General features: G+C 71.2%; 57 protein-coding genes (1 of these 57 only partly in view). 32 read left to right on the top strand and 25 right to left on the bottom strand.

The genetic code is table 11. The features are described from left to right. Positions 1–758: 758 nt before the first annotated feature. Positions 759–1,052 carry a hypothetical protein gene (locus ABEA24_RS45895; RefSeq protein WP_345440972.1) on the top strand — a complete coding sequence of 98 codons (294 nt, stop codon included), beginning with the start codon at positions 759–761 and terminating at the stop codon, positions 1,050–1,052. A gap of 51 nt (positions 1,053–1,103) precedes the next feature. Here ABEA24_RS45895 and ABEA24_RS45890 read toward each other — a convergent pair whose 3' ends face one another. After that, a complete protein-coding gene (locus ABEA24_RS45890) occupies positions 1,104–1,517 on the bottom strand; it encodes an SRPBCC family protein (RefSeq protein WP_345440970.1) in 414 nt (137 codons plus the stop codon). A 230-nt stretch (positions 1,518–1,747) separates the two neighbouring features. Between ABEA24_RS45890 and ABEA24_RS45885 the strand changes: the two genes are divergently transcribed. From ABEA24_RS45885 to ABEA24_RS45875, 3 genes are all read left to right on the top strand, one after another. Beyond that, positions 1,748–2,299: an NADPH-dependent FMN reductase gene (locus tag ABEA24_RS45885; protein WP_345440968.1), complete on the top strand. Its 552-nt coding sequence runs from the start codon at positions 1,748–1,750 to the stop codon at positions 2,297–2,299. 78 nt (positions 2,300–2,377) lie between these two features. Continuing rightward, entirely contained in the window at positions 2,378–2,653 is a 276-nt protein-coding gene (locus tag ABEA24_RS45880) for an FHA domain-containing protein (protein WP_345440965.1), read from the top strand. A gap of 799 nt (positions 2,654–3,452) precedes the next feature. Further along, positions 3,453–3,896 carry a hypothetical protein gene (locus ABEA24_RS45875; RefSeq protein WP_345440962.1) on the top strand — a complete coding sequence of 148 codons (444 nt, stop codon included), beginning with the start codon at positions 3,453–3,455 and terminating at the stop codon, positions 3,894–3,896. A 147-nt stretch (positions 3,897–4,043) separates the two neighbouring features. On the opposite strand, the gene ABEA24_RS45870 is transcribed toward ABEA24_RS45875, so the two are convergent. Beyond that, a complete protein-coding gene (locus tag ABEA24_RS45870) occupies positions 4,044–4,424 on the bottom strand; it encodes a hypothetical protein (RefSeq protein ID WP_345440959.1) in 381 nt (126 codons plus the stop codon). A 384-nt stretch (positions 4,425–4,808) separates the two neighbouring features. Here ABEA24_RS45870 and ABEA24_RS45865 point away from each other — a divergent pair, with 384 nt between their 5' ends. From ABEA24_RS45865 to ABEA24_RS45845, 5 genes are read left to right on the top strand one after another with little or no spacing between them, the layout of a single operon-like run. Then, positions 4,809–5,294, top strand: coding sequence for a hypothetical protein (locus tag ABEA24_RS45865; protein ID WP_345440956.1), 486 nt, complete (start codon positions 4,809–4,811; stop codon positions 5,292–5,294). Next, the gene (locus ABEA24_RS45860) at positions 5,294–6,682 is read left to right on the top strand and encodes a hypothetical protein (protein WP_345440954.1); all 1,389 of its coding nucleotides are present in this window, start codon (positions 5,294–5,296) and stop codon (positions 6,680–6,682) included. Before ABEA24_RS45865 ends, ABEA24_RS45860 begins: the two co-directional genes overlap by 1 nt. Then, positions 6,679–8,064 carry a vWA domain-containing protein gene (locus ABEA24_RS45855; protein WP_345440952.1) on the top strand — a complete coding sequence of 462 codons (1,386 nt, stop codon included), beginning with the start codon at positions 6,679–6,681 and terminating at the stop codon, positions 8,062–8,064. The genes ABEA24_RS45860 and ABEA24_RS45855 overlap by 4 nt, the downstream gene beginning before the upstream one ends. An 11-nt stretch (positions 8,065–8,075) precedes the next feature. Next, positions 8,076–9,194 carry an ATP-binding protein gene (locus ABEA24_RS45850; RefSeq protein WP_345440950.1) on the top strand — a complete coding sequence of 373 codons (1,119 nt, stop codon included), beginning with the start codon at positions 8,076–8,078 and terminating at the stop codon, positions 9,192–9,194. Further along, positions 9,191–12,121, top strand: a complete 2,931-nt coding sequence (locus ABEA24_RS45845) for a DUF5682 family protein (protein WP_345440947.1) — start codon at positions 9,191–9,193, stop codon at positions 12,119–12,121. The genes ABEA24_RS45850 and ABEA24_RS45845 overlap by 4 nt, the downstream gene beginning before the upstream one ends. Before the next feature lie 69 nt (positions 12,122–12,190). Here ABEA24_RS45845 and ABEA24_RS45840 read toward each other — a convergent pair whose 3' ends face one another. The 5 genes from ABEA24_RS45840 to ABEA24_RS45820 all read right to left on the bottom strand — a co-directional run bounded on the left by ABEA24_RS45840 (position 12,191) and on the right by ABEA24_RS45820 (position 16,460). Next, a complete protein-coding gene (locus ABEA24_RS45840; RefSeq protein ID WP_345440944.1) occupies positions 12,191–13,396 on the bottom strand; it encodes a hypothetical protein in 1,206 nt (401 codons plus the stop codon). After that, positions 13,393–13,926: a SigE family RNA polymerase sigma factor gene (locus tag ABEA24_RS45835; RefSeq protein ID WP_345440941.1), complete on the bottom strand. Its 534-nt coding sequence runs from the start codon at positions 13,924–13,926 to the stop codon at positions 13,393–13,395. The genes ABEA24_RS45840 and ABEA24_RS45835 overlap by 4 nt, the downstream gene beginning before the upstream one ends. Before the next feature lie 126 nt (positions 13,927–14,052). Beyond that, positions 14,053–14,772, bottom strand: coding sequence for a polysaccharide deacetylase family protein (locus ABEA24_RS45830; RefSeq protein WP_345440938.1), 720 nt, complete (start codon positions 14,770–14,772; stop codon positions 14,053–14,055). Beyond that, entirely contained in the window at positions 14,769–15,944 is a 1,176-nt protein-coding gene (locus ABEA24_RS45825) for an MGDG synthase family glycosyltransferase (RefSeq protein ID WP_345440935.1), read from the bottom strand. Before ABEA24_RS45825 ends, ABEA24_RS45830 begins: the two co-directional genes overlap by 4 nt. Before the next feature lie 102 nt (positions 15,945–16,046). Beyond that, positions 16,047–16,460 carry a hypothetical protein gene (locus ABEA24_RS45820; protein WP_345440932.1) on the bottom strand — a complete coding sequence of 138 codons (414 nt, stop codon included), beginning with the start codon at positions 16,458–16,460 and terminating at the stop codon, positions 16,047–16,049. 190 nt (positions 16,461–16,650) lie between these two features. Between ABEA24_RS45820 and ABEA24_RS45815 the strand changes: the two genes are divergently transcribed. The 4 genes from ABEA24_RS45815 to ABEA24_RS45800 all read left to right on the top strand — a co-directional run bounded on the left by ABEA24_RS45815 (position 16,651) and on the right by ABEA24_RS45800 (position 20,763). Further along, positions 16,651–17,247, top strand: a complete 597-nt coding sequence (locus ABEA24_RS45815) for an HD domain-containing protein (protein WP_345440929.1) — start codon at positions 16,651–16,653, stop codon at positions 17,245–17,247. Between the two features lie 239 nt (positions 17,248–17,486). Beyond that, positions 17,487–18,170: a response regulator transcription factor gene (locus ABEA24_RS45810; RefSeq protein ID WP_345440926.1), complete on the top strand. Its 684-nt coding sequence runs from the start codon at positions 17,487–17,489 to the stop codon at positions 18,168–18,170. 5 nt (positions 18,171–18,175) lie between these two features. Then, complete coding sequence (locus tag ABEA24_RS45805; RefSeq protein ID WP_345441036.1) at positions 18,176–19,207, top strand: HAMP domain-containing sensor histidine kinase; 1,032 nt, start codon at positions 18,176–18,178, stop codon at positions 19,205–19,207. Further along, positions 19,204–20,763 (top strand): DUF4153 domain-containing protein, encoded by a 1,560-nt coding sequence (locus ABEA24_RS45800; RefSeq protein WP_345440923.1) that lies wholly within the window; start codon positions 19,204–19,206, stop codon positions 20,761–20,763. Before ABEA24_RS45805 ends, ABEA24_RS45800 begins: the two co-directional genes overlap by 4 nt. 71 nt (positions 20,764–20,834) lie before the next feature. On the opposite strand, the gene ABEA24_RS45795 is transcribed toward ABEA24_RS45800, so the two are convergent. The 4 genes from ABEA24_RS45795 to ABEA24_RS45780 all read right to left on the bottom strand — a co-directional run bounded on the left by ABEA24_RS45795 (position 20,835) and on the right by ABEA24_RS45780 (position 24,507). Next, entirely contained in the window at positions 20,835–21,488 is a 654-nt protein-coding gene (locus tag ABEA24_RS45795) for a class I SAM-dependent methyltransferase (protein WP_345440921.1), read from the bottom strand. A 232-nt stretch (positions 21,489–21,720) separates the two neighbouring features. Beyond that, the gene (locus ABEA24_RS45790) at positions 21,721–22,518 is read right to left on the bottom strand and encodes an ABC transporter permease (RefSeq protein ID WP_345440919.1); all 798 of its coding nucleotides are present in this window, start codon (positions 22,516–22,518) and stop codon (positions 21,721–21,723) included. After that, the gene (locus ABEA24_RS45785; RefSeq protein ID WP_345440916.1) at positions 22,505–23,452 is read right to left on the bottom strand and encodes an ABC transporter ATP-binding protein; all 948 of its coding nucleotides are present in this window, start codon (positions 23,450–23,452) and stop codon (positions 22,505–22,507) included. The genes ABEA24_RS45790 and ABEA24_RS45785 overlap by 14 nt, the downstream gene beginning before the upstream one ends. Before the next feature lie 92 nt (positions 23,453–23,544). Beyond that, on the bottom strand, positions 23,545–24,507 hold the full coding sequence (locus tag ABEA24_RS45780) for a hypothetical protein (RefSeq protein WP_345440913.1): 963 nt from the start codon (positions 24,505–24,507) through the stop codon (positions 23,545–23,547). A gap of 82 nt (positions 24,508–24,589) precedes the next feature. On the opposite strand from ABEA24_RS45780, the gene ABEA24_RS45775 reads away from it, so the two are divergent. Continuing rightward, positions 24,590–24,901: a PadR family transcriptional regulator gene (locus ABEA24_RS45775; protein ID WP_345440910.1), complete on the top strand. Its 312-nt coding sequence runs from the start codon at positions 24,590–24,592 to the stop codon at positions 24,899–24,901. Then, positions 24,898–25,662, top strand: a complete 765-nt coding sequence (locus ABEA24_RS45770; protein WP_345440907.1) for a hypothetical protein — start codon at positions 24,898–24,900, stop codon at positions 25,660–25,662. The genes ABEA24_RS45775 and ABEA24_RS45770 overlap by 4 nt, the downstream gene beginning before the upstream one ends. Before the next feature lie 143 nt (positions 25,663–25,805). On the opposite strand, the gene ABEA24_RS45765 is transcribed toward ABEA24_RS45770, so the two are convergent. Genes ABEA24_RS45765 through ABEA24_RS45755 form a run of 3 tightly spaced genes read right to left on the bottom strand, consistent with a single transcriptional unit; the run spans position 25,806 to position 27,596 of the window. Beyond that, entirely contained in the window at positions 25,806–26,201 is a 396-nt protein-coding gene (locus ABEA24_RS45765; RefSeq protein WP_345440904.1) for a VOC family protein, read from the bottom strand. 52 nt (positions 26,202–26,253) lie between these two features. After that, positions 26,254–27,087 carry a hypothetical protein gene (locus tag ABEA24_RS45760; protein ID WP_345440902.1) on the bottom strand — a complete coding sequence of 278 codons (834 nt, stop codon included), beginning with the start codon at positions 27,085–27,087 and terminating at the stop codon, positions 26,254–26,256. Further along, positions 27,084–27,596 carry a SigE family RNA polymerase sigma factor gene (locus ABEA24_RS45755; protein ID WP_345440900.1) on the bottom strand — a complete coding sequence of 171 codons (513 nt, stop codon included), beginning with the start codon at positions 27,594–27,596 and terminating at the stop codon, positions 27,084–27,086. The genes ABEA24_RS45760 and ABEA24_RS45755 overlap by 4 nt, the downstream gene beginning before the upstream one ends. 401 nt (positions 27,597–27,997) lie before the next feature. Here ABEA24_RS45755 and ABEA24_RS45750 point away from each other — a divergent pair, with 401 nt between their 5' ends. Continuing rightward, positions 27,998–29,431, top strand: coding sequence for a phenylacetate--CoA ligase family protein (locus tag ABEA24_RS45750; protein ID WP_345440898.1), 1,434 nt, complete (start codon positions 27,998–28,000; stop codon positions 29,429–29,431). Continuing rightward, positions 29,428–30,414: a hypothetical protein gene (locus ABEA24_RS45745; protein WP_345440896.1), complete on the top strand. Its 987-nt coding sequence runs from the start codon at positions 29,428–29,430 to the stop codon at positions 30,412–30,414. The genes ABEA24_RS45750 and ABEA24_RS45745 overlap by 4 nt, the downstream gene beginning before the upstream one ends. Before the next feature lie 24 nt (positions 30,415–30,438). Here ABEA24_RS45745 and ABEA24_RS45740 read toward each other — a convergent pair whose 3' ends face one another. Further along, positions 30,439–31,194, bottom strand: a complete 756-nt coding sequence (locus ABEA24_RS45740) for an AfsR/SARP family transcriptional regulator (protein WP_345440894.1) — start codon at positions 31,192–31,194, stop codon at positions 30,439–30,441. Between the two features lie 688 nt (positions 31,195–31,882). Between ABEA24_RS45740 and ABEA24_RS45735 the strand changes: the two genes are divergently transcribed. After that, positions 31,883–32,749 carry a DUF5919 domain-containing protein gene (locus tag ABEA24_RS45735; RefSeq protein ID WP_345440892.1) on the top strand — a complete coding sequence of 289 codons (867 nt, stop codon included), beginning with the start codon at positions 31,883–31,885 and terminating at the stop codon, positions 32,747–32,749. Next, a complete protein-coding gene (locus tag ABEA24_RS45730) occupies positions 32,746–33,558 on the top strand; it encodes an inositol monophosphatase family protein (RefSeq protein WP_345440889.1) in 813 nt (270 codons plus the stop codon). The genes ABEA24_RS45735 and ABEA24_RS45730 overlap by 4 nt, the downstream gene beginning before the upstream one ends. 83 nt (positions 33,559–33,641) lie before the next feature. Here ABEA24_RS45730 and ABEA24_RS45725 read toward each other — a convergent pair whose 3' ends face one another. Then, the gene (locus tag ABEA24_RS45725; protein WP_345440886.1) at positions 33,642–33,977 is read right to left on the bottom strand and encodes an ArsR/SmtB family transcription factor; all 336 of its coding nucleotides are present in this window, start codon (positions 33,975–33,977) and stop codon (positions 33,642–33,644) included. 85 nt (positions 33,978–34,062) lie between these two features. Here ABEA24_RS45725 and ABEA24_RS45720 point away from each other — a divergent pair, with 85 nt between their 5' ends. Both ABEA24_RS45720 and ABEA24_RS45715 read left to right on the top strand, forming a co-directional pair. Further along, the gene (locus tag ABEA24_RS45720; RefSeq protein ID WP_345440883.1) at positions 34,063–35,535 is read left to right on the top strand and encodes a DHA2 family efflux MFS transporter permease subunit; all 1,473 of its coding nucleotides are present in this window, start codon (positions 34,063–34,065) and stop codon (positions 35,533–35,535) included. Positions 35,536–35,609: 74 nt separating this feature from the next. Further along, entirely contained in the window at positions 35,610–36,581 is a 972-nt protein-coding gene (locus tag ABEA24_RS45715) for a TIGR03564 family F420-dependent LLM class oxidoreductase (protein WP_345440880.1), read from the top strand. Here the strand turns inward: ABEA24_RS45715 and ABEA24_RS45710 are convergent. Continuing rightward, on the bottom strand, positions 36,543–36,725 hold the full coding sequence (locus tag ABEA24_RS45710; protein WP_345440877.1) for a hypothetical protein: 183 nt from the start codon (positions 36,723–36,725) through the stop codon (positions 36,543–36,545). The genes ABEA24_RS45715 and ABEA24_RS45710 overlap by 39 nt on opposite strands. Before the next feature lie 62 nt (positions 36,726–36,787). Then, a complete protein-coding gene (locus tag ABEA24_RS45705; protein WP_345440874.1) occupies positions 36,788–37,456 on the bottom strand; it encodes a DNA-binding response regulator in 669 nt (222 codons plus the stop codon). A gap of 95 nt (positions 37,457–37,551) precedes the next feature. Here ABEA24_RS45705 and ABEA24_RS45700 point away from each other — a divergent pair, with 95 nt between their 5' ends. The 3 genes from ABEA24_RS45700 (at position 37,552) to ABEA24_RS45690 (ending at position 40,838) form a co-directional block, all read left to right on the top strand. Next, positions 37,552–38,427 carry an oxidoreductase gene (locus tag ABEA24_RS45700; protein WP_345440871.1) on the top strand — a complete coding sequence of 292 codons (876 nt, stop codon included), beginning with the start codon at positions 37,552–37,554 and terminating at the stop codon, positions 38,425–38,427. Between the two features lie 191 nt (positions 38,428–38,618). Next, the gene (locus tag ABEA24_RS45695) at positions 38,619–39,761 is read left to right on the top strand and encodes a methyltransferase domain-containing protein (RefSeq protein ID WP_345440868.1); all 1,143 of its coding nucleotides are present in this window, start codon (positions 38,619–38,621) and stop codon (positions 39,759–39,761) included. A 186-nt stretch (positions 39,762–39,947) separates the two neighbouring features. Further along, positions 39,948–40,838, top strand: coding sequence for a glycoside hydrolase family protein (locus ABEA24_RS45690; protein ID WP_345440865.1), 891 nt, complete (start codon positions 39,948–39,950; stop codon positions 40,836–40,838). On the opposite strand, the gene ABEA24_RS45685 is transcribed toward ABEA24_RS45690, so the two are convergent. Both ABEA24_RS45685 and ABEA24_RS45680 read right to left on the bottom strand, forming a co-directional pair. Further along, a complete protein-coding gene (locus ABEA24_RS45685) occupies positions 40,825–41,739 on the bottom strand; it encodes a sulfotransferase family protein (RefSeq protein WP_345440863.1) in 915 nt (304 codons plus the stop codon). The genes ABEA24_RS45690 and ABEA24_RS45685 overlap by 14 nt on opposite strands. A gap of 105 nt (positions 41,740–41,844) precedes the next feature. Continuing rightward, on the bottom strand, positions 41,845–42,597 hold the full coding sequence (locus ABEA24_RS45680) for a sulfite exporter TauE/SafE family protein (RefSeq protein WP_345440860.1): 753 nt from the start codon (positions 42,595–42,597) through the stop codon (positions 41,845–41,847). A 137-nt stretch (positions 42,598–42,734) separates the two neighbouring features. Between ABEA24_RS45680 and ABEA24_RS45675 the strand changes: the two genes are divergently transcribed. From ABEA24_RS45675 to ABEA24_RS45665, 3 genes are all read left to right on the top strand, one after another. Continuing rightward, positions 42,735–45,959, top strand: coding sequence for an AfsR/SARP family transcriptional regulator (locus tag ABEA24_RS45675; protein ID WP_345440858.1), 3,225 nt, complete (start codon positions 42,735–42,737; stop codon positions 45,957–45,959). Between the two features lie 32 nt (positions 45,960–45,991). Beyond that, the gene (locus tag ABEA24_RS45670; RefSeq protein ID WP_345440856.1) at positions 45,992–46,792 is read left to right on the top strand and encodes a group II truncated hemoglobin; all 801 of its coding nucleotides are present in this window, start codon (positions 45,992–45,994) and stop codon (positions 46,790–46,792) included. A gap of 91 nt (positions 46,793–46,883) precedes the next feature. Beyond that, on the top strand, positions 46,884–47,168 hold the full coding sequence (locus tag ABEA24_RS45665; protein ID WP_345440854.1) for a GNAT family N-acetyltransferase: 285 nt from the start codon (positions 46,884–46,886) through the stop codon (positions 47,166–47,168). A 48-nt stretch (positions 47,169–47,216) separates the two neighbouring features. On the opposite strand, the gene ABEA24_RS45660 is transcribed toward ABEA24_RS45665, so the two are convergent. After that, positions 47,217–47,945 (bottom strand): acyltransferase, encoded by a 729-nt coding sequence (locus tag ABEA24_RS45660; RefSeq protein ID WP_345440852.1) that lies wholly within the window; start codon positions 47,943–47,945, stop codon positions 47,217–47,219. A gap of 136 nt (positions 47,946–48,081) precedes the next feature. Continuing rightward, the gene (locus tag ABEA24_RS45655) at positions 48,082–48,696 is read right to left on the bottom strand and encodes a hypothetical protein (RefSeq protein ID WP_345440850.1); all 615 of its coding nucleotides are present in this window, start codon (positions 48,694–48,696) and stop codon (positions 48,082–48,084) included. A gap of 210 nt (positions 48,697–48,906) precedes the next feature. Here ABEA24_RS45655 and ABEA24_RS45650 point away from each other — a divergent pair, with 210 nt between their 5' ends. Both ABEA24_RS45650 and ABEA24_RS45645 read left to right on the top strand, forming a co-directional pair. Beyond that, the gene (locus ABEA24_RS45650) at positions 48,907–49,425 is read left to right on the top strand and encodes a peptidylprolyl isomerase (RefSeq protein ID WP_345440849.1); all 519 of its coding nucleotides are present in this window, start codon (positions 48,907–48,909) and stop codon (positions 49,423–49,425) included. A 32-nt stretch (positions 49,426–49,457) separates the two neighbouring features. Beyond that, positions 49,458–50,345 (top strand): rhomboid family intramembrane serine protease, encoded by an 888-nt coding sequence (locus ABEA24_RS45645; protein ID WP_345440848.1) that lies wholly within the window; start codon positions 49,458–49,460, stop codon positions 50,343–50,345. A 178-nt stretch (positions 50,346–50,523) separates the two neighbouring features. On the opposite strand, the gene ABEA24_RS45640 is transcribed toward ABEA24_RS45645, so the two are convergent. Continuing rightward, a complete protein-coding gene (locus ABEA24_RS45640) occupies positions 50,524–50,781 on the bottom strand; it encodes a cell division protein CrgA (RefSeq protein WP_345366451.1) in 258 nt (85 codons plus the stop codon). Between the two features lie 122 nt (positions 50,782–50,903). Here ABEA24_RS45640 and ABEA24_RS45635 point away from each other — a divergent pair, with 122 nt between their 5' ends. From ABEA24_RS45635 to ABEA24_RS45625, 3 genes are read left to right on the top strand one after another with little or no spacing between them, the layout of a single operon-like run. Next, positions 50,904–51,683, top strand: coding sequence for a DUF881 domain-containing protein (locus tag ABEA24_RS45635; protein WP_345440845.1), 780 nt, complete (start codon positions 50,904–50,906; stop codon positions 51,681–51,683). Continuing rightward, positions 51,664–52,317, top strand: a complete 654-nt coding sequence (locus ABEA24_RS45630) for a class E sortase (RefSeq protein WP_345440842.1) — start codon at positions 51,664–51,666, stop codon at positions 52,315–52,317. The genes ABEA24_RS45635 and ABEA24_RS45630 overlap by 20 nt, the downstream gene beginning before the upstream one ends. Then, complete coding sequence (locus ABEA24_RS45625; protein WP_345440840.1) at positions 52,318–52,524, top strand: hypothetical protein; 207 nt, start codon at positions 52,318–52,320, stop codon at positions 52,522–52,524. Between the two features lie 324 nt (positions 52,525–52,848). Here the strand turns inward: ABEA24_RS45625 and pknB are convergent, their stop codons facing one another. Beyond that, positions 52,849–54,636, bottom strand: coding sequence for a Stk1 family PASTA domain-containing Ser/Thr kinase (gene pknB / locus ABEA24_RS45620; protein ID WP_345440838.1), 1,788 nt, complete (start codon positions 54,634–54,636; stop codon positions 52,849–52,851). Positions 54,637–54,678: 42 nt separating this feature from the next. Beyond that, on the bottom strand, positions 54,679–55,201 hold the end of the coding sequence (locus ABEA24_RS45615) for a protein kinase domain-containing protein (RefSeq protein WP_345440835.1). It continues 953 nt past the right edge of the window; only the last 523 of its 1,476 coding nucleotides appear in the window; its start codon lies off the right edge, out of view; it ends in the stop codon at positions 54,679–54,681.

Below are 55,201 nucleotides of genomic sequence, written 5' to 3'. Positions count from 1 at the left end.
ATTAGGCCACCGGCACATCACCAGCCGGCCATCGTCGGGCAGTTCGATCTTGATCCGGGCGCCGGTCCCTTCGGCCGTGCCGGTCGGGCGGCCCACGATCCGAAGACCACGCTGTATATCTTCCGCTCCGCCGTCGTCAGGCCCGCGCCGCAGCATCGGATACTCGCACCGCCTCGATCACCGTCGGCTTAGCCGCTAGGCGGAGGTAGAAGAAGACTCTCCGCTCCGCCGCCCCCAGCGCCACGAGATCAAGTCCGCGCCCCGCACAGCCCGTAGAACCGGCCCCATGGCGGCCCACGCCACAAGACACCAGACAGCTCCTACCGCCACGACGAAGACAGCCACTAGGAGCATGACGACGAAGACCATGGCCATGGCCCCGAACGTACTGCGTCGCAGATCGTTTTCCCAACGCCGTCGCCGTACGCCAGGGCGCAGGGCCGTCGGTCAACTCACTTCGTTCGCCCTCCGGGTCACCCCCGGCGATTGGCAGGCCGCCTCGCTCACCAGGTCACAGGGGCTCTTACAACATGCCTCCGGCGGGCGCTCAGACTCGGGGATGGACCAGGCCCGCACACGGCGCACGGTGATCAGTGGTCGAGGTGGAAGCGGGGATGACCCCGCGGGTCTCTCCGGCTGTGGCGATCGGTGGCCCGGACGGACCGCGGTTACCTGCTGCCAGATCGACGGCGCCGACTCGAACCGCGATCTCCGTCGTACGTAGCGGCTGTCGCTCCGGCAGTACGACACTGTCTCGCATGGACGAAGTCCGGAGTCGCGCTGTGATCGTCTATCTGAGCGTGGGACGGAGCCCGTTTCCGCATGCGGACCCCGAGCACCTAGCCGAGATCTTCGGTGACGAGGCTGAGAGGCTGCTGCCCTACGTCAAGGAGCTCTCCTCCGAGATAATGACCATCGAGATCGACTGGAGCACGCACACACTCGACTCCGCCACAGAGATGGCGATGACGCAGATGCGCAAGCGCCACCCGGAGTTGAGCGACGAGGCGATCGAAGCACTGGGCTGGAGCTTCGGCTACAGCTACTTCTAGCCCGACAGTCGAACGCGGTCCGACAGGGCTGCCTACGTCCGCCTCGACGGTTCAGCCGCGCGCTGCCGCCTCGATCGCCTGCTTCATCTCCACCGCGCCGCGTTCGATCCGAATCCGGATCGCGGTCTCGAGCGCATGCGGCAGCACGTCGGTGGTCCAGATCAGCCGACCCGCCCGGTCGCCCTCGGAGCGGACTTCGAATGAGGCGTGGTGGTGCTCGGTGGCCGGGCGCGCGCCCTCGACGACGGAGTAGGCCAGGCGGCGCGTGTCGTCGTCGATGGCGACGATCAGCTCGCGGATCACGTGTCCGTCAGGGAAGGTGAGGAACCGCTGATCACCTTCGAGTCGGGTGTCGGCCACCCGGCCGGGCAGGAGGCGCTCGTGGACGGCGCCGACGTCCCGCAGCACGTCCCAGATGTGCTCAGGAGGTGCGTCGATCACGATCTCGTGGCGGATGGACGCCAATGCGCCGGGTTCCTTCCGGAGGGCGGACAGGTCGCGATCAACCTAGTCCGCGCCCGCTGGACGAGCCACTTGGGCGCACCCCAGGTCGGGTCGATCGACCGCGATCCGGTGCTCTTCAACGAGGACGCCGGCCCGGTGCGCCGCTGGGAGACTGGGCTTCGACACCGCTACGTGGAATCCGCGAGTGTGGCGCGCGGAATGCCGCCGATGCGGGTCCGGTTGGGCCGGTAATGACCACCGTGCTCACCGTGTCCGGCAGCCTGCGCGCTGGATCGACGAACTCCGCCGCCCTGCGCACCGCCGGCGTCGTGGCGCCGCCCGCGATGACCATCCGATCCTTCGCTGGGATGGGCGACCTGCCGCACTTCAATCCCGACGACGACCACGACCCGCTGCCACCTGCGGTGGCCGGGCTGCGGGAGGCGATCGGTGCGGCGGACGCGCTGCTGTTGTGCACGCCCGAGTACGCCGGAGCGCTCCCCGGGTCGTTCAAGAACCTGCTCGACTGGACGATCGGGGGCGGTGAGATGTACGGGAAGCCGGTGGCCTGGCTCAATGTCTCCTCCTCCGCGGCCCCGACAGGGGGAGCCGGCGCGCATGACTCACTGCGTACCGTCCTGGGCTACGCCGGATCACTGATCGTCGAGGCGGCCTGCGCTCGCATCCCCCTCTCTCGGAATCATGTCGGGCAGGACGGGCTCATCGCCGACCCTGCCGTCCGGGAGGCCATCAGCCGCTCGCTGACCGCGCTTGCCGCCGTCGGAACACCCGATGCGAGGTGATCGGCACGCACGTGGTCAGCATCAGACGCCTGCCCGCACCGGCCACCTCGGTGATGCGGACGTGTGTTGAATGAGCAGATGCCCGCGATAGCCGTACGACTCGCCGGGGTGACGTCCGTCTTCTACGACCGTTTCGTCATCGGCACGCGTTCCGACTGCGATCTGGTGCTCTACGACGAGGACGCCAGCCCGGTGCACGCCTTGGTCGTTCCTGACGAGACCGGCTGGCGGGTCGAGGACATGGGTTCCCTGCGCGGTGTCCGTGTCAACGGCCGACTGCGAGCGACCTTCCGGCTGGAAAAGGGCGACCGCGTACGCCTCGGGAACACGACGCTCATCATGGTCCCGAGCTGATGCGGCCTGGGGACCGCCACCGGATGCGAAGTCGATGCCCTCCTGGAGAGGGCCATAGTCCTAAATGACGTGCTGGGTTTCGGGCTTGGACTCAAGATCCTCGTTCCTGCCGAAGGAGCGTTGACGACCACAACCGCCCCACATGGGCGGGAGCACGGCAGATCGTCAGCGGGCCGACCCTGATCGCCCTACTGCATGTACTTTCCGGCCATACTAAATACTAAATTCCGGATATACGAAATTTTCCTGACCTGCAGGGTTTTGTATGCAAGAGCGTTTTCTTGGCCAGCCGACCAGGGCTGGGTTCTTGGTCCGCAAGTGGCCATGCCGCAAAGTTATCCTCTAATTACATAGCGCTGACCTCTCGCGTCGCCATATAGTCAGGCTGGCAGTCGACTGGGGGAGGCGACATCGCTCAAGCTGATGAGATCGAGGATGATGAGTGGCTCAGTCAGTACGGAAGCCTCGTCCAACTGATCAATAACGAGCCGTTCAAGTGTTGTCCCGCATACGGCCAAGATGAACTCTCGTTCATCCGGGGGAAGGTGACGCTTGACGAGGCTGCGAGGTCGGTGAACCGGAGGAAGCAGCACGCCACCGCAGGTGATGGTGTTCGGTACATCACTGCGGGTAGCTTACGTGCGGCAGGATTCCAGGTATGGCATACGCCGACAGCACTGAACTCTGATCACGTTTCCGTTGCAAATCTAGACGGCAACGTGGCCTGGACAGAGGATGAGATACGCGCGTTCAAGGCATGCTTGAAGGGTGCCGAATGTAAGTGGAAGGAGGGGCATCTGTGAACGATCTGATCGAGATCACGATTGGTACACCACCTTGGCTTCCCTCCGAAGATGCTGAGGCGGTAGTGGAGTTCGATCGCTACAACTTCCCGACGTGCGGCATCGTGCGACAGCGAGGCAAGTTCTTTGTCTTCGACTGTGTCGACGGCCATGTCATGGAGGGGAACGTCTGGGTGTACGCCCATGTCTCCGCCGACGAGGCCGAGATGCTCATGTCCGCGTCGGGGGCTGAGTTGCTCGATGCCTTGGATGCTGTCTTCCGAGGCCGGCCGGTCATGGGCGTGCTGGCGATCGACGGGAAGGTCCGCTCTGGAACGGTCGTATCCGAAGAAGATGTTGCGACCAAGGGCATCGGCCAGGCGCTGCTTGACGAACTGCGGAAAGGGCGCGATGTAGCGAGCGAGACCGCTTCCGCCCTCGAGGATCTCGTCAGCGCTTGATGCGGCCGGCCGGAGGCGCCTCGCTGGTTCTTTCGGTGTGGCGTCCTTTGTGACGGATCGGGCACCGTATCGGTCGGGTGCTGCGTGGGTGTCCTGGCGGATGCGGTCGCCCGGCGTACCGGCGTCCCCGTAGGTCGCCATCGCCGGCTACTCCGACGGGTCGCGTCGCCGATTGATCGTCATGTCGCGGCCCGCCGTGTAGGCCTCGCGACCGGCGCGGACGTTCTGCACGACCGATCCCGCGGGCGCGTACTCGGCGGCCCATCCGGCGAGCTCGGCGGCGAAGCCCTCGTCGCGTCGGGCGTACCAGGTCAGTGCCGCGGCCGGCTCGCCGATCCGCTCCTCGTCCGAGGGATGCCCGACGGCCTGTTCGAGAGCGTCCATCGACCGCGCGTCCGCGTCGAAGACCGCGCGAACCCGTTCCCGGATGCGGGCGACCACGCCCAGCGCGGTGTGCTTCGCCACTCCCGACACCGCGCCGGCGGCCGCCATCAGGGCGACCGCCTCCGACACCGCCGTCACGTCCACCGCGAGAATCCTCTCGCTCGCCGAATCGTCACTGAGCCAACCGACGAAAGCACGATCCGTGCCTGCTCCCCGGACGGTTCACCAAGCCGTAGGGCGCGCCTCGTCGGGCGTATCGGCCGCCAAGGGCCTGATCATCGCACCTGCCACCGACACTTTCGGACCCGGTCATCGGGGTGCCGGGAAATGTCACCGGGGTCGGTCATGCTCTCCTCGCGGGTCCCCGAGAAGAGAGGCTTCCCCCATGTCGAACCCTGTCTCCGGCCGGCGCGAAGGCGCGCGTACGGGTCGGGCGGTGAGGCGGTCCGCGCAGTCCCCGAGCCTGTTCTGGGGCGGTTCGCCGGTCCGTGATCGGCCGTGCCGAGCGCGTGTGGAAGGGCGCCGGTGATGACCGCGGACGAGTGGGAGCGGCGGAGCGTCGTGCGGGTCGTCCCGCCGGTCCGGCCGCGGAAGCTGGCGAAGGTGCCGTTCGTCGAGTTGGCGGACGGGCGGCTGCAGGGCGTCGTGTCCAGCGGATCGGACATCGCCCGCGTCTACGTCTCGTCGATCGCCGCGCGCACCCACGGCTACAGCTGCGGCACGAACAACAACCGGCCTTGCGGCGGGCTGCACGGCGCGCCGTGCAAGCACCTGCGGGCGCTGGTCGACGAGGCGGTGCTGCAGTACGGCCTCGACCGCGTCGCCCGGTACCTGCGGGTGGACGTGGGCGAGGGCGAGGACCTGATGAGCCGGCTGGACGGTTCGCCGGAGCCCGCGCCGGCCGCCGTGGTGTTCAGCCGCTTCCTGCGGCACCTGGCCTACCTGGAGCTCGCGGACACCACGGAGCCCATCGGTGAGCTGCAGTGGTTCCCGGCGATGGGGGCGGTGCGCTGATGCTCGGTGTGCAGTTGGCGGCCCTGCTCGACGGGGCGGTGCCGGGGGTCGAGGAGACCCTGGATCTGGTGGCCGGGTTCGACGCGGCTCTCGTACACGGCTTCGCGCGGCTGGATGAGCAGCACGTCGGGCACCTCGCGGCCGTGGCCGGGGCACTGGGCGAGACTCCGCTCGGCCCGGCGACAAGCGAGGCCGTCGAGAAGGTCACGGCGGGTTCGATCGGAGACGAGCAGCTGGCGGTGCTCGCGGGTGCCCGTACGGCGCTGGTCGGGGCGGTGCACGACGCGCAGCTCGACCGTATCGACACGGCGCTCGGGCGGACCAGGGCGTCGTGGGAGGGGACGCCGTCCGCGTCGGCGGCCGACGGCCCGCTCGCGGCGAGCCGGTCCTGGCTGCAGGAAGTGGCCATCGCCGGGTGGCGGGGAGTCGACCACGACCTGGTGTCGGCCTCCGACCAGGCCATCTCCGCTCTGCTCGCCGAGCCCGGCCGGCGGCGGCTCGCGGTGCTGCTCGACGGCCTGGCCGCGGAGCTGCGCGCCTCCTGTCCGGTCGCGACGATGGAGCGGGTGCCCGCCCGGCGCTGGGCCGACCTGTGGGCGCGTGCCCTGCTGCTGTCGCAGCCGGGCGCCCAGAGTGCGGCAGAGCCGGGCAGCGTGGTGTCGGGACGGCTCCTGCCGCTCGGCGTCGACGTGCACGAGCACGGCACCGCCGTTCAGATCCAAATGCACGCGATCCTCGAGCCCGCCGACGGTTCCTCGCCCCGGCTCGTACGGACGAGCGTCGCCGCCGCGAAGGTCGACACGATCGTCGGCCCGGCGTTGTGGCGGCTGCTGGACGGGCATCCGGTGCTGTTGAAGGCGCTGGCCGAGCACCGGAGCGTGGAGCTCGCGGACGTGCCCGGCACGGCGGGCGGCGACCTGCTGTGGCGGGACGACCAGGCCACTCTCGGGGAGCCGGCCGAGCCGTTCGCGACGGCCCGGCTCCGGCTCGCGGACGCGCTCGAGCCGGCCGCACCTCCCCTCGACCGGCATCCCGTACGCATCGCGGAGCCCGTCCTGCTGGAGGGGTACGCCGTGGACGGCGACGCGCTCGACCTGGACGGGAAGACCCTGACCGTCGACCTGGACCGGCTGCCGGGCTGCGGCCCGCTGACGCCCGAGCTGGTGGCCGCGTCGTCGGCGTGCATCGGCCTGCTCCGCTGGGACGGCGGCCGATGGCTGCTGCAGCCGCTCGCGGTGCAGGCGACGGTCAAGCGCAAGCCCGTGGAGGCGCACACCGGCGACTGGGCGCTCGGCCCGACGGATCCGAAGGTCGTCAAGGCCGAGGCCAGAGCCGGTGACGCGGTCGCCGTGCTGCGTGAGCGGGCGGGAAGGCTGCTGCGGAAATGAGCGAGCACACCCCCGACGCGGCACCGAGCGATTACGCCGCTGACGCGGAACAGAGCGGTCACGCCGCTGACCCGGCGACGAGCGGGCACACCCCCGACGCGGCACCGAGCGACTCCGGCACTGCCGAGGAGAATCGGCGGCAGGTCCTCTACTGGCGGCTCCTGGCGCGGATGTTCGACCACGAGGAGCAGCCCGCGCTGGAGGCCGCGAGCGTGGCGATCGTCGAGGACATCGGACTGCCGCTGGCCCTGCTCGACCCCTCCGTGTCGGTGGACAACCTAGTCCAGCGCTTCCCCGATCTGGAGGACGAACTGGCGGGCCTGATGGCCCCCGGCGACGACGATCAGCGGGTACGCCGGGCAGCGCTCGTATCAAAGCTGCTGCTCAACGTGCTGTCGACCGGATCCGGCAGCGTGACCGCGACGCAGCTGGCCGACTGGCAACGGGACGCCGGATGGCTCAAGCGGGCGTGCGGCGACGAGGGTGCGGGCGAGCTGGCCGGCGTGCTGTCGGGGCTCGAGGGCGACCTCGTCGGCCGGATGCGGCTGCGCGAGGTGCTGGCCGATCCCGCGCTGGCCCGCCAGCTGACGCCGAGCATGTCGCTCATCGAGCAGCTGCTGCGCGACAAGGCGAACCTCTCGGGATTGGCGCTGGCCAACGCCAAGGCGCTGATCCGCCGCTACGTCGACGAGGTCGCCGAAGTGCTGCGCACCCAGGTCGCGCAGACCAGCGCGGGCACGATCGACCGGTCGGTGCCGCCGAAGCGGGTGTTCCGCAACCTCGACCTCGACCGCACCATCTGGAAGAACCTCACCAACTGGGACCCGGAGGAGGAGCGGCTGTACGTCGACCGGCTCTTCTACCGGCAGACGGCCGAACGCACCACGCCCGCCCGCCTGATCGTGGTCGTCGACCAGTCCGGGTCGATGGTCGACTCGATGGTGAACTGCACGATCCTCGCGTCGATCTTCGCAGGCCTGCCCAAGGTCGACGTCCACCTGATCGCGTACGACACGCGGGCGCTCGACCTGACGCCCTGGGTGCACGACCCGTTCGAGGTGCTGCTGCGCACGAAGCTCGGCGGCGGCAACGACGGGCCCGTCGCCATGGCCATGGCCCAACCGAAGATCACCGATCCGCGCAACACCGTGATGGTGTGGATCTCCGACTTCTACGAGTTCGACCGGTCGCAGCCGCTGTTCGACGGCATCCAGGCGGTGCACCGCTCCGGGGTGAAGTTCATCCCGGTCGGCTCGGTGAACAGCTCCGGGCACCAGAGCGTGAACCCCTGGTTCCGCCAGCGCTTCAAGACCCTCGGTACGCCTGTGATCTCAGGACACATCCGCAAGCTCGTCTTCGAACTGAAGAACTTCCTGGACTAGGAGTACGAACGATGACCGATGAGATGCTGCGCGCCCCGGCCGAGGTCAAGTACGCCGAGGAGCTCGACTGGCTGGAGTCCGTCGACGACGGGCCCAAGCCGTTCTCCTGGCGGCTGAGCCCCCGCATGGTCCGCCTGTTCATCCTGGGCTCCGAGCGGTCGGACGGGCTCGACCGGGAGATCCCGCAGAAGTGGTTCGGCGACCGGAGCTTCGTCGAGCGGAGCATCGTCACGCTCGCCTCCGACCGTGGCCTGCTGCTGATCGGCGATCCCGGCACCGGCAAGAGCTGGCTCGCCGAGCTGCTGTCGGCGGCCATCTGCCGTAACTCGACGCTGGTCGTGCAGGGGACGGCCGGCACCACCGAGGACCACATCAAGTACTCGTGGAACGTCTCCATGGTGATCGCCAAGGGGCAGTCCCGCGAGTCGATGATCCCGTCGCCGATCATGACGGCGATGGAGCAGGGGGTGATCGGGCGGTTCGAGGAGCTGACCCGGTCGACGAGCGACGTCCAGGACGCGCTGATCTCCATCCTGTCCGAGAAGTACGTCTCGATCCCCGAGCTCGACGACGACAACATCGTCTTCGCCAATCCGGGATTCTCGATCATCGCCACGGCCAACAGCCGTGACCGGGGCGTGAACGACCTGTCGTCCGCGCTGAAGCGGCGGTTCAACTTCGTCCGCATCCCGGTGGTGACGAGCAAGCGCAGCGAGGCGGAGATCGTCCGCTTCCGTACGACGGAGCTGCTGCGCCGGCACCGCATCGACCTGGACGTGCCGCCGGCGCTGCTGGACATCCTGCTGCAGAGCTTCGCCGACCTGCGCGCCGCGGCGGCCTCGGCCACCAGCGACGACGAGAAGCTGGAGTCGGCGCTGTCCACGGCAGAGCAGATCGGCGTCCTGGAGGACGCCATCCTGCACAGCCAGTTCTTCGGCGACCGTTCGCTCCACGCGGAGACGCTCGCGAGCTCGCTGGTCGGCTCGCTCGCCCGCCGCAGCCCGGAGGACCTGGCGATCCTCAACAAGTTCTGGCACGGGGTGATCGAGCCGCGCAGCAAGCAGGACGACGGCGCGCCCTGGCAGGCCTTCCTCGACGGCGGCCGCCAGGCCCTGGACACGCTCTCATGACCGAGCCGACCCTGTCCGAAGCCGCACCCGAAGCCGGGGACCCTCTCGTCGGCGAAGCGACGCCGGCCGAAGCCGCACGCGGGGAAGCCGGCGACCCTCTCGGGAGGGAGCCGACCCTCGCGGGACCGTTCGGGGCGCTGCGGGAGCGGCTGCTCGACGCGGCCGTCGCGTTCGCCGGGGGCGGTGGCGCGAGCGCGGTGCCCGAGATGCTGGCCGGCATGGTCGACGACGTCGATCGGGCGCTGCGCGAGGAGCTGGAGATCTTCCCGGTCTGCCATCACTCGCCCGCCTCGGCCCTGGCGATGGCGCGCAGGCTGCGCGAGAAGCTGCCCACGGTCATCTACCTCGAGCTGTGCGAGGACCTGCGGCCGCTCCTCGACGAACTGCGCAACTGCCGACTGCCGGTCGCGCTGCAGTCGTTCGCGACGGAGCTCGACGACTTCCCGGTGGCCTGGGCGCCGCTCAGCGTCGTGGCGCCCATCACCGAGGCGTCGGCGGAGTACCAGGCCATCGCGTACGCGCTCGACACTCCCGGCGTCGAGCTCGTCCTGGTCGACCGGTCCACCGACCACGTCTTCCAGTGGGAGCCGCGCACGCCTGCCGAGCCCGCAGGCGACGAGGCACAGGACGACCGGGAGGGCGCGGCCCTGCACGGCGACGCGGTCGGCATCGAGATCGGCGATCTGCGGCCGCGCTTCGCCGAGCTCGAGGCGTACCTGCTGCACCACGGCAAGGTGCGGCACTGGTCCGAGTGGTGGGACCAGTACGTCGAGCAGCCGCTGACCGGCGCCGACTACGACACCTACCGGCAGGTCATGGTCATGATCGGCAGTCTCTTCCGGAGGCTCCGCCCCGACCACGACGCGCGCAACGACCGTGACGAGGACCGCGAGCGCTACATGTGGACGCGCATGCGCGAGCACCTCGCCACGTCCGGCGCCGACCCGGCACGTTGCCTGTACGTCTGCGGCGCCTTCCACGCGGCCAGCCGGGTCGAGCAGTTCGGGCTGCGCGCGGAGGCGCCGTACGAGATCAGCCCCCGCACGGCGACCCGCTGGCAGTACGGCCTGATCCCCTCGAGCCACTCCGCGATCGAGGCGCAGTTCGGGCTGGCCCCCGGGTCGGTGTCGGTCGCCGCGGCGACCTGGGCGAAGGCGCTCAAACGCGGCGGCGTCACGCCGTTCCGGCTCAAGGGCCAGAAGGGCGAGTCGAAGCCGCCGAAGGCCGCCCGCGCCCGCCCGGCGGCCGATCCGGGCGAGCCGGTGGCCGACCGGCTGTCCGGGTTCCTGGCCCGGCCGCCCGCCCTGGACGGTCTCGACGAGGACGAGCTCCTCGGCTGGTGCGTCGACATCGTCCGCCTCGCCCGCCGCAACGGCTACCTCGCGAGCACGGCCGACGCGATCGCGGTGTTCGAGACGTCGATCCTGCTGGCGGGTCTGCGCGGGCGGGGGCGGCCCACCCCGTACGACTTCCAGGACGCGGCGGTCACCTGCATCGAGAAGGACGTCGTGCCGGGACGCCGCGACGTGCGGCGCCTGTGCGAGATCCTGCTCGGCGGCGACCGTATCGGGCAGGTCGGCTACGAGTCGCTCCCGCCGCTGGCCCGCGACGTGTTCGACCGGCTGGAGCCGCTCGGGCTCGACCTCACCAAGCGCACGATCCAGCGGGCCCTGCTCGACCTCGACGCGAACCCGGACCTGCGGCCCTGTTCCGACCTCCTCTGGGTGCTGCGCCGCCTGCTGCCGGAGGGCACGGTCCGCCCCATCATGGGCACGCGCCGGCTCGGCGAACGCCCGATCCAGGAGAGCTGGGACCTGGCGATCGGCCGTGACCAGCGGTCGATCGTCGAGCTCGGGTACGAAGGCGTCACCGTCGAGCAGGTGCTGGAGCAGCGGCTGCGCCGAGCGGTCGCGGACCCGAAGGCGACGGCCGCGGTCGCGCTGACGGCCGTGGAAGACGCCCTCCTCCACCTGCGCGGCCGGCGGGTCGCCGACGACCTGGGGCATCGGGCGGTCGAGCTCCTCGCCGGCGAGCGCACGGTGGACGACGCCCCGGAGGTGCTGCGCCGCATCCGCGGGCTGCTGGCCCACTTCCGTGCCACGGAGCCCGCGCTGCCGGAGTGGTGCGAACGCTTCGTCACCGCCGGATACGCGCACTACTGCACGCTGCTGCCGGCCGCCTTCGTGGACGACGACACCGGCGTCCGCCAGGTGGCGGCGATGCTCGGGTTCCTGTTCGGGATGGAGAGCCTCGCGCTGTCGCTCGGCTGTGACCACTCTCAGCTCGAACTCGCCGTGAAGCAGTCGCATCCGGAGGCGCCCGCCAAGGTCGCGCTGCTGTGGGCGGCGCAGTCGCAGCTCGGGGTGCTGCCGCTCGCCGAGCTGCGCGCACGGTACGACGCGCTGCTGGCCAACCCGCTCGTCGTCCCGTCGATCCCGCTCTACCTGAGCGGGTTCGTCCAGGCGCTCGAGCCCGCCCCGTCGCTGGCGCCGGTCGTGGTCGAGATGATGTCCAAGGCGTTCGCCCGGCTGCCGGACCCGGTGCTTCTCCCCTGGCTCCCCAAGCTGATCACCACGCTGCGGGCTCAGGCGCCCGAACTGGTGCCGGTGCTCGTACGGGAGGCGGGCCGCGCGTTCCCCGCCACCTTGCCCGCCGTCGACGCCTGGGTGCCTCCGTGGTCCGCGGCACCGAGTCAGCGGGACCCGGCGGCGGCTTCGGTCCCGGCGTCAGCGCGGGCGGTCGCCGAGCTCGTGGCCCGCCATCCGGCGGCGTGCGACGCCGTGGCCGGACTCCTCGGCCGCGACGCCGGATGGCGGCGCGCCGGGGGCGTTCCCGGCGATCCCGGTCCGGTGGGCGCCCTCGTCGCCGCGCATTCCGGCACCGCCGACGCCGTGGCGCGGGTCCTCGCCCTGACGCCGGCCGGGTAGGCCGTACGCGATCGCCGGGCACGGCCGGCCCCCGCCGTGATCACGGCGGGGGCCGGCCGATCGGCCGCGTCAGCCCTGGGATCCGGGCGCACTCGCGTTGGTCCAGCCGGCGTACTCGAAGATCTCGTAGGAGAACAGTCCGCCCGGCGCCGACCACTTGGGACCGGCGGGCAGCTTCGTGTACCGCAGTTCCTGCGCGACCGGCAGACCGGTCGCCGGGTTGATGACGAGTCGCTGCTCGACGGTGCACGTCGAGTAGATCCAGGACGGATCCGCGTCCGTGTCGGCCTTCGTCCGGTCGCCGCACTTCTGGTGCGCCTCGGTCACCGCGATCGCGACGCCTTCGTGACCGGCGACGTCCCGTACCCGCCCCAGGCTGCGTACGCCGGAAACGCCGGCGAGCATCCGGTAGAGCGCCGACCGTACCTGACGTGTCACCGGCATGGCGAGCACCTCGGGGACCTGCTCGATGAGGTACGACGCGGCGTCACCGTCCTCCCTGTGCTTGTACAGCGGGGAGTCGAGGAACAGCTTCTCGAGCCGGGCCGGATCGGCGGGGAGCGCCTGCAGTTCCTTGAGGGACATGCTGTGACCGCCCACAGAGAAGGGCCGGCCGCCGGGACCCTTCTCGCCGAACGCCATGTGTCGTTCGCCGGGCGCGGTGGTGACCCGGTTCCCGCCCTCGGTGAATCCCTGTGGGCCCGCGAGCCCGGACGCGCCGGCGCTCGCCCACGCCGTCGGGGAGCCGTCACGGCGCCAGGCCGCCCGGTCCCTGGTCGAGGCGAGCTGCGCCCCCAGCGACTGCGTGAACACCATGACGTCGTCGGACGAGCGTGCCGTCCACGACTCGTTGCGGCTCTGGTCCATGATCAGGTATCGGTCGTCGGAGGGCCCCACCTGGACGAAGTTCCCGGTGATCGTGGACTTCTTCCAGTGACGGCCGGTGGTCAGCGGCGAGCGGGCGGCCGTCTTGGCGGCCGCGAGCAGTACCTGCCTGGCGGCACCCACGTCGCTGTTCGCCGTGCCTTCGGTTCCGTCCGGCATGCGGAACACGCTCGGCGGGGGCCCTGCCGGGGTGGCGCTCATCGCGAACACGGCGGCCGCGGCGGCGAGCGCGCCGGCCGTGGTCAAGCCGGACGCCCACCAGCGCAGCGCGGGCCTCCGGCCGCGACGACGCCCACCCGCCGAGCGGACGGCGCGCAGCACCGTGTCGGCGTCGGGTGTGTGGCGTTCGAGGGTGGTGAGTGCCGCGCGCAGGTCGTCTTCCGTCCTCATTTGATCGCTCCCTCGATCCGCATGCCCTCTCGATGAACCCGGGAATCCGGCGGTGACTCCGTCGTCAGCTCCACGCGGAGCCTGGCGAGCGCGCGAGACGCGTATCCGCGGACGGTGCCCGGCTTGCAGCCGACCACCTCGGCGATCTCGGCGTCGGAGAGGCCCTCGTAGTAGCGCAGGGCGAGCACCGCCCGCTGTCGGCCCGGCAACTTGCCGATCTCGGCGAGGAGCGCGTCGCGTTCCGCGAGGCCGGAGGCGTGGTCGGGGCTGGCGCGGTCGTCCATGTCGGTGCCGCGCCCCGCCGGGACGAGACGCCAGGAGCGGCGGCGCCATGACAGGAACTCGTTCACCACCATCTTGCGGACGTACAGTTCCGGCCGGTCCAAGCCGCCGATCTTGTTCCAACGTTCATGCGCGCGGATCAGCACCTCCTGAACGGCGTCCTCGGCGAGGGCACGGTCGCCGGTCAGCACCGCCGCGAACCTCAGCAGCGCCGGCAGCTTCGCGACCGCGAATTCCTCGAAGGTCATCGCACCTCCATCGTTGGAGTTTCCATGCGATACACGCTTCGGCGGCCCTGAGGTGTTGTGCGGTGGCGCGATTCTTCCCGTCGTGGCGTCTCTGCGGCCGAGGAGCTCAGGCCACGGCCGGTCCCCTCATCGACCGGTGGCGTGCTCGCGGAGTGGGCCGATCGACAGGCCGCGGTTCCGCACCTCGTCGAGGAGAGAGGGGAGCGCGCCGAGCGTCCTGCGCCATGAGTCAGGGGCCGAGGTGCAGTCCGAGTCGTGGAGGAGCACGGTCCCTCCGCCGTCGAGTTCGCGCGTGACGGTCGCGAGGACGGAGGCCGGGGTGGCCGTGCGCGTCCAGTCCCGGCCCCAGTTCGTCCAGAGCACCGGCGTGAGGTCCAGCCGGCGCGCCGCCCGCAACGCCGAGGAGCTCAGCACCCCGTACGGAGGCCGGTACCAGCGCGGCACCGTCCCCGTGACCGTGACGATGGACTCCATCGCCCTGGCCAGGTCGTCGTACGTCGCCGCGGGCCCGCGCAGCAGCATGCAGCGGTGCTCCCATCCGTGGACGGCGATCTCGTGCCCGGCCTCGACGAGCTCCCTCCCCAGGTCCGGTGCGGCCTCGAGCATCCGGCCGAGCAGGAAGAAGGTGGCCTTGACCTCGTACTCCCGCAGGACGGCCAGGAACGCCGGCGTCGAGCGCGGGTCCGGACCGTCGTCGAACGTGAGCGCCACATGACCGGGCTCGCCGACGCCGGACAGCCCAGGGAACAGCCGCCTGCGCAGCGGCCCGATCGAGGTGAGGGCCGGTGCGGCGTGCGCGGCGGCGAGGACACCCGCCGCGGTCGCGGCGAGACGTGTGGTGTTCATCGGGTCGCTTCCATCGTCTCGGTGAGCTCCTTCGACGCGGGCCGTTCGGTCACCGCGGCGTCCCTGCCGGTCACCGCGCCGCTCCGCCCGGCCGCCAGGGCGGCGACGATCGCGGCGGGATCGGTGGTCCCGGGTGATCCCATCATGCGTGGTCCGGTCAACGCCGCGAACAACGCCTCGGGCAGCTCGTCCGGCCGGCGCGCCCACGGGGCCCAGCCGGCCTCCTCCAGGGCGGCCGCGTTCGTCCTGCCGTGCCCCGGGAGGCAGCGGTAGCTGAGGACGGGCAGGCCGGAGGCCAGCGCCTCGAGGGAGGAGAGGCCGCCGGCGTTCTGGACCACGACGTCACAGGCGCGCATCAGCGCCGGCATGTCGTCGACCCAGCCCAGGGGCACGCCGACGCCCGAGCCGGCGAGCTCCTCGCGCAGCGCCGTGTTGCGCCCGCACACGACGACCGGCGTGACCAGCCCGGACGCGGCCACGTCCCGTACGGTGGCCGCGACGTCCCCGGCCCCCCACGACCCCGCGACGACCAGGGCCAGGCGGTCATCGTCCGGCAGACCGAAGTGCAGGCGCGCCACCTGCCGCTCGAGGACGGACGACGGCGGCCGGAACCCGGGTCGTACGGCGGGCGCGCACACCCGGACGTCGGCCGCGCCGAGCCGTCGCGCCTGCGCCGCCGTCGTCGCGTGCAGCGCCAGGTGGGCGTCGACCCCGTCGGCTATCCACAGGGGGTGCACGGACAGGTCGGTGAGGTACGTGACGACCGGTACCCGCAGCGCGCCGCGCCGCCGCAACCGGCCCAGCGCCTGGCTGGCGAGGGGGTAGGTCGAGACGACGACGTCGGAGTCCGCCGCCGTACGGGCGAGGCGGCGTGCGGCCAGGCCGCTGAGGGCGCGCACCGCCGCCGCGAGGTTCCGCCGCCGGTCCAGTGCGGTGAACAGCCGTTCCCAGCTCTCCGGGGCGGCCCGCAGTTGCAGCGCGTACGACTGCCGCAGCAGGCGTCCGAGCGAGGCCGGGAGCAGGTCGAGGAAGTCGTGCCGGTCGACGGTGAATCCGGCTTCGCGGAGCCGTCGCGCCAGCTCGCTCGCCGCGCCGTCGTGCCCGGCGCCGACGCTCGCCGACACGATCGTGACGTGCCGTTTCGTGCCGGAGTGGATCTGTGAGGTGTTCACGGCCTGGTGCCTTCTGTCTTGACGTGATGGGAGTCTGGCCGGGGGCGGCCGGAAAGGGGGGAAGGGATCGTTCGTCGGCGCGTTCCGTGTCGGCGGCGACCGTCACGACCGGCGGCCGCTCCGGATGCGCAGGCGCCCGCACGGGGTACCGCGATGCTCGACGGCGACGGTGGTGAACCGCCCGTACGCGACGGCCAGCCAGCAGAACCCGCCGACCGCGATCACCTCGGCGCGGTGCGTCCGGCCGGCCCATCGGCCGCCGGTGAAGACCACCACCGGGAGAGTCGCATCGGCCGGCAGCCGGCCCCAGGCGACGGCGCACGGGCGTCCGCGGGAGACGCCGCGCCGGGCGCCCCGCAGGATCTCCGGCGCCACCGAGGTACGCACGACGACGTCGACCAGCGTCTCCGCGTCGTACACCTCCAGCGCGGGCCGCTCCGTGGCGGCCCGGCCGAGCCGGACCGCCCACGGGGTGCCGGTCAGGCACCGCTCGACGGGTGCCGCGCTGGTGGCCATGGGCTGATCTCCTTCCGTGCCCGGCTCGATCGGGCATGGGATCAGCGTCGTCGTTCCGGGAGCGAAGATCAGTAATGCGGTCATCCGACTTCGGGTGGCACCAGGTTCACCATCGGCCCTCCCGCCTGCTCCAGGAAGCCCGTCTGCCTGCGGAAACGGGCGGTGAGGGCGGCGTCGTTAGACTCCCGGCATGCTCCTCCCGACGGACGAAGAGATCCGCGCGCTGCACGAGAGGTACGCGCCCACACCCGCGGCGTTCGACCTCGTTCACACGCACTGCGAGATCGTCTGCGGGATCGCGGAACGACTGCTGACCGACGGTGGCCTGGACGTCGACGCGGATCTCGTACGGGTCGGCGCCCTGCTGCACGACATCGGGGTCTATCGCCTGTACGACGGCGACGGGCGCATCGATGAGGCGGGCTACATCCGGCACGGGATACTCGGCTACGAGCTGCTGAAAGACGAAGGGTTCCCCGACGTCCTCTGCCGCTTCTGCTCCTGCCACACCGGGGTGGGCATCACCCGCGACGACGTCCGGAGCCAGGAACTCCCCTTGCCGGTCGCCGACTACGTGGCGGTGACTCTCGAGGAGGAGCTCGTCATGTACGCCGACAAGTTCCACAGCAAGACCGACCCGCCGACCTTCGTCACGGCCGGCTCCTACGCCGCCCGGGTCCGGCGGTTCGGCGCGGACAAGGTCGCGCGATTCAGGTCGATGTGCGAGACCTTCGGCGTTCCCGACCTCACGTCGTTCGTCGCCGAGTATGGGCACGCCCCGGTGTAGCCGGAGGCGGCTCGTTCCGGCGGCTAGTCCGGGCGGCTTGCTCCGGTGGCTCGGCCCGCGGCTCGTCCTGGTAGCTCGTTCCGGCGGTTCGTCCCGACCGCTCGCCCCCGCAGCTCGTCCGGGTGGTTCGTCCCGGTGGCTCGTCCCCGCGCGGCGCCGGCGAGCCGCGGCCGAGATCTTCACAGATTCCGCACAGATCGTCCGTGGGATCTCCGCGCACGGCTCCTAGGCTCGCCGCCATGCAACGGATCCTTGTCGTCGAGGATGAGCCCGCCATCGCGCAGGCGGTCGCCGACCGGCTGGCGGCCGAAGGCTTCGAGGTGCGAACGGTGGCCGACGGACCCGGCGCCGTGGCGGCGTTCGTGGAGTACCGGCCTGATCTGGTCGTCCTCGACCTCATGCTGCCCGGTTTCGACGGACTGGAGGTCTGCCGCCGGATTCAGGCGGAGCGGCCGGTCCCCGTGCTGATGCTGACCGCCCGCGACGACGAGACCGATCTGCTCGTCGGGCTGGGGGTGGGGGCCGACGACTACCTGACCAAGCCGTTCAGCATGCGCGAGCTGACGGCTCGCGTCCGTGCTCTGCTGCGGCGGGTCGAGCACGCCGCCGCGCTGGCCGCCGCTCCCGCCCGCGACGTGCTGCGGCTCGGCCCGCTGGAGATCGACCGGGCGGCCCGCAGGGTCGCCGTCGACGGGGCTCCCGTGCACCTGACGCCCACCGAGTACGACCTGCTCGACTGCCTCGCCCGTACGCCGGGCGCGGTGCTGACCAGGGCGGTCCTGCTGGAGCAGGTGTGGGACTGGGCCGACGGCGCGGGAACGCGCGTGGTGGACAGCCACATCAAGGCGCTGCGCCGCAAGCTCGGCGCGGACCTCATCCGTACCGTCCACAGCGTCGGGTACGCGCTGGAGGCCGGTTCGTGAGCGTCATGCACAGGCTGTGGACGGCGCTGCCGCGCCCCCTCGACCCGATGCGGTCCATCAAGATCAAGCTCGGGGTGCTGGCCGTCTGCAACGCCTGCGTCGGCGGGCTGATGATGGTGTGGGGGTACGGCCTGGGCTTCCGCGGCCGGGTCACGCTGCCGGCCGCGCTGCTGATCTCCGTCGTGATCACCCAGATCCTCGCGCACGGCATGACGGCGCCGTTGCGCGAGATGACGGCCGTCGCCCGGGCGATGGCACGCGGTGACTACCGCCGCCGGGTCCGCGTGACGTCGCGGGACGAGGTCGGGGAGCTCGGCAGGGCCTTCAACCGGATGGCCGACGACCTCGCCGAGGTCGACCGCCAGCGCCGCGACTTCGTCGCCAACGTGTCACACGAGCTGCGCACGCCCATCGCCGCGCTGCGAGCGATCCTGGAGAACGTCGCGGACGGGGTCACCCCGGCCGAGCCGGAGGTGCTCGAAGGCGCCCTGGCGCAGACCGAACGCCTGGGCCGCCTGGTCACGCAGTTGCTCGACCTGTCCCGCGTCGAGGCGGGCGCGGTCGCGCTGGACCTGACGAGCTTCGAGATCGGTCCCTTCCTGGAGGCCGTCGCCGGGGAGGCCCGGGTGGGTCATCCGGGCCCGGTGTTCACGGTGCGGGCCGAGCCGGGGCTGGTCGTCCGCGCCGACCGGGACCGGTTGCACCAGGTCGTCGCCAACCTCCTCGACAACGCGGCCCGGCACAGCCCGCCCGGTGGCGCCGTGACCGTCACCGCGACGATGCCGGCCCAGACACTCCGCCTCGAGGTGCGGGACGAGGGTCCGGGCATCCCCGTCGCCGACCGCGCGCAGGTCTTCGAACGCTTCTCCCGAGGCTCCGCCTCACAGGTCGGGACCTCCGGCGGCGGCACCGGCCTCGGTCTCGCCATCGCCCGCTGGGTGGTCGACCTGCACGACGGTGAGATCGCCGTCGCCGACTCCCCTCGCGGCTGCCTCATCCGCGTCGTCCTTCCGCAACCTCCCCAGGGATCGTCATGACCGAGCCTCCGTCGCACCCCCGCCCGAACTCCCCCGACCCCGGCCGGCGCGCGTGGGCGCCACCCTCGGCGGCGGCCGCACCGGCGACAGGCCGGCCCGTCCCGGCCGGGCCGGTGCGTCTCCCGCGGAGGGACCCACTGCTGATCAAGGAGTGGCGCCGGCCGGTGCGGCCGGCGTCGCCCGCGCTGCTGGTCCGCGCGGCGGTGGCCGGAGTGCTCGCCGCCGTGCTGTTCCCCGGGCGTCCGGGGCTGAACGTGCCGCTCGTCGTGGTGGCCGAGATCGTCGCCCTCGCTCCGGCCGCCCGCCGGAACCGCACGTCGATCGTGTTCGCGACGCTGACGCTGGCGCTGTCGGCGCTGCCCGCCCTCGTCGACGCGGGGTGGGTCGTCGCCCTGGCGATCGCGCTGGCCGTCCCGCTCGGGTCGTACGCCGTGTACGGGGGACGATCCTGGATCGACCTGGTCGGCGGGGGACTCGCGTTCGCGCCGGCCGCCCCGCGTTCGGTGCCGTGGGCGGGCCGCGGCCTGGTCGCGGTCGCGACGTCCAGACGCCGGCCGTCCGGGGCGGTGGTCGGCTCGGTGGTCCTCGCCGCCGTGCTCCTCGTGGTGTTCGGCGCGCTGTTCGTCACGGCGGACGCCGCGTTCGGCCGGGCCGTCGCCGGGCTGCTCCCCGACGTCGGCATCGGGTCGCTGATCGTCCGGATCCTGGTGTTCGGCGCGGGTGCCATCGTCGTCCTGACCGGAGCGTTCCTGACCGTGGCGCCGCCGCGTTTCGCGCGGCCTCCCGTCGCCTCGCACATCGGCCGTACGCCGTGGGCCATCCCGATCGTCGCGCTCGACCTGCTGTTCCTCGGCTTCGTCGCGATCCAGGCCGACGTCCTGCTGGCCTCGAACCGGGACCGGCTGCTGCGCTCGACCGGCCTGTCCTACGCGGAGTACGCGCGGCGGGGCTTCTGGCAGCTGCTGGTCGTGACCGGGCTCGTCCTCGTCGTCGTCGCCGTCGCGGTCCGGTACGCCCCGGTGCGGAGCCGGGCGGACCGCGTCACCGTCCGTTCGCTGCTCGGCCTGCTGTGCGGGCTGACGCTTGTGGTCGTCGCCGTCGCGCTGCGCCGGCTGTTCCTCTACGAGGAGGCGTACGGCTGGACGAGGCTCCGGCTGTGGGTGCACGCCTTCGAGCTGTGGATGGGCCTGGTCATCGTCCTGGTCGCCGTCGCCGGCATCCGCCTCAAGGCGGCCTGGCTGCCCCGCGCGGTGGCCGCCGCCGGTGCCGTCGGCCTGCTGGCCCTGGGACTGCTCAACCCGGACGGGTTCATCGCCGCCCACAACGTGGACCGCTTCCGGCACACCGGCAGCGCCGACCTGGCCTATCTGGCCGGTCTGTCCGCCGACGCGGTCCCCGCCCTCGACCGGCTCCCCGAGCCGCAGCGCTCCTGCGTCCTGCGCCACCTGGAGGGATCCCTCCGGCGCGGCGACTCGTGGAGCCGGTTCAATCTCTCCCGGGCCCAGGCCCGTGACGTCCTCCGCCGGCACCCGGTCCAGCCGTCGTCGACCTGCTGATCCCGCCGGGCGCCGCGACCGGGCCTACGGTTCCATCGGGCGCCGCGACCGGTCGGGTACCGCGACCGGGCCTATGGCTCCGTCGGTTTGCGGGCGAGGAGGCGGCCGTGCAGGAACCTCTCGTTCTCGCCGGGCTCGCGGCGCAGCCGCGCGAGCTCGACGAGCCCGGCCTTCCGGGCCAGGTCCGCGACGTGGTCGATGGAGAGCCGGTAGGCGAGGGAGACCTTGTGGTCGAACGGCTCGGCCGGGTGCGGCGAGTCGCCGTCGGTCGTGAAGAAGCCGAGGAGCAGGTGACCGCCGGGGGCCAGCACCCGGGCGAACTCCTCGAAGATCACCGGCAGCTCCTCCGGCGGCGTGTGGATGATGGAGTACCAGCTGAGCACGCCGCCCAGCGCGGCGTCCTCGATGTCGAGCGCGAGCATCGAACCCTCGTCGAACCGCAGCTGCGGGTACGCCTCGCGGGCCAGCTCGATCATCGCCGGCGACGCGTCGACGCCGAAGGCGGTCAGGCCGAGGCCGGCCAGGCGCGCCGTCACGCCGCCGGGCCCGCATCCGAGGTCGGCGACCGGCCCGCCGTCCGCGGCTCGTACGAGCTCGGCGAACGCGGTGACCAGGGCACGGTCCAGCGGATGGCCGTCGGTCGAGTCGCGGAAGAGTTCGGCGTAAAGGGTGGCGACGGCGTCGTACGCCGACCGGGTGGTGTCCAGGTATGAGGGCTCGATCACGGTCGTCGACCCTAGCCCTCGTAGCCCGTGCTGGTGGCCATCCAGAAGCGTTGATGGGTGGTCCACCACCACCAGCCTGCACGACCTCGCGGCGATCGAACGTCTCCTCCAGATCACCCTCCGTGGCCTGGACCAATCCACGCCGACCAGCGCGACATCCGGAATCTGATCCCGGCAGGTCTACACAATCACCCGGAGACGCGAGGGGCGGCTCGGTCCGAACGGCGTGGGATCACGCTGCTGGATCGCGGCGCCGCAGGATGAGGATGGCGACCGCGGTGGCCACGGCGATGGCGGCGACCTGCGCCAGGATCCCAGTCCCGAGATGGGCCGGCTCCTTGGCCGCGAACAGCCGCGTCCAGTCCTGCCAGTAGTGGACCGGCAGCAGGACGGCGATGAAATGCAGGGCGGACTGGCCGTTGAGGATGTTGGCCGCGATCACGAAGGCGATGGAGGCGCCGACGGCCTCGGCTCCGCGCGGAAGCAGCAGCGCGAGGGCGAACGCGATCGCGGCGATGCTCAGCAGGCACAGCGTGATGTAACCGCACGCGGCCATCACCCGGCCGACCGCGTCGCCGGTGCTCAGCACGGGCGCGCCGATGATGTGGAACGGGTGCCAGCCGAACCACGCGAGACCCGCGATCAACCCGGCCGCCACGACGCAGAGGGTGGTGGCGACGGCGACGATGAGGAGGGCGCCGAGTTTCCCGACGAGGAGCCGCGACCGGCTGACCGGCGCGATGTAGAGGTAGCGCAGAATCCCCCAGTCGCGGTCGGAGGAGCCGATCGCGCACGCCAGCATCGCGATCACCACAGGCATCAGCAGGTTCGCCATGAAGTCCAAACACGCCATGGTGAGGTTGAGGGCCGAGAACGGAGACGCACCATAGAGCCCGCCCTGAGCGCCATCACGGTGTCCCGCGTGGGGGGCCGTCGACAGCGCCGACAACACGGGCACAGCGGCCAGGAAGGCCAACGCGAGGGGCGTGCGGAGCCGGAGCAGTTGGGTCGTTACCTCAATGCGCAGCATGCTCGCTGCCTCCTTCCGTCATGGTCAGGAACGCTTCCTCCAGGGAGCGGCTCGCCTGGTTCACCGATGTGACACCGACACCCGCCGTGACCAGCGCGGAGACCAGGTCCCGGGACTGCAGATCCGGCGCGGTGACCTCGAGGCCGTCCCCCTGCGCGGTCACGGTGGCGACGCCGGGGATGGCCCGCAGCACGGCGATCGCACGATCGTTGTCGTCGACCTCGATGCGGTAGGAGTCCGCACCGCCCAGCAGATCCGTCAGCGGACCGGCGGTGACCAGGGCGCCGTTGTTCATCACGACCGCGTGGGTCGCCAGCTGCTGCACCTCGGCCAGCTGGTGGCTGGACACCAGCACTGCCGCACCGCCCCGGGCGAACGCGGCAAGCCGGTCGCGAAGAGCCCGGACCTCGGCGGGGTCCAGACCGTTCGCCGGCTCGTCCAGCAGCAGCACCTGCGGTGCGCGCATCAGCGCCTGCGCCAGCATCAGCCGCATCTTCATGCCCATCGAGTAGCCCTTGACCCTGCGGTCGATCGCCGCGCCGAGCCCGGCGAGTTCCAGCGCGTCGTCCAGCTCCGGCGGCGGCCACGACCGCCGGGTCGCCGACCACAGCAGCTTCAGGTTGGCCATGCCGGTCATGTGCGGGACGAACGCGGGGCCGTCGATGAGGACACCGACGCGGCTCAGCTCGCTCGCGCCGAGCCCGACCGGTTCGCCGAGGATGCTCGCGGTGCCGGCGTCCGGGGCCGACAGTCCGACCAGCATCCGGATCGTCGAGGTCTTGCCGGCGCCGTTCGGGCCGAGCAGCGCGCAGACCTGACCGGTCTCCACCGTGAAGCTGAGTTCCCGGACGGCCTGCCTGCGCCCGTACCGTTTGGACAACTCGCTGGCGCGGATCATCGGGGTCACCGGCGTGCCGGTGGTGGGGGGTTCCATAGCGTGCCTTTCACATGTGCGCACGGGCAGGTGCGGAATGAACGCGAATGAATGCGGGGTCATCAGGGGCGGGAAGGGAACGCCGCGTCGGATCAGGCCACACGGCGGCGGTAAGCGATCAGTGGCACGGCGGTGACCGCGCCGCACACCAGCCCGGCCCCGAGGGTGAGCACCACCAGTGACGGGACGGACGTCAGTTCTTCGGCGCCGAGCACGGACCACAGCGCGTCGCGGAACGCGACCGCGAGTTGGACCGCGACGCATCCGACGATCACGGACACCTCCGCGATACAGCGGGCTGCTGAACGCGGTGGCCGGGTGATGAAGCCTCCGACCAGGTTGCTGATCCAGCAGAAGGCGACGTAGGCCGCCGTCTCGACGACCAGCGCCCACGCGATCAGCAGCGGATCCGTCCACCCCTCCCCGCCGGCGAGAGCACCAACGAGACCAATGGCGACCAGCGCGCTCAACCCGACGAAGACGCCCATCGTGTGCCGACGCACCCAGACCGCGTTACCGTCGGTCACCCAGCGCCGCAGCACCGGCATCCGCCTGCAGATCCAGACGACGTCGCCGAGCCAGTCATGCCGCCATCGCGCGGCCGATCCACGCGGCCGCCGGCAGCGCACCAGCAACACGGTCACGACAAGCGCGGCCGCGCAGGTCACGACCAGTCCACCCATCAGCACCGCGGTCCACCGGTTCCAGGCCGAGGCGTGCGCCCCGCCGATCACCGCCGCCCATTCGGCGATCAGGGTGACCCACACCAGCGCGGTCATCGCCCAGGTCGCGCGCAGCATCTGGTGCGCACGGTCGGGGCCGCCCGGTGCCCGCCACGCGAACATCCGCAACACGATGACCCCGGCGAGCATCGGCACCGCGAAGATCGCGAACGACACGAAGACGTCGTAGGGGTCGTCCTGCCAGGGGCTGGTCGCCCGCACCGTCTTGTCCTGGGACTCCAGCATGCTCAGCACCTCGAACAGCCCCGCCGTGCTCAGCGCCGCCCAGATCGCGGTCAGCGCCGCCCGCCCGGTCCCGTCTCTGCGTTCCACAGCGGACATAGTACGCGGAACGTACTACGCGTCAAGTAGTAACGTGGCGCGTAGTATCCTCCCTCGCAGGAGGCCTACATCCATGCACAGCAACGACGCACAGATGCTCGTGCTCACCGTCCTCGCCGACGGACCGCTGCACGGCTACGCGATCAACACCGCGATCCAAGAGCTCACCGGTAGCCGCCTCGGCCCGGGCAGCCTCTACGGAGCCCTCTCCCGGCTCGAGGCCCGCGACCTCATCCGGCCCGCCGGCACCGATGCCGCCCCGCAGGAACGGCACCGCACCATGGAGATCACCGACACCGGCCGGGACACGCTGCGTGCCGAACTCGAGCAGATGAACCGCATCTCCCAGGCGGGGCTGCGCGCACTCGGGATCACCCCGGCATGAAAGCCGCCACACTGATCACCGGCCTCTACCCGCCTGCGGTCCGCGACCGATGGGGCGCCGACATCAGCGACGAATTGGAAGCCATCGGCCCCCGATCCTGGCCCGACGCCGTCACCGGAGCCGTACGGCTCTGGCTCCGTCCGAGCACTTGGCCCGAGACCTTCGCCGGCCAGACCCGGCGCGTGGCCGCCGTCGCCCTCTTCGTGGTCACCTCCGCCACCATGCTGCTGCTGCGAGCCGTCGAACCCTCTCCCGCGGTGACCGCCGACACCCGCCACATCGCCACCAGCCTCTGGCTCGCCCCCACGCTGCTCGGCATGGCCCTGGCCGCGCCGCTCCCACCACTGCGCTGGGCCGCGCTCCGCCGCATGACGGTCGTCGCGATCCGCACCCTCGCCGGTCCCGCGGCCGCGCTCTCGGCGATGGTCCTGGCGGCCAACACCGGAGTGGTCAGGCAGGCATCCGGGCTGACCGACGCCGCGCTCGTCGCCTACTACTGGGGCACGCTCGCGTTCGCGGCGGTCGGCATGTGCATTCTCGTCGCCCGCGTTGCCAAGGCCGCTGTCCTCCCGTCCGCGCGCCGCCTCGGCACCGCGCTCGTCCTCCTCGGAACAGGACTCGCGTGCGCATCACTGCAGAACGTATTGGTGAGCATCAAGACCGGCTCCGTCACCGGTTCGCTCGCCGCGACGGTGGCGCTCGCCCTGCTCGCCGCGGCGACCATCAGCGCCGGCCACGACCTGCAACCGCGCCACAGCTGACCCCGCTCCTCGTCATGCGGCACCACCCTCGCCACGTGCCCTGAACGTCCCCTCCGGACGTGACCTCCTCGGCGCCGTCCGCACGGTCGCGGTCGGTCTCGGAGCCGGGGAAACCGAGGCGACGGCCTGACCACGTTCGGAGATCACGGCTCGGCGATGACGACGAGGTAGCCGTCGAGGTCCCGGAGCCAGATCTCGCGGTGGCCGGCGTTCGGGTTGAGGTGCACGTCGGTCACGATCTGCGCGTCCGTCCGCCGGATGCGTTCCACGGCGGCGTCGAAGGCGGGGATCTCGAACCACAGGGCGACGCCGTTGCCGAGCGGCCGGTCGGGGTCCGCGATGGCCCCGTGGTGGTGTCCGATCTCGAGCCGGTGCAGCTGCATGATCATCGTGCCGTCGACCAGCAGCTGTTCGTACTCCGGGCCACCGTGACCGCTCGTGGCGCCGAGGAGGTCCTGGTACCAGCGACCGGCCTGCTCGACGTCCGCGACCGCGACCATCGGCTGGGGCCGTACGCCGGGAAGAGCGTTCTTCGTCATTCCCCGACCGTGTCCGAACGACCGCGCTCCGGGCTTGGACGAATGGGAGGCGTCAGGGGCGCTGAACGTTCACCGGGCTGCCGTAGCCGGAGAAGTCGATCACCATGGCACGGGTGACCGGGTCCCGGTCGGCGATCTTCGGGTCGGGGCCGACCAGGGTCGTCTGCATCGTGATCTGCTTGATCTTCTGATCGGCCACCACCACGGTGCCGGTGACCTTGTTGCCGCCGGGCTCACCGCCGGCGGACTTCTTGCCCACGTACGCGAAGGTGTACCGGCCGGTGCCCGTCCGGGTGACGGTCCCGACGGTGGCCAGCGTCTTGAGCAGCGGTTTTGGACCTGCCGTCAGGATCTCCCCCATGGGGAGAGCACCGCGCGGGGCCCCGATGGTGCCGGCCGGGTCGATGCGCTTCCACCTGGCACCGCGTTGCACGTACGCGTCGTTGCCGATGTAGCGGAATTCCATGGTGCGCGCCGGCGCGGTCTTCATTCGCAGGTATCCGCGGTGGGCCACCGGGTCGAAGGCGCCCTGGTAGTGCTCGGCGTAGTCCTTCCGCTTCGCCTGGGAGACCGTGTACGTGATGGCCACCCGGTAACTGGTCCGCGAGGTGGACTCCGCGGCCGACACCAGCTGCAGGGCCGGCTGGGGCGAGGCGGTGACGTGCGAACCGCCGCCTGGAGAGGAACTGCTCGACAGCACGCCCACCCCGACTGTGATCGCCGTCACCGCCGCGACACCGGATGCGGCGGTGACGATCCCCGCCCGGCGCTTCCGCTCCGCCCGGCGGCCGCGCTCGATCAGTTCGGCGACCGGCGCGGCCGAGTCGCCGTCCAGCCCTGCCAGCGAGCGCAGGGCCGTCGACAGTTCTTCTCGTTCCATGGTCATCGTGCGATCTCCGTGTTCTGTCGGGGGTCCAGGTGGCGCAGCAGTTCGCGCAGCCGTCTGATGGCGCGGTGGTGCTGGTTCTTGACGGTGCCGACCGTGCAGCCCAGGGCCGCCGCGACCGACTTCTCCGTCAGGTCCTCGAAGTAGCGAAGGACGACGATCGTCCGCTGCTGGTGCGAGAGGGCGAGGAGCGCGCGCCGCAGTTCCTCGTTGGGTTCGCGCGGCGCGGAGGCCGGATCGATCCGATCCGGTGTCTGCGCGGTGAGCAGCTCCCGCCTTCGCCGCCTCCACCGGCTGACGTTCCCGTTGACCAGCATGCGCCGCAGGTACGCGTCCGGGTCTCCGGCGGCCACGCGCCGCCACCGGACGTAGAGCTTGACCAGGCAGTCCTGGAGAAGCTCCTCGGCCTGGTGCGGGTTTCCGGTCAGCAGCGTGGCGACCCCGAGGTGACGGCTCCAGGCCGCCTCCACGAAGGCGGCGTAGGCGAGGTCCTTCGTCGTGTCACTCACGACCATCAAACGCGGCAGACCGGGAAAAGGGTTGGCGGCCCGCCGCCGATTTTCGGCACCGGGCCGGACGACCGTACGGCCCGGATGTCCAGGCTCGGCGATCAGTGCGGGAGACCACCGGTGCCGCCTGCCGATGTGCGCCGGATGTAGGTGAAATGTATGGCCCAATGTGCCCCCGGACCGCAAAGTCGATCTCGAGGGCGGCCGCCCCGGCCACCTCGGATCAGAGGAGGGTCCCGATGATCAAGATGGTGCGTGTGTACGCCAAGTACACGATCGGTGCGCTGTCGGCGGCGCTGTTCACGAACAGCGCCGCCTGACCTGGTGTGTCGCTCTCTCCGGGGGCGTCGCCCGTTCCCGGAGAGGGCTCCATTCTCCCCCGGCCAGGATCTGGAGAAGCGGTGCTCAGCACGGGTATACGGCAGTTGGGGTTCGCCTGGTCCATGCTGTCGGGCCGCCGGTTCCGGGTCGGTGACGTCCTGGCCCTCGCGGATGACATGCGCGCGACGCTGCAAGAATTCGGCTCCGCCGGCGATGGGGCCGGCGACATGCTCACCGCGCCCGATCCGGAGATTCAGGCGAATCTCACCGAGCGGCGGCTCCGCCGTACGGTGCGCAACGCCGCCCGGCATACGCCGTACTATCGGCACCTGTTCGAGCGGACCGGCGTCGACCCGGCGTCCGTGAGCCCGGCCACGATCGCGAGCATCCCTCCGACACCGAAGGGCGCGCTGCGGAGCATGCCGTCGGCGTTCGTGTCGGACGCCGCGCGTCCGGCCGTGGCGGCACAGACGACGGGCACCACGGGTGTTCCCACCACGGTGTGGTTCTCGCAGTACGAGCTGGAGATCACGGCGGCGACGAGCGCGCTGGCGCTGATGCTCGTCACGGGCCTGCGCACCGAGCACGTCTGGGCCAACTGCATCACGACGCGATCGATCGCCCAGTACCTGGCGGAACGTTCCGTCCCGATGACAGGGGCCGGCTATGTGCCGATCGGCCCGGTCGACCCACGGATCGCGCTCGACCGGCTCGCCACCCCCGTGCACCTGCCCGGCAAGCGCCCGCAGATCACCCATCTCAACACGACGCCCTCCTACCTGGCCGCGCTCGTCCAGGAGGCCGAACGGGACGGCTGGACCGCCGCCGACTTCGGACTCCAGGAGATCCACGTCGGAGGCGAGATCCTCACCGACGCGCTGCGGGACCGGGCACGCGAACTGTTCGACGCGCCCGTCACCGACGGCTACTCGATGACCGAGATCATCCCGGTGGCCGGTCAGGTCTGCGCGCACGACCACCTGCACGTCGCGGCCGACCTCGGACACGTCGAGGTGCTGGACCCGGTGACGTTCGAACCGGCCGCGCCCGGCGCCGTCGGCTCCCTCACCGTCACGCCGTTCCTGTCGTACCGGGACACCACGACACTGCTGCGGTACGTCACCGGGGACCTGGTCCGCGTGCTGCCCGAGGCGGAGAAGCTGGACTGCGAGATGGCGGCCGTGCCCGCGACGTCGCGGGTCCTCGGACGCGTGACCGGTTCGGACCTGACCACCAGGGACGTGCTCGAACTCCTGCAGGCGGAGCGCGCGCTGCCGCTGCCGACGCGGTACGCGCTGGAGGAGACCGGAGACGCCGCCGGGCCCGTGCTGCACGTGGTCGCCGAGCGGGCCGACCGGACGCTCCTGGCCCGGATCGAGGGACGGGTGGCCGACCTGGCGCTCCCGCTGTCCGGCGTGAACCTGGTCGAGGACCCGGCCGACCTCTCCGCGCCCTGCCGCGTCCGCGCCGACCTGCGGGAGCACACCTTCCACACCGCCGGGAGGCGCATGTGAGCCACGCGCTGCGGGGCGCCCTCGCCCTGGACGCCGCCGTGCTGGTCACCGTCGGCCTGGCCGTCGCCTACCTGGCCAAGGTGCGGATGCCACGGCCGCCGGCGGGCCTGTTCGTGCGATCCGACATCGTGATCATGGTGGCGCTGCTGGTCATCATGCCGTTCGCGTACCTCAACATGCCGGCCGCGGTCGTCTGCACGGTGTTCGGCCTGGTCGTGTTCGTCGGGTTGCAGGCAACGCTCGCGCCCGTCATCGGCGGCCGGACGGCGATGGTCGCGGCGACGCTGGTGTGCGCCTTCGAGGTCGTCGCGTACTTCGCCGGCTGGTCCACGGCACTGATGGTGGTCAACGACGGCGCGCTCGTCATCGTGGCCGCCGGGGTGACCAACATGTGGGTGCAGACCGCGATGAAGCCGTCTCTCGTCGCCGGGCTGGCCGCGGCGCTGGTGGTGTACGACACGGTCGCGACCGGGCTCGCGTCGGTGACCTCGGACTTCATGCACCTGGTCAACGGCATCCCGTTCGCGCCCATGCTGGCGGCCCGGTACGCCCCCGAGCCGATCATGCTGGGCCTGGGCGACACGCTCATGCTGACGCTCTGGCCTCTCGTCGCGATCAAGTCGTACGGCCGGGTCGCCGGGATCTGCGCGGTCGTGGTCGACATGCTCCTGATGGCGGCGGTGTTCGCCGGGTTCGCCTCAGGCGCGATCACCTGGATTCCGCTGCTCACGCCGCTCGGGCCGCTCATCGTCGCGCAGTACCTGTACTGGCGTCGGCGCACCCCGGTCGTCGTTCCGGTGCGCGCTCCGCTCGAGGCGGCGCTGCGGGCGTCGTACGGCGAGGACGAGCCCGCCGACGGGACGTGGGTCGCCCTGCACGAGGGGAAGGTCGTCGGCCGCGGCGACTCGCCGGGAGCGGCCCGGCGGGCGGCCCGCGAGGCCGGGGTCGCCGAGGTCCCCGTCACCGCTCTGGGGCGCCCGTAACGGCTGTTTCACATGAAACAATTCTTAGATCTCGCCGTGCAGCATGGCCGCGTGCAGCCGCCGCAGCTCCGGGTGCGGCTCGACGCCGAGCTCCGTCGCCAGGACCATACGCGCCCGGTGATAAGCGTCGACCGCGTCGCCCTGGCGTCCGGACCGGTACAGCGCCACCATGAGCTGCCCGTGCAGCCGTTCCCGCAGAGGGTGGTCGGTCACGAGCGCCCGCAGGTCCGCCACGGCCTCCTCGTGGAGCCCGGCCGACAGCCGGGCGTCACCCAGGCCCTCGATGGCGATCAGCCGTTGCTCGGTGAGCATCGCGATCTCGCTGTCCAGTTCGGGCCAGCGCGGCACGTCCTCGTACGCGTCGCCGCGCCAGAGGTCGAGTGCCTGTTGGTAGCGGGCGATGGCGGTCGAGAAATCGCCCTGCGCGTACGCCAAGCGCCCTTCGCCGACCGCCGTCGCGAAGTCGTACGCGTCGACGTCGGACGGCTCCACGGCGAGCGCGTAGCCGGGCGGGCGCGTGCGCAGAACGGCACCGGCGGGAGCCAGCAGGCGACGTAACCCGCGCACATGGGTGCGGAGGTTCGACCGGTGGGAGGCCGGCGGTCCCTCCGGCCAGACCGCCCGGATCAGGGAACGGGTCGGTATGACCCGGCCGGGCCGGATGAGCAGTGCCGCCAGCAACGCCCGCCGTTTCGGCTGGCGAACACCGATGAGCTCGCCCGCGACCGGGACCTCCAGCCCGCCGAGGACCAGGAATCGGGGTCGCGATTCGGAGGTCACCGGATGTCTGATCTCTCGGGCACGCCGCTCAAGCGGCCGAGCACGATCACAGCGGAGCACGCCATGATCGTGAACGTACCTGCGTAAGGGGAGCCCGTCACCCCCGCTCATGAAGCGCGTTCGACCGCCGTCGATGCGTCGCCGGGGACGGCCCCGTTCACGACGAGCGTTCGGCCGGGGTCGCGTGGCGGTCGACGTCGGGGCGCAGGTGTGCCGCGATGCGTTCGGCGGCCGTTTCCGGGTCCGTGGCCGGTAGCCGATCTTCGGACCGCGGGCACCATTCGAAGAATTCTCCGCACGCGCTCACGGATATCCAGACCCGGGGGTCCACGGGACCGCCGTGCACCGACAGTGCCGGCCTGGCATCGCTCATCATCGAAGGCAATCCGAGTCTGGCCAGTTCACGGCACAAGGACACGAGAAGCCGCACTTTTTCGCTGTGATCGGCGCACACCGCCGCTGCCCTCCAACGCCCCCGGAACAGCCCGTCTCACCCACCGTCCATAGCATCCTTCGTATCGGTGTTTCATCTCGATGCCATGCAAGGCGCTTTTTCGACGCCAATGTCTTGTCTCCGTCTCGAATTTGTCTCGTCGTGCGGATAAATGCTGGCTAGGCTGGCCGTGTGGATGAAAGTGCAGAACGGCGACCCACTTTACTTCGAATATTGGTGAAACAACGTCAATTAATGCGGTATGGGATGTTTCGTGCCGCGTACGAGAACGCCGCCAAGAAGGTGGATCGCGACCTCGTCGGCACCGCTCCGAGCCGGGCGCAGCTGCACCGCTGGATCTCCGGCGGGCTCAAACGGCTGCCCTACACCGATCACTGCCGCGTGCTGGAGACCATGTTCCCTGGGTGGACCGCCGACCAGCTGTTCGGGCCGTGCCCGGACGACCTCCTGCCCGGCGAGTGCGCGCCCAGGGCGGGCCGCGCCCCGGCTCCTCCGCGCATCCGGCCCGCCCGGGCCGCCGACGGTCCCCTCTCGCTCCTCGCCCGGGACGGCCCAGGTCCGCCGCTGGCGGATGTGGCCGCCGTCTTCACCACCCGGGCGGAGTTCACCTACGCCATGCCGCCGCAGGTGATGTTCGACGACGCGGAGGACATCAGGGCGGCCGGGCTGTCGCTCAACCTCCTCTGCCAGCAGTATCCGGACCAGCGGCTGCGCCACCTCGTCGAGAGCGGCACCCGGCTGGAGTGCCTCTTCCTCGATCCGGACGGCGACGCGATCAAGGCGCGGGAGTGTGAAGAGGGCTACACCGACCACTACCTGTCCACGCTCACCAAGCTGAACATCGAGGTCCTGGCGCGTGTGCGCGACCGCCTGCCGGCCGAGGCCCGCGACCGCCTGTCACTCGCCGTCTACGACGAGACGATCCGGTTCGGCATCGTCCTGATCGACGGTACGACCTGCGTGATGCAGCCCTACCTGCCCCAGGCGCGCGGGGTGGACTCGCCGACGTTTCTGCTCCGCCGTGACCCTGGCAGAGCGGGGCTGTATAACACCTTTGAGCAGATTTATCGCGAATTGTCGGAACGGAGTCGGCCGGTATGACGACGCCAGTCGGAGCGCTGCTGCCCGTCGCTCTCGACGCCGTCACGATCGCCGCCGATCTCATCCGCTCCCGGGCCCCGGGTCTGCTCACCGCCAAGGGCGACCGGGACATGGCCACCGACCTGGACTACGCCGTCGAGCGTGCCGTACGGGCGTACCTGCTCGACCGGGCGCCCGCCGTACCGATCCTCGGTGAGGAGGAAGGGGTCACCGGCGACGGCGGCGGGGACCTGCTGTGGGCGCTCGACCCGATCGACGGCACGGCCAACTTCGTCCACGGGCTTCCGCTCTGCGGCGTCTCCCTGGGCCTCCTCCACCGGGGCCGCGCCGTTCTGGGAGTGATCGACCTGCCGTTCCTCGGCACCCGCTACTCAGCCGCCGAGCACGCCGGCGCCCACGTCGGAGAGCGGCGCATCACGGCGAGCGCGACGAGCGCGCTGCACGACGCCATCGTGGCCATCGGCGACTACGCGGTCGGGTCGGACTCCGAGGAGAAGAACCGCCTGCGGCTCGCGCTGACCGCCGCCCTGGCCGCCGAGGTCCAGCGGGTGCGGATGCTCGGCTCCTCGGCCATCGACCTGGCCTGGGTCGCCGAAGGCAGGCTGGACGTCAGCGTGAGCATGTCCAACAAGCCGTGGGACACCGCGGCCGGCGTCGTCATCGCCCGCGAGGCCGGAGCCACCGTGGTCGACCACGACGGCAGCGAGCACACCGCCGCCTCGACCGCCACCATCGCCGCAGCGCCCGGTGTCGCCGAGCAGATCAACGCGCTGATCGCGCGAACCCGGCGGGACCTGGCGCCGATCTGACCCTGTCGCCCGCCCCAGGCGCCGTCGCGGCCGCCGATCAGACCGGCGCGGTCATCGATTCGCGCGGGCGTTGAGGAGCCGCCTCACAGCGGGCCGCTGTTCGGCGACTCGGCTGCGGCGAGGCTCAGGATCGGATCGAGCAGGCCCGGGAACCGGTCGCGTAGATCGTCGGCGCGTAGCCGGATCCGCCGGTGCCGGCCGTCGACGGTCATGCTGATCAGCCCGGCCTCGCGCATGATCCGCCAGTGATTGGACAGCGTCGACATCGGCACGTCCAAACCGTCGGCGAGGACGGCACAGGTCGACTCGGGATCGCCCCAGACCCGCCGCACCAACTCCAGGCGCACCGGATCACCGAGCGCGTGCAGCACCGGCGCGAGCGTCAGTGACTCGCGTGCGGGCTCGGGCAGCGGTCGCATGCCTCGACGATACTACATCGTTCGACAGTTCGGGATTATCGAACTATTGTCTCCGGGGGCATCCGGATCATGAGAGGGAACGGCGTTGACCGCACACGAAGGCGCAACGAAGGCCGGGTCGTCCGTGGCCGCAGGCACCCGGTCGAGCCGGGCAGCGTTGCTCGCAGTGACCTGCCTGGGCCAGTTCATGGTGCTGCTCGACAGCACGATCGTCGGCGCGGCGCTCCCCGATATGCAGCAGCGGCTGCACACTCAGCTGAACGGTCTGCAATGGATCGTCGACGCCTACGTGCTGCTGGTCGCCATGCTGTTGCTGTCCGGCGGCGTCTTCGCCGACCGCTTCGGCCGCAAGCGGGTGTTCCTGGCCGGTGTCGTGGTGTTCACCCTTGCGTCCGTGCTGTGCTCCGTCGCGCCCTCGATCGGCTGGCTGATCACCGGACGGGTGGTGCAGGGCATCGGGGCCGCGGCGCTGAGCCCCGCCTCGCTGGCCCTGCTCGCCGCTGCGTATCCCGTTCCGCAGGAACGAGTCAAGGCGATCGGGCTGTGGGCCGGATTCAGCGGAATCGGCCTGGCCGCCGGCCCGCTGGCCGGTGGCGTTCTGGTGGACGCCTACGGGTGGCCCGCCATCTTCCTCGTTAACGCGCCCATCGGCGCGGTCCTTTTGCTCGCCGGTCTGCGCGTCCTGGGCGAGTCCCGCAACCCGAGCGCGCCGGCGATCGACATCCCGGGGACGGTCCTGTCCGTCCTGGGCGTCGGGGCGCTGACCTATGGGCTGATCGAGGGCGGTTCCCGTGGCTGGACCTCGCCGGTGATCCTGGGGAGCTTCGCCGCCGCGGTGGTGATCCTCGCCGTCTTCGTCGCCGTCGAGGGACGTCGTTCGACGCCGATGCTGCCGCTGCGGCTGTTCCGGCAGCGGCTGTTCACGGTGTCCAACACGGCGATGGTCGTGGTGGGTTTCGCGCTCATGGGGTCGTCCTTCTTCTTCTCCCAGTTCTTCGTGTACGTCCAGGGCAGTTCGGTTCTGCGCGCCGGCCTGCAGACCCTGCCCGCCTCCCTCGGCATGGTGATCGTCAGTCCGTACGCGGGCCGGCTCGCCGCCAGGTACGGCTTCCGGATCGTGGTCACCATCGGCCTGGCGCTGGCCGGACTGGGGCTGCTGGCACTGGGCTTCACGCACGCGGACACCGGCTACGGGAACGTGTGGTGGCGGCTGGCGATCGTCGGCATCGGTTTCGCTCTGACCATGTCCCCGCTGACCGGCGCCGCCATCCAGGCCGTAAGCCCGCAGGAGGGAGGCCTCGCTTCGGGCATCAGCAGCACCACCCGGCAGATCGGCGCGGTGCTCGGCGTGGCCGTGCTCGGAGCCATCGTCCGCACCCGGCAATCCGGTGGCGCGTCCTTCGAGGCCGGCCTGGGCAGCGCCTTCGTCGCGGCCGGCGTCGTCACCCTGGCCGGCGCCGTGTTCACCGGCCTGTGGCTGGTGAAGTCCAGGCCCGCGGAGGTCTCCGCGCCGCAGGCACGACCCGCCGACTCGCCCACCGCCACGACACCGTCCTGACCCGCCCGGTCGAGACGGCCACGCAACGACCTCGAGACATTTCGCAGAGCCATTCGAACAGATGGAGGGATCCGATGAGCATCGGGATCGCGCTACCCGCCGGGCCGGACGGCATCGCGGCGGCGACGAACGCCGTCGACACGATGGCCGACGAGGCGAGACAGGCGGCCGCCGCCGGGCTGGACGAGGTCTGGTTCTCCCAGCGGCTCGACGTCGACGCGATCGCCGTCGCCGGTCTCGTGGGCCGGGAGGTGCCCGGCATTCGGGTCGGCACCTCGGTCGTGCCCATCTACCCGCGCCACCCGATCGTGCTGGCAGGCCAGGCGCAGACGGCGCAGGCGGCGACCGGCGGCCGCTTCACCCTCGGCGTCGGCCTGTCCGCCGAGCGGATGGTCACCGACGTCTTCGGAGTCCCGTACGACCGGCCGATCCGCCACCTGCGCGACCACCTCACGGCCCTGACCTCCCTGCTCGCCGACGGTACGGCCGACGTACACGGGCCGACGCTCACCGCGGACACCGGCGAACACTGGTCGGCGCGCGTTCCCGGCGCGGAGCCCCCGGTGCCCGTCATCGTGGCCGCGATGGGGCCGCAGGCCCTGCGGGCGACCGGCGAACTCGCCGACGGCACCCTGCCCTACCTCGTCGGCCCCAAGACGATCGCCGACCACATCCTGCCGATCATCACCGAGGCGGCCGAGGCCGCCGGCCGGCCGGCTCCCCGGATCATCGCGGCCTTCCCCGGCGTGGTCACCGCCGATCCCGCGGCGACCCGGGCCCGGGCGGAGCAGGTGCTGGGCTTCTACGCGACGATCCCGTCGTATCGCGCCGTGCTCGACCGCGAAGGCGTCGCGCACCCGGCCGACCTCGCGGCGATCGGCGACGAGGACACGGTCGCCGAGCGCGTCGAGGCGTACTTCGCCGCAGGGGCCACCGACGTCCTGGTCACCAACACCGGCCTCGGCACGCCCGAGGACCGGCTGGGAACCTGGGAGCTCCTGGGCCGCCTAGCCCGGACCCGCCACCGGCCCGCGCCCGACCGGTGACGCCCACGCGGCGCACAACGGACGGCGCCCGCCGAGGGCGTCGGCGTCCTGCCGGGCGATGTCGCCGAGGGCGTCGGCGTCCTGCCAGGTGATGTCGCCGAGGGTGTCGGCGTGCTGCCGGGGATGCCGCGATGGTGTCGGCATGGTGCCGCCAAGGGCGCCGGTGTCCTGCCGGGTGATGCCGCCGACGCGGCCCTGCGCCTCCGTCAGGGGATGAGGCCGAACTCGCCGGCGTGCACGCCGGCCTGGAAACGGGACTCGGACCCCAGCAGCCGCATCAGCTCGGCCACGCGCCGCCGGTACGTCCGCAGCGAGAGCCCCAGCCGCCGGGCGGCGACCTCATCGGTGAGCCCGTCGCCGAGCGCCTGCAGGATCCGCCTGCCCTCCGCGTCCACCTGGGGCGCGTCGCGGTGCAGATACGCGGTGATCTCGGTCGCGGCCTCCCAGGTGGCCTCGACCAGGGACAGCACACCGCTGATGAGGGTCGGCGACGTGGTGACGGTGAACTCCCGGTCGCCGGCCATGACGGTGCCCGCGAGGATCATGACCCGCCGATCGATGATGATCGTCTCGTGCGGCAGGCCCGTGGCGCAGATGCGCACCCGCGCGCCCATGCCCGCGACCGCGAGCAGGTGATCCCGCTGCTCCTCGTTCGCCAGCGCGGCGGGCGTGTACAGCTTGCGCACCACCACTTCGCCCTCGGTGAGCTGCGGACGCATCCGGGCGGTGATCGCCTTGCGGGTGTCGCGGTGCGACCAAGTGTCCATGTCCGTGGCCGCGCAGATGAACTCCGACGTCACGCCGGTGAACAGATGGGCGGTCCGGGCGCTGAGCTCGCGCTCTCCCCGGACCGTGATGACCTGATCGCTCGTCACCCCATCAAGTCTCCGTGATCCCGGCTCGGCGCGGCAAATGGCAGGTTGCTGCCAGCCGTTGGCCCAGGGCCGGAGGGCGGCGTCAGGGTGGAGACATGACGACGAATCTGACGGCCGCCGCGGGCGGCGACTTCCTTCTCGGCGGTGACCTGCGCGTCAACCGGCTCGGCTTCGGTGCGATGCGACTCCCCACGGGCACCTTCGCCGGTCCGGCCCGTGACCCTGAGACCGGGATGGCGGTGCTGCGCCGCGCCGTGGAGCTGGGTGTTAACCACATCGACACGGCCGGCTTCTATGAGCGGGGTGACGTGCGTGCCCACGAGCTGATCCGCGAGGCACTGTCCCCGTACGCCGACGACCTGGTCATCGCGACGAAGGTCGGGCCGCTCCGGGGACCGGACGGGATCCCCAGCGGCGAGGCGACCCCCGATCAGCTGCGCGGCCTGGTCGAGGAGGACCTGCGACGGCTCGGCCTGGACCGCCTGGACCTGGTCTACCTCCGGGTCGGCGGCCTCACGCCCCCTGGCGGAGAGCCGATCGGCGAGCGGTTCGAGGTCCTGGCCGGGCTGCGCGAGGAGGGCCTGATCCGCCACCTCGGCGTCAGCAACGTGGACGCCGCGCAGTTCGCCGAGGCCCGTGCGATCGCCCCGGTCACGGCCGTGCAGAACCACTTCCACGTCCAGCACGGCGCCGACGGCGGGCTGCTCGCGCAGTGCGCGGAACTCGGCGTGGCGTTCGTGCCGTACTTCCCGCTCGGCGGCGGCGACCGGCCGCTCGACCGGGATCGGCTCGCGAAGGTCGGGGCCCGCCACCAGGCCACGCCTGAACAGGTGGCGCTGGCCTGGCTCCTGGCGGCCTCTCCCGTCATGCTCGCCATCCCCGGCACCGGGTCGCTCGATCACCTGGAGGAGAACGTCGCGGCCGCCGGCCTCCGCCTCACCGAGGAGGACCTCGCCGAGCTGACCGCGTGAACCGAACCTGCCAGGACGCCCCGCCGGGCTCGACCTGGTGGGGCGTCGTCATGTCCGAAGGCGCAACCCGTCACCCATTACTCGCACTGTCATACGCCGCGTCCCACCGCGTCATATGTTGGTTTCCATGAGGTGGCCGCGCGGCGAGGGAATCGTGTCCAGGGCGACAAGGGCAAGGACAGCGGCGGTAAATGACCGACGCTGAAGCTCTGAACCGGCGGCTCGTCGACGAGTTGACGGCCGCCGGTGCGCTGCGCGACCAATGGCGCGCGGCGTTCCTGGCCGCCCCCAGGCACCTGTTCGTGCCCGGCGTCATCTGGGACGACGCCGACGGAGGCGTGTTGAGCCCGCGCCGACGCGATGAGGATCCTGCGGCCTGGCTGACGACCGTGTACACCAATGAGGCGATCGTCACGCAGGTCGACGATGGCACCACACAGGACGCCGGAACAGGCCGGCGGATCACCAGCTCGATCTCAAAGCCGTCCATCGTGGCGACGATGCTCGGCCACCTCGAGGTCGAGTACGGGATGCGGGTCCTGGAGATCGGCGCCGGTACCGGCTGGAACGCGGCCCTTCTCGTCTACGCGGTCGGTGAAGAGAACGTCACCACGATCGAGGTTGACGGTGATCTCGCCGAGCGCGCCCGTGAAACACTCGCCGGGGTCGGCGTGTCGGCTCTGGTGGTCACCGGCGACGGCGCGGACGGGTACGCGTCGGGCGCGCCGTACGACCGGGTCATCGCCACCGCGTCAGTGCGTGCCGTCCCCTATCAGTGGGTGGCGCAGACCCGGCCGGGCGGGGTGATCCTCACGCCGTGGGGCAATGCCTACGACAACGGTGCGCTGGCACGCCTGACGGTCGACGGCCACGGCGCGGCGTACGGTCCGTTCGTCGACAACACGGTGGCGTTCATGTGGGTGCGCGCGCAGCGTGTGCCACGCCCTGTGGTTCCGGCGGATCTGGCGGGCGCGGCCGAGTCGACCACGACCCTGCACCCGGACGCGGTCGCCTTCGACGACCACGACGCCACGTTCGCGGTCGGCCTGCGGGTCCCCGATGTGACGACGAAGTTCGAAGACGCCGATGACGGCGGCGACGACTTCACGTTCTGGGCGTTCTCCGGGCCGTCCTGGGCCCGCGTCGACGTCATCGACGGTGCGGGGACACACCGGGTGCGTCAGCAGGGGCCGCGCGCGCTGTGGACCGAGATCGAGGCCGCCTACCGGTGGTGGGACGAGACCGGACGTCCGCCGGCCGGCCTCTTCGGGCTCGCGGTCACCCCCGACCGCCAGTACGTGTACCTCGGCTCACCCGACAGCCCTGTCGCCTGACCGACCGGCTCGACGGTCGAGGGGTAGATTTTCACATAACCGCAGCTCAACGTCTTATTTACTTTCCATACTCGGTTACTGTGGTAATGGCCATCGCTCGAGGGCGGCGCCGAGGGGCGTCGCCTGGTTGGTCATCGCGCCCGTGCCGGTGCGGCCCCGTCGCCGGTGCGCTCAGAGGAGGACTCCATGCCGTTTCCCCTGCCGTCGTACGAGCGGTCCCGTGTCGTCGTCCCCCCGCCCCAGCAGGGCGGCGGGTACTGGGCGGGGGCGCCCAGCGCCTGCGTCGCGGACGGCGAGATCTACCTCGCGTACCGCCTGCGCCGCCCCATCGGGCAGGGCCGCGGGTACGCCGTGGTGGTCGCGCACGCGGTCGACGGCGAACGGCTGGAGACGCTGTGCGTCATCGACAGTGATCAGATGGCGGCCGAGTCGCTGGAGCGCCCCGCGCTCGTCGTGACCCCGGACGGCACCTGGCGCCTGTACCTGAGCTGCGCCACTCCGGGGACCAAGCACTGGCGGGTCGAGGTGCTGGAGGCGGCCGACCCGCGGTCGTTCGACCCGTCGACGGCCGAGGTGGTGCTTCCCGGCAGCGACCTGATCGGGGTCAAGGACCCGGTGATCCTCCGCCAGGGCGACAAGTGGCATCTGTGGGCGTCCTGCCACCCGCTCGCCGATCCGGAGGAGGCCGACCAGATGGTGACCGACTACGCGACCAGCGCCGACGGCCTGGAGTGGACGTGGCACGGCACGGTGCTGGCGGGCCGCCCCGGCCACTGGGACTCGCGGGGCGTGCGGATCTCGTCCGTGGTCACGGACGGCGGGGAGACCCTCGCCTACTACGACGGGCGGGCGAGCGCCGCGGAGAACTACGAGGAGCGGACCGGTGTCGCCATCGGTGACGGGTTCGGCGTGCTGGAGCAGCAGGGCACCGGCCCGGCGGCCGCCTCGCCGTACGCCGGCGGGGGTCTGCGCTACATGGTCGCCGTCCCCCTTCAGGACGCGGGTTGGCGGCTCTACTACGAGGCGACCCGTCCGGACGGTTCGCACGAGCTGCGTACCGAGCTCATCGCGGCCTGAGCCAGTCGCTGTAGTCCTCGCCCGTGATCTCTTCCAGAAGCCGGATGTCGTCGGCGAAGTAGGGGATCAGCTGCCGCCGGTCGTCCCAGGTCAGGGGCTGCCGGGGGCGCCGCTCGCGGTGCAGGGCGGCGAGCAGCGGACCGCGGGCCAGGCGGCGTACGGGCAGCGGCATCCGCCGGCCGATCCGGGTACCGGCGCGCAGCGCCTGCCGCAGGGCCCGGGTGCTCGGGGAGTCGGCGACGTGGTTGGTGACATTCTCGCGGGGGATCGAGTCGATCATTCCGGTGCGCACGCCGAGGAATTCGCAGATCCGGTCGAGCGTCGCCGCGGGCTCCGTGTGGATCCGTTTGTATCGGAGGACGAGGACCTGGTCGCGCGGGAACACCTTGTACAGGTGCTGGAGCTGCTCACCGTACTTTCCCAGGTCGACGTACCGCCAGAACGCCGCCCAGTCCGCCGCGATCCGCTCGGGTTCGGCGGCGCACGCGTCGACGACGTTGTCGATCGGCTCCAGGCCCGCCGACCACAGGTGTGTCCAGTTGGAGTGGGCGCGCTCCACCGGGTCCCGGATCAGGGCGATCATCTTGACGTCCGGGATCAGCGCGCGGATGCGGAGCTGCGCGTCCCGGTCGTGGAGGTAGAACGGCGTGCTCTCCCCGCGGAGGGTCCCCTCGGGGGCGTTCGCGAACAGCGCCTCGTAGTCCTCCCGCCGCCAGACGTGCTCGCGGTACGTCTGGGCGTCGCCGGGGCCGCCCCGCGTGGGCGGGGGCCCGTCGGTGAGGAAGAACTTCGGCTCCTTAACGCGGGACAGGAACAGATCGGGGTGGCGTGCCAGCGCGGCGTGCAGTGCCGTCGTGCCCGCCTTGGGAGCACCGATCACCAGGAAGCTCGGAAGCGCCATCCAGCCCTCCCCGTCAGGCGTCCACCGATGAGGTAATCATTCCATGCCTACCTAAAAACCGGGGAAATATACCTTATTGGCCGTACCGGGATTCCGGCTGGTCAGTCAGCCGTAGCTGTCGACGCCGAGCTTGATCGCGACGGCCACTCCGCACACGGCGACCAGGACGCGCAGCGCCTCACCGGGGAGACGGCGTACGAGGGAGGGGCCGATCCAGCCGCCCGCGAGGAATCCCGCCGCCAGCGGGAGGACGGCGTCCCACCGTACGGGCCCGAACAGCGCGAACCCCAGCGCGGCGACGCCGTTGGCCAGCCCGGCGACGGTGTTCTTGATCGCGTTGACGCGGACCAGCGGCAGGTCGATCATCGCGGCGAGCACGGCCAGCATCAGGATCCCGCCGGCCGCCCCGAAGTAGCCGGTGTAGATGGCGACCGTGAACAGTCCCAGGCGGAGCAGCCGGCTGTGCTCGCCTTTGGAACGTTCCGCGAGCCGTCCGACCTTCGGCTGCAGGAGCAGGATCAGGGACGCACCCGCGATCAGCCACGGCGCGATCAGCTCGAACATCCGCGCCGGCGTCACCAGCAACAGCACCGCGCCGGTGGCGCCACCGAGCGCGGTCAGCAGGCCCAGCCGCAGCACCCGGGCACGCTGCCCGGTGAGCTCCCGCTGCGAGCCGGCCGTGGCGCCCACCGCCGTGAACATCAGCGCCACCGTGTTCGTAACGTTGGCGCTGAGGGCCGGCAGTCCGAGTGCCAGCAGGGCCGGATAGGACACGATCGACGCGAGGCTCACCACGGTGCTGACCACCCCGGCGGCGAGGCCGACGCCGAACAGGATGGGCAGGTGAGCGCTGATCACCCCAATACCCAAGCACACCGGGTGACCGCCGGATGACCCGGGCGTCGGCGGTACTGCCTTCGCGATGTCCCACGTGCGGGCCGGCCCGCTGAACGGATGCACGACCGTACGGTGCCGCGAATGGGGACAATGGCGACGTGCGCATCGCCATGCTCGGGCCGCTGGACGTGCGAGACGGCACCGGCCGACCCCTCGAGATCGGTGGCTCTCGGCTGCGCGCGCTGCTGGTCCGGTTGGCGCTCGAGACGGGCCGTACGGTCCCGGTCGAGCGGCTGATCGAGGACCTGTGGGAGGGCACGGCGCCGGCCGGGGCGGTCAACGCGCTCCAGGCCCTGGTCTCCCGGCTGCGCGGCGTCGGTGGCCGGGACGCCGTCGTCTCGACGCCGGGCGGCTACCGGCTGACGGCCGATCCCGCGGGTGTCGACACCGTCGCCTTCGAGCGTCTCGTCACGGCGGCCCGCGCCGAGGGCGATCCGGCACGCCGGGCGGAACTGCTGCGCGAGGCCCTCGGCCTGTGGCGCGGCCCGGCGCTCGCCGACGTCGCGGACATGGCCTTCGCCGCTGGTCCGATCACGCGCCTGGAGGAACTGCGGGTCTCCGCCCTCGAGGATCGCGTCGACGCGGAACTCGCCCTCGGCGACGGGGCCGGGCTGGTCCCCGAGCTCGAAGAGCTCGCCGTACGGCATCCCCTGCGCGAACGCCTGTGCGGTCAGCTCATGCGGGCGCTGTGCACGGCCGGCCGGCGTGCCGACGCGCTGGCCCTGTACGAGCAGACGCGGCGGGAGCTGGCCGACGCGCTGGGCGTCGACCCGTCGCCGCAGCTGGCAGCGGTCCACCTGGCGATCCTGCGCGGCGAGACCGGCGAGCCGGTGCACGGAGGTCCGCTGGCACCGGTCAAGCGCACCGCGCGGGACGCATCACCGGACGGGCGTCCCGACCGGCCGAAAGGCAGGCTGCCGGCCCAGCTCACGAGCTTCGTGGGCCGGGATCGCGAACTGGACCGCGTCGGTGAGCTGCTCGCCGGGTCCCGGCTCGTCACGCTGACCGGACCCGGCGGAGCGGGCAAGACCCGCCTGGCGATCGAGGCCGCGACCAGGGCGATCTCGGCCGCGCCGGACGGTGTCTGGTTCGTCCCCCTCGCTCCGGTACGGGACGCGGCCGACGTGCCGCAGGCCGTAGTGGTGGCGATGGGCATCGCGGAGCCGGTCCGGCTGATCGACGCGAAGGAGATCGTCTGGCCGCTGGACCGGCTCGTCGACGTCCTCGCGGACAAGCGGCTGCTCCTCGTGCTGGACAACTGCGAGCACCTGGTCGAGGCGACCGCGCGGCTGGCGGATCGGGTGCTGGCCGCGGCGCCGGGCGTGCGGATCCTGATCACCAGCCGCGAACCCCTGGGCATCACCGGCGAGTCCCTGTGTCCGGTGCCCTCCCTGCCGTTGCCTCCGGCGGACGCCGGCGTCGAGACGGCCCTGACGCATGACGCGATCCGGCTGTTCGCCGAACGGGCGGCGGCCGTCCGGCCCGGCTTCACGGTCGACGCGGAGACCGTCGGGCCCGTCGTCCAGGTGTGCCGGGCCCTCGACGGCATCCCGCTCGCGATCGAGCTGGCCGCCGCCCGGCTTCGGGCGCTGACACCCGCGCAGGTGGCGGCCCGGCTCGACGACCGGTTCCGGTTGCTGACCGTCGGCAGCCGTACGGCGCTGCCACAGCACCGGACGCTGCGCGCGATCGTGGACTGGAGCTGGGAACTGCTGGGCGACGCCGAACGCCGGGTGCTGCGGCGGCTCTCGGTGTTCACCGGGGGCGTCACGCCGGAGGCGGCCGACCAGGTCCTCGGCGACGACGTCATCGACCTGATCGCCTCCCTGGTCGACAAGTCGCTCGTGGTCGCGGAGGGCGACACCGAGGTCCGGTACCGCCTGTTGGAGACCGTACGGGCGTACGCGGCCGAACGCCTCGCCGAGGCGGGCGAGGAGAAATCGTTGAAGGACGCGCACGCCGCGTACTTCCTGGATCTCGCCGAGCGGGCGGAGCCGGAGCTGCGGCGTCGCGATCAGCTGCACTGGACCGCGCGCCTGAGCGCCGAGCGCGACAACTGCAACGCGGCGCTACGCCATGCGGTCGATACCCGTGACGTGCCGACGGCCGTCCGTCTCGTCGGTGCGCTGGTGTGGCTCTGGGTCGTGCGGGACCTCGAGGCGGAGGCCGGCGGCTGGGCGGAGGAGGTCTGGGCGATCACCGACGGCCGTGCGCCGGAGGGCGCCGAGGAGGCCTACGCCATCTGCGCCTTCACGGCCGCGCTCGTGCGGGAGATGTCCCGCAGCGACGGACCGCGGGCGGAGGCCCTGCGTGTGGCGCTGGCGGAGGCGGCCTCCTACGTCCCCGACCGCCCGGCCCATCCGGTGCTGGCGCTCGGCCGGCCGCTCACCGCCCTGTTCGGCGGCGACGTCGAGGGCTGCCTGCGCGGGCTGCGGGCGATCGCCGATCATCCGGATCCCTGGACCCGGGCGGTGGTGCGCACGTTCCGCGCGTACCTCGCGGCGAACCGGGGAGCGGTCGACGAGTGCCACGCCGAGGCGGCGGAGGCGTACGCGGGCTTCCGGGAACTCGGCGAACGCTGGGGCATGGTCAGCTGCCTGGGCATCCTCGCGGAGGTCGCGCTGAGCCGAGACCGGCCCGGAGAGGCGATACCCGCCCTGCGGGAGGCCTACGGATACGCCGCCGAGGGGATCAGCCCGGATCAGGGGGCCATGCTGCTGGTCCAGCTCGGCAGGGCGTACGGCCAGGCGGGGGACGTCGAGCGGGCACGGGCCGAACTGCGGCAGGCGGTGCGGGCCGGCGAGCGGATCGGTGAGCACGGCCTCATCGCGTACGGCCACGTCTGGCTGAGCGAGCTCGCGCGTCGGGCCGGCGATCTGCGCGAGGCGAGGAACCTGCTGGAGCGGGCGCACGCGGCCATCGAGCCGAGGAAGGCCCGGGTCGATATGGGGACGTCCGCGGCGACGACGTTCGGCCGCCTCGGCTGCCTCGCCGAACAGGAGGGTGACCTGGAGGCCTCTGCCCGGTGGCACGCCGAGGCCCTGGCGATGCTCGTGGACATCGGAAGGCTGCCGATCGACCAGACGGTGGGACCCATCGTCGAGGGGATCGCGGCGCTGGCGGCGGCGCGCGGCGAGCACGCCAGGGCGGCGGAGCTCCTCGGGTGCGCGCACGCCCTGCAGGGCTTCGTCTCGCCGTGGAGCCTGGAGCACGACCGGGCCCGGGCCGCCGCGCTGGCCGCGCTCGGCGCCGACGCGTTCGAGGCGGCGTACGCGCGGGGCCGCCGGATCACGCGCGAGCAGGCGCTGACCCTCACGCCCTGATTCACCCCCATTGCGGGCGATTACATGATTACATGAGTACCTCATGGCCCTGCGGCTGGAGGAAGACCGTGATCGTCGAGTACATCCGTTACCGCGTCCCCGCCGATCTGCGCGACGAGTTCGAGGCGGCGTACGCGCGTGCCGCCGTGCCGCTCGGCGCGGCGCCCCAGTGCGTGGAGTACGAACTCACGCGGTGCACCGAGGACGAGCAGTCCTACATCCTGCGGATCGTCTGGACGTCCGAAGAGGACCATCTCACCGGGTTCCGGAAGAGCGAGCACTTCACGGCGTTCTTCGAGCAGATCCGGCCGTACGTCGACCGGATCGAGGAGATGCGGCACTACCGGCGCACCGCCGTGGCGGGCGCCGGCGGATCGGTGCCCACCCTGTACGACTGGGCCGGCGGAACGGAGGCCTTCGAGCGGCTCACCGCGGCGTTCTACCGCGAGGTCCTCAAGGACGACCTGGTCGGGCCGCTCTTCGCGCACATGGATCCCGGCCACCCGAAGTACGTCGCGATGTGGCTGAGCGAGGTGTTCGGCGGACCGGCGCGCTACACCGAGGAGCGTGGCGGCTACCACCACATGCTGAGCCGGCACCTGGGAAAGGGCATCACCGAGCGGCAGCGCCGTCGGTGGGTCGGGCTTCTCCTCGACGCCGCCGACGAGGTCGGTCTGCCGGACGACCCGGAGTTCCGGGCGGCGTTCGTCGGTTACCTCGAGTGGGGGACCCGTCTCGCTCTCGCCAACTCACAGCCGGACGCCCATCCCGTTCAGCAGGCGCCCGTGCCCCACTGGGGCTGGGGCGTCGCGCCGCCGTACCTCGGTGCGTGACCGATTCCCTTTTGGGGGCTTTCGCGCGGTACGTGACGCCTTCCGGAAGGCGGCATGATGGTGTCCGAGCAGCGACCGATGAGGGGGAACGATGGACGTCACGGTGACCCGCGCCGACGGCCGGTACGAGGCACGGGTGGGCGACCGGCCCGCCGGCCTCATGGACTACCGGGACGAGAACCGCCTCATCGTCATCACGCACACCGAGGTGGCGCCCGAGTTCGAGGGCCACGGAGTGGGCGGCGCGCTCGTCCGCACCGCGCTCGACGAGTGGCGGAAGGAGGGCCGGCGCGTGGTGCCGCTGTGCCCGTTCGCCAAGGCGTGGATCGAGCGGCACCCCGAGTACGCCGACCTCGTCGCCCGCAGCCACTCCTGATCGGACGCGCGCCGGTCGGTGCCCGTTGTCGGCGCCCGCGCGCGGCGGTCAGCTCGCCAGCTCGCCCCGCTTCGGGATCGGCGGCAGCTTGGCGAGGGCCGCCAGCGTCGCCTCGTCCAGCGGCGCCTCCGGCAGCGGCGGCCGCCAGCCGGTCTCCGGTTCGTAGCGCCGGACCACCTTGGCCGGCACGCCGGCGATGACGGCGTGGTCGGGGAACTCCCCGCGTACGACCGCACCCCCGGCGACGACGACGTTCCGGCCCAGGCGGGTGCCGGGCAGGACGATGGCGCCGGCGCCGAGCCAGCAGCCGTCGCCGATGACGACGGCGTCGTTGACCGGCCACTGGCGGCCCACCGGGACGTCCGGATCGGCGTAGCCGTGGTTCTGGTCGGTGATGTAGACGTACGGCCCGGTGAAGACGTCGTCGCCGATCTCGATCGACTCGTGACCGACGATGTGGCTGCCCCGTCCGATGGAGCAGGCCTTCCCGATCTTCACGATGGGGTCCGGGCCGAGGTCGAGGCCGGGGCCGAAGCCGGCCGAGATCGTGACGTGCACGCCGACGAGCGTGTCGTCGCCGATGTGGATCCAGGGTTCGCCGAACAGCGCACCCGTGGGGAAGCCGATGCAGACGCCCTTGCCCAGATGGCCGAACCGCCGGCCCGCGGGGGTGCTCGGAGTGATCTCGCCGTGCCGGCGGACCCACTCCCAGCCCCGGTGCAGGGCCACCGCGACCACTCTGCGGGTCGCGGAACCCAGCAACGACCTTAGCGACATGCCGGAAACGGTACGGCATGCGACGTCCGTCGTGATCTCCGTGCCGTGACTCGATCGAACGGCCGTGATCTCCGTGCCGTGGCTCGAACGGCGGCGAGCCCGGCCGGAAGCCGGGCTCGCCGCCGATCGGGATCCGTCAGGACGTGTGCGCGCGGTCCTCCGCGCCCTCGTCACCCGACACCGAGGCGAGACGCTCGGTCGGCGCCTCGGACTCGTCGACGTGCTTGCGCGCCATGTTGCGACGCGTCGCGATCGCACCGGCGGCGCCGAGGGCACCACCGACGGCCAGCAGCGCGGCCGCCATGCCGCGTCGGCCGGGCCGAGGCTGCGTCGGCTCGATCCGCCCGGCCATCCGGCGGAGCATCGAACCGACCCGGGGGCCCAGCTCCCCCTCGACGTACGCGCCGGCCCGGTCGAGCCGCGGTGCGCTCCAGACGCGGGCGTTCTGCACGCCCGTGGAGGCCATCTGGCGCGCCTGGCCCGCGGTGGGGCCGACCCGCTCCGCGGTCCGCTGAGCGGCGATCTGCGCCGTCTGCCTGGCGCTCTGAGCGGTCTGCCTGGCGCTCTGCGCCGTCTGCGCGGTCCGCTGAGCGGTCAGCTGCGCCGATCGGATGGCGCGCTTCTGCGCCCGGCTGAGCCCGGAGAGACGCAGCTGCCGCGCGCTGCGCAGGGCGCGTTTCTGCGCCTGGGTCAGCCGTGAGCCGCGTAGCTTGACCTGCGGCTTCTTACCGGTCATGGATCGTAGGGACATGGATACCCCTCCGTTATGTGCGGTCTCGACCAACCTCTTCCCTCGGCAGGCGATGTCAATCACCGGATCGGTGAGGATGGGGTTCGGCCACCTGCGACGGGTTGCGGTGGGGTCGTCCGGGCACCGGTGAAGGCAAGTAGCGTTGGCTTCCTCAGTGACGTATCCGACGCGCCCACCGAGGGCACACCCCGAAACAAGGAGGCGGTCTCCATGGCCGGAGAACTCATCGCGACCCTGAACACCAACCTGGGTCCCATCGTCATCCGCCTGTTCCCCGACAAGGCGCCCAAGACCGTCGATAATTTCGTCGGTCTCGCCGAGGGGACGATCGAGTGGACCCATCCCGAGACCGGAGTGCGGTCGACCGACCCGCTCTACAACGGCACGATCTTCCACCGGGTCATCGACGGCTTCATGATCCAGGGCGGCGACCCGCTCGGCCAGGGCTTCGGCGGCCCGGGCTATGAGTTCGAGGACGAGTTCCACAAGGAGCTGCGCTTCGACCGGCCGTACCTCCTGGCGATGGCCAACGCCGGAGCGAACACCAACGGCTCGCAGTTCTTCGTGACCGTCGTCCCGACCCCGCACCTGAACGGCCGCCACACGATCTTCGGCGAGGTCGTGCAGGGCTCCGAGGTCGTCGACGCGATCGCCAAGGCCGAAACGGGCCGGAACGACCGTCCGGCCAAGGACGTGGTTCTGGAATCGGTGACGATCGAGCGTCGTTAGACGGATAACCGGCCCACGACGAGAAGGCGACGATGAGCACCGATTCGCCGCAGCAGGCACCCGCTCCCGAGGCATCGATGTGCTATCGGCACCCGGACCGGGAGACGTACGTCCGCTGCACGCGCTGCGACCGGCCCATCTGCCCGGACTGCATGCGCGTCGCCTCGGTGGGGCACCAGTGCCCCGAGTGCGTCCGCGACGGCAACCGTACGGTGCGTGAGGCGCGTACGGTGTTCGGCGGCCGGGTGCGGGCCCGGCCGGTGGTGACGCTGACGCTCATCGGCCTGAACGTCCTCGCCTACATCGGCGAACTGGTGTCGCGGCCGTTCGTGGACCGGTTCGAGATGGTCGGCGGGATGACCGCGCACGGCAGGATCCCCGGCTTCGGCGTCGCCGACGGCGAGTGGTACCGCCTGATCACGGCGGCGTTCCTGCACATGCCGATGAACGCGGGCAGTTTCGGCATCACCCACATCCTGTTCAACATGTGGGCGCTGTGGGTGCTCGGCCCGCAGCTCGAGAACGTGCTCGGCCGGACACGGTTCACCGTGCTGTACGTCCTGTCGGCCGTCGGCGGGAACGTCCTGCTCTACCTCGTGGACCCGCAGCAGCCCGCCGTCGGCGCCTCCGGCGCGATCTTCGGGCTGTTCGCGGCGTTCTTCGTGGTCGGACGCCGGCTCGGGGTCGACACGCGCGGCATCGTCTTCCTCATCGTGATCAACCTGATGTTCACGTTCACCTTCTCCGGGATCTCCTGGGAAGGGCACGTCGGCGGGCTGGTCACCGGTGCGGTGCTCGCGGTGGCGTTCGCCTACGCCCCGCGGCAGCGGCAGAAGGCCGTACAGGTCGCCGCGTCGACCGTCGTGGCCGTACTGCTCGTGGTCCTGACCGCGGCGCAGACCGTCGCTCTCACGTCGTGAACCCTCTCCCGCGCGGGTCAAGAGGATCCGCGCGGGAGAGGACACGGCGCACCGAGCGACGAGGCTCCGGGCGGCCCGGCATGGTCCGCCCGCGACGAGCGGAGGAGACGAGCTGGGGATCAGTCCTGTGGATAACCCACAGGGCGATCCACAGCCTGTGGATAACCGTGTGGGGAAGTCAACGCCAGCGCGTCGACAGCACCACGCCGACCACGATCACGCCGAACCCGATCAGCAGGTTCCAGTTGCTCAGCGAGGTGATCAGCGGCACCGTCGCGCTGACACTCGCGGTGATGTAGTAGACCGCGATCCACGCGAGGCCGAGCAGCCAGCAGCCCACCATCGTCGGCACCAGCCACCGGGGGCTGACCGAGACCTTCTGCGAGCGCTGCGGCGGTGTGTAGACGGCCTTCTTGCGTACCTTCGACTTGGGCACGGTGGGTCTCTCCTCGGGGCGGAACGCGGCCGCACGCCGGGTCCGCGCATGGGTCAATTTGTCAGTTAGCGTAGTCGCTGGTGAGCAGCGTACGACCTTATTGGGGGCGGTGGGGTGTCGCGATGCGGCGAAAACCCGGCAGCGGCGGGATGAGCGGCCCCGGCCGGGCGTGGCGATACGCCATACCCGCCTTGACGATCTTCGCGGGCACCCTGTTCACGGCCAGCGCGAGCACCGCGCACGGAACGGACCTGCGCGGCGGCGGCCGTACGAAGATCACCGAGCTCATCGCCCAGGAACAGCGGCAGTATCAGGGCTCCCAGGCGCGTTATCGCCATCTGCGGCGGCAGGTGGAGGGCCTCGTACGAGCGGCCGGGCAGCGGGACGCCCGCGTGAAGGCGGCCCAGGAGAACGCCGACCGCCTCGCGGCCCGTACGGGCTTCGCACCGCTCACCGGACGAGGAGTTCGCGTCACCCTCGACGACGCGCCCGCCGGCCGGCGGATCCCCGGCGACCCCGGCCCCGACGACCTCGTCGTCCACCAGCAGGACGTCCAGGCCGTCGTCAACGCCCTGTGGACCGGCGGTGCCGCGGGCGTGCAAATAATGGACCAAAGATTGATCTCCACCAGCGCCGTCCGTTGCGTCGGCAATACGCTCATCCTCCAGGGCGTCGTCTACTCGCCGCCGTTCCGGATCAGCGCCACGGGCGATCCGGGAAGGCTGCAGGCGGCGCTCGACGCATCGCCGGCCATTCAGGTCTACCGGCAGTACGTCGCCGAATACGGACTCGGGTACACCGTGACGAGCCTCAAGAAGACCACGCTGCCCGCCTACACGGGCAACGTGCAGCCGAAGTACGCCACTGCCCTGGAGCCCGACGGTGCGAACACTCATCCGTAGCCTCGGCGAGCTGTGCATCACCGCCGGGGCCGTGCTGCTGCTGTTCGTCGCGTACGAGCTCTGGGGGACGGGCGCCTACACGCAGGCCCAGCAGCGCAAGCTGGACAGCGAGCTCAACCGCACCTGGGCGGCGCCGCGCCCCAGGACCCCGAGCGGCGCCGTGACGGCCGAACGCGTGCGTCTCGGCCACGGCCTGGCCCTGATCCGGATCCCCCGGCTCGGCAAGGGCTTCCACTACGTGATCATCGAGGGCGTCTCCGTCGCGGACCTGCGCAAGGGCCCCGGGCACTACCCGGGCACGGCGATGCCGGGGGGGATCGGCAACTTCGTCGTCTCCGGGCATCGGACGACCTACCTGGCGCCCTTCAACCACATCGACGAACTGCAGCCCGGCGACAAGATCCTCATCGACACCCAGGCCCGGCAGTACGTCTACCAGGTGACCGGCAAGAAGGTGGTCTCGCCCAGCGACGTCAGCGTCGCGGCCCCGGTGCCGGAGCACCCTTCCAAGGACCCGACCCAGCGGCTGATCACACTCACCACCTGTAATCCGAAGTACTCCGCGGCGCAGCGGCTCATCGTGTTCGGGCGGATGGTCGGCTCCATCCCACGGGTGAACGGAGCGAGTTCCTAGATGTACGGATGGCTGTGGCGGCGCCTGCCCGGCGGCACGGTGACGCGGGTCTACACCGCCGTGGTGGCCGTGCTCGCCGTCGGCGCCCTGCTCTGGTACGTCGTCTTCCCCTGGTTCGAACCGAAGATTCAGTTCGATCACGGGACGGTCGATGACGGCGGCACCTCGACTACGGCACCCCCGACCCCCGGTGCAAAACACCGGTAAAAAGAATATTGGGAGACCCTGTAACGCCATGGGCGGTAAGACGGATCTTCCGAGTGAGGGCTTCCGCCGTTGCCCCCGAGCGGCGGAAGCCCTCCCTCATGTCCACTCCCTGGCCGCCCTCCCGGTCCGGTACCGCGGCACGGTCCAGGGAAGCGTCGCGCCCCTACGGCGTCCCTGAAGCCGCCTCACGGCGCCCTGAGCGCCGAACCGTACGTGAGAGCCACCTTTGAGGGCATGCGCTCGCGCCGGGCGGCCTCACGGCCTGAAAACGAGCGGCGTCCCCGCCCCTGGAGGGGCGAGGACGCCGTTTCCGTCAGTGCTCCGTCAGAAGCCCGGCCAGTTGCCGCCTCCGGTGTCCGTCGGGTTCGGGCTGGTCGGGGGCTGCTGTGGCTGCTCCTTGGCGACGACCAATGTGACCGTGCTGTTCTTGTTGGCCGTGTCGCCCTCGTTCGGGTTCTGGTCGACGACCATCCCCGGGGTCTGCCCGGCCTGTGCGGGAACGGTGGTGATGCGGACCTTGAAACCGTTGCTCCTCAGGTCCGCCTTGGCGTCCTCGACCATCTTCCCGATCTCGCGCGGCACCACGGTCTTGCCGGGCCCGTCGGAGATGTACAGGGTGACCTCGGTGTCCTTGGCGACCTTCGAGCCGGAGTCCGGATCCGACTTGATCACGTTCCCCTTGGGCACGGTCGAGCTGTTCTGCTTCGGGGTGTCGCCGACCTTGAGGCCTTTACTCTCCAGGGCGCTCTTGGCCTCGTCCTCGCTCAGGCCTTGGACTTGGGGCACCGTCACCTTGGGCTTGCCGGTCGAGACGAACAGGGTGACCTGGGTGGTCGCCAGCTTGGTCTTGTCGATCTTGGTGTTCTCGTTCGGCGTGACGCTGATGACCTTGCCGCTGTCGACCTGGTCGCTCGACTTCTTCTTGGTCTTGATGTTGCCGTCGACGATGCCGATGCCCGTTAGCTGCTGCCTGGCGGCATCCTGATCGTTGCCGACGATGCCGGTGGGGATGGCGACCGTCTTGCTTTCGCCCGCGCCGCCGTTGCCGTTACTGAACATGAAGTACAGCGCCGTCACCGCGCCGGCGGTGAGCAGGCCGACGACCAGCCACAGCGCGACCTTCTTGCCGCGGCCCTCCGGCCGCTCCGGCTCTCCGTAGTTCACCGGAGGCAGGTCGTAGCCCATCGTCGTCGGGCGGGCCGCCTGGGTCGGCGGTCCGCCGTGCATGACCTGGGTGCCGCCGTTCATCGCCATGGTCGGGGCGGAGACCGGCATGCCCTGCAGGGCGCGCTGGATGTCGGCCCGCATCTCGGCCGCGCTCTGGTAGCGGTAGTTGGGGTCCTTCGTGAGCGCCTTCATGACGATCGCGTCGGCCCAGTGAGGGATGGACGGGTCGAAGTGCGACGGCGGCGACGGCTCTTCCCGAACGTGCTGGTAGGCGATGGCCACCGGGGAGTCGCCCTGGAACGGCGGCCGCCCGGTGAGCAGCTCGAACAGCACACAGCCGGTGGAGTAGAGGTCGCTGCGGGCGTCGACGCGCTCACCTCGCGCCTGCTCCGGCGAGAGGTACTGCGCGGTGCCGATGACCTGCGCCGTCGCGGTCATCGTCGCGGCGGAGTCGGCCATCGCGCGGGCGATGCCGAAGTCCATGACCTTGACCTCGCCGCCGGCGGTCAGCATCACGTTGGCCGGCTTGATGTCACGGTGCACGATCCCGCCGCGGTGGCTGTAGTCCAGCGCGCGCAGGATGCCGTCCGTCATCTCCATGGCCCGCTCGGGCGCCAGCTTGTGCTCGTCGCGCAGGACGTCGCGGAGCGTGCGGCCCTCGACGTACTCCATGACGATGAACGGGACGGGGTTGCCGTCGAGGACGTCCTCGCCCGTGTCGTACACGGCGATGACGGATGGGTGATTGAGTGATGCGGCGGACTGCGCCTCCCGGCGGAACCGCGCCTGAAACGTCGGATCCCGGGCCAGGTCGGCCCGAAGCGTCTTGATCGCTACAATTCGATCAAGACGGAGATCGCGAGCTCGGTAGACCTCGGCCATGCCACCACGCCCGATGACACCATCGAGCTCGTAGCGACCACCGAGTAGCCGAGGCTGAGTCATGTCTCGCACTTTCCCTCGTCGTCTACACCATGCTCTCCGAACCTATCCGCCTGGGGAACTCTCTTCAGGCGCCGGTGTCGGAGACGTCGACGGCGGATCCGCCGTCGACGTGGTAGGCGTCGTTTTCGGGGTTCTCCTCGTTCTGGTCGGTTTCGGGGCGGCCGCCGAGCTCTTGGTCGAACTCGGCGTCGGGCTGGGGGTCGTCCGTTCGAACGTCGAACCCGAGGGTACGGGGCGATCCGTCGGCTCGCCAAAGTGAGGCCTCCGGGTGTGCCTGGTCGGCGCGGTGCGACCGACCTGCTGAACCCGGTTGCCGTCCACGAGCTTAGTGTGGCCGGGGCCCTTCCACAGGGCACCGACGGTGAACACGCCGACGCCGATGAGGACGGCCGCCGTGGCCCCGGTGAGCACCATGGGGAGGAGGAGCCCGCGCCGGCGCTTGGGCGCCCTCCGGGATCCCCCGGCTCGCGCGGCACCGATCCGCTGGGTCGCCGAGGCGGCCTCGCCGGGCGAGACCGGCGGCCGGGACACCGGGCTCTCCGCGGTCCAGGACGCCTCCGGCGAC

Origin of the sequence: Actinoallomurus vinaceus (genome assembly GCF_039542055.1) — a bacterium.
In the GTDB taxonomy this organism is placed as follows: domain Bacteria; phylum Actinomycetota; class Actinomycetes; order Streptosporangiales; family Streptosporangiaceae; genus Actinoallomurus; species Actinoallomurus vinaceus.
Note: the sequence above shows the minus strand (reverse complement) of the source record. Positions and strands in the feature narration are given on the sequence as shown.

Bases quoted from the DNA above. Each gene is read 5' to 3' on its own strand.
- ABEA24_RS45810 (WP_345440926.1), top strand. From the start codon at position 17,487: ATGCAACGGATCCTTGTCGTCGAGGATGAGCCCGCCATCGCGCAGGCG.
- ABEA24_RS45830 (WP_345440938.1), bottom strand. From the start codon at position 14,772: ATGAACACCACACGTCTCGCCGCGACCGCGGCGGGTGTCCTCGCCGCC.
- ABEA24_RS45715 (WP_345440880.1), top strand. From the start codon at position 35,610: ATGAGCATCGGGATCGCGCTACCCGCCGGGCCGGACGGCATCGCGGCG.
- pknB (WP_345440838.1), bottom strand. From the start codon at position 54,636: ATGACTCAGCCTCGGCTACTCGGTGGTCGCTACGAGCTCGATGGTGTC.
- ABEA24_RS45690 (WP_345440865.1), top strand. From the start codon at position 39,948: ATGCCGTTTCCCCTGCCGTCGTACGAGCGGTCCCGTGTCGTCGTCCCC.
- ABEA24_RS45850 (WP_345440950.1), top strand. From the start codon at position 8,076: ATGACCGATGAGATGCTGCGCGCCCCGGCCGAGGTCAAGTACGCCGAG.
- ABEA24_RS45695 (WP_345440868.1), top strand. From the start codon at position 38,619: ATGACCGACGCTGAAGCTCTGAACCGGCGGCTCGTCGACGAGTTGACG.
- ABEA24_RS45800 (WP_345440923.1), top strand. From the start codon at position 19,204: ATGACCGAGCCTCCGTCGCACCCCCGCCCGAACTCCCCCGACCCCGGC.
- ABEA24_RS45635 (WP_345440845.1), top strand. From the start codon at position 50,904: ATGCGGCGAAAACCCGGCAGCGGCGGGATGAGCGGCCCCGGCCGGGCG.
- ABEA24_RS45765 (WP_345440904.1), bottom strand. From the start codon at position 26,201: ATGACGAAGAACGCTCTTCCCGGCGTACGGCCCCAGCCGATGGTCGCG.
- ABEA24_RS45685 (WP_345440863.1), bottom strand. From the start codon at position 41,739: ATGGCGCTTCCGAGCTTCCTGGTGATCGGTGCTCCCAAGGCGGGCACG.
- ABEA24_RS45865 (WP_345440956.1), top strand. From the start codon at position 4,809: ATGACCGCGGACGAGTGGGAGCGGCGGAGCGTCGTGCGGGTCGTCCCG.
- ABEA24_RS45805 (WP_345441036.1), top strand. From the start codon at position 18,176: ATGCACAGGCTGTGGACGGCGCTGCCGCGCCCCCTCGACCCGATGCGG.
- ABEA24_RS45845 (WP_345440947.1), top strand. From the start codon at position 9,191: ATGACCGAGCCGACCCTGTCCGAAGCCGCACCCGAAGCCGGGGACCCT.
- ABEA24_RS45670 (WP_345440856.1), top strand. From the start codon at position 45,992: ATGAGTACCTCATGGCCCTGCGGCTGGAGGAAGACCGTGATCGTCGAG.
- ABEA24_RS45840 (WP_345440944.1), bottom strand. From the start codon at position 13,396: ATGAGGACGGAAGACGACCTGCGCGCGGCACTCACCACCCTCGAACGC.
- ABEA24_RS45655 (WP_345440850.1), bottom strand. From the start codon at position 48,696: ATGTCCCTACGATCCATGACCGGTAAGAAGCCGCAGGTCAAGCTACGC.
- ABEA24_RS45700 (WP_345440871.1), top strand. From the start codon at position 37,552: ATGACGACGAATCTGACGGCCGCCGCGGGCGGCGACTTCCTTCTCGGC.
- ABEA24_RS45815 (WP_345440929.1), top strand. From the start codon at position 16,651: ATGCTCCTCCCGACGGACGAAGAGATCCGCGCGCTGCACGAGAGGTAC.
- ABEA24_RS45760 (WP_345440902.1), bottom strand. From the start codon at position 27,087: ATGACCATGGAACGAGAAGAACTGTCGACGGCCCTGCGCTCGCTGGCA.
- ABEA24_RS45645 (WP_345440848.1), top strand. From the start codon at position 49,458: ATGAGCACCGATTCGCCGCAGCAGGCACCCGCTCCCGAGGCATCGATG.
- ABEA24_RS45735 (WP_345440892.1), top strand. From the start codon at position 31,883: ATGCGGTATGGGATGTTTCGTGCCGCGTACGAGAACGCCGCCAAGAAG.
- ABEA24_RS45625 (WP_345440840.1), top strand. From the start codon at position 52,318: ATGTACGGATGGCTGTGGCGGCGCCTGCCCGGCGGCACGGTGACGCGG.
- ABEA24_RS45790 (WP_345440919.1), bottom strand. From the start codon at position 22,518: ATGCTGCGCATTGAGGTAACGACCCAACTGCTCCGGCTCCGCACGCCC.
- ABEA24_RS45880 (WP_345440965.1), top strand. From the start codon at position 2,378: ATGCCCGCGATAGCCGTACGACTCGCCGGGGTGACGTCCGTCTTCTAC.
- ABEA24_RS45650 (WP_345440849.1), top strand. From the start codon at position 48,907: ATGGCCGGAGAACTCATCGCGACCCTGAACACCAACCTGGGTCCCATC.
- ABEA24_RS45770 (WP_345440907.1), top strand. From the start codon at position 24,898: ATGAAAGCCGCCACACTGATCACCGGCCTCTACCCGCCTGCGGTCCGC.
- ABEA24_RS45730 (WP_345440889.1), top strand. From the start codon at position 32,746: ATGACGACGCCAGTCGGAGCGCTGCTGCCCGTCGCTCTCGACGCCGTC.
- ABEA24_RS45860 (WP_345440954.1), top strand. From the start codon at position 5,294: ATGCTCGGTGTGCAGTTGGCGGCCCTGCTCGACGGGGCGGTGCCGGGG.
- ABEA24_RS45785 (WP_345440916.1), bottom strand. From the start codon at position 23,452: ATGGAACCCCCCACCACCGGCACGCCGGTGACCCCGATGATCCGCGCC.
- ABEA24_RS45855 (WP_345440952.1), top strand. From the start codon at position 6,679: ATGAGCGAGCACACCCCCGACGCGGCACCGAGCGATTACGCCGCTGAC.
- ABEA24_RS45820 (WP_345440932.1), bottom strand. From the start codon at position 16,460: ATGGCCACCAGCGCGGCACCCGTCGAGCGGTGCCTGACCGGCACCCCG.
- ABEA24_RS45710 (WP_345440877.1), bottom strand. From the start codon at position 36,725: ATGCCGACACCATCGCGGCATCCCCGGCAGCACGCCGACACCCTCGGC.
- ABEA24_RS45775 (WP_345440910.1), top strand. From the start codon at position 24,590: ATGCACAGCAACGACGCACAGATGCTCGTGCTCACCGTCCTCGCCGAC.
- ABEA24_RS45895 (WP_345440972.1), top strand. From the start codon at position 759: ATGGACGAAGTCCGGAGTCGCGCTGTGATCGTCTATCTGAGCGTGGGA.
- ABEA24_RS45665 (WP_345440854.1), top strand. From the start codon at position 46,884: ATGGACGTCACGGTGACCCGCGCCGACGGCCGGTACGAGGCACGGGTG.
- ABEA24_RS45725 (WP_345440886.1), bottom strand. From the start codon at position 33,977: ATGCGACCGCTGCCCGAGCCCGCACGCGAGTCACTGACGCTCGCGCCG.
- ABEA24_RS45885 (WP_345440968.1), top strand. From the start codon at position 1,748: ATGACCACCGTGCTCACCGTGTCCGGCAGCCTGCGCGCTGGATCGACG.
- ABEA24_RS45660 (WP_345440852.1), bottom strand. From the start codon at position 47,945: ATGTCGCTAAGGTCGTTGCTGGGTTCCGCGACCCGCAGAGTGGTCGCG.
- ABEA24_RS45835 (WP_345440941.1), bottom strand. From the start codon at position 13,926: ATGACCTTCGAGGAATTCGCGGTCGCGAAGCTGCCGGCGCTGCTGAGG.